At 37.7% G+C, this 57671-nt stretch carries 39 protein-coding genes and 2 pseudogenes (2 of these 41 cut by a window edge); 19 read left to right on the top strand and 22 right to left on the bottom strand.

Annotated features, from left to right (window positions below):
• On the top strand, positions 1 to 3227 hold the 3' portion of the coding sequence (gene mfd, locus ABWU87_RS02180; RefSeq protein ID WP_353332865.1) for a transcription-repair coupling factor. 154 nt of this gene lie to the left of the window's left edge; the window shows 3227 of its 3381 coding nt (coding positions 155-3381); its start codon lies beyond the left edge, outside the window; its stop codon occupies positions 3225 to 3227.
• Positions 3228 to 3557: 330 nt separating this feature from the next.
• Here the strand turns inward: mfd and ABWU87_RS02185 are convergent, their stop codons facing one another.
• The 8 genes from ABWU87_RS02185 to ABWU87_RS02220 all read right to left on the bottom strand — a co-directional run bounded on the left by ABWU87_RS02185 (position 3558) and on the right by ABWU87_RS02220 (position 14862).
• Entirely contained in the window at positions 3558 to 5450 is a 1893-nt protein-coding gene (locus ABWU87_RS02185; protein ID WP_353332867.1) for a TonB-dependent receptor, read from the bottom strand.
• A gap of 310 nt (positions 5451 to 5760) precedes the next feature.
• Positions 5761 to 7581 (bottom strand): YgiQ family radical SAM protein, encoded by a 1821-nt coding sequence (locus ABWU87_RS02190; protein WP_353332869.1) that lies wholly within the window; start codon positions 7579 to 7581, stop codon positions 5761 to 5763.
• 91 nt (positions 7582 to 7672) lie between these two features.
• A complete protein-coding gene (locus tag ABWU87_RS02195; RefSeq protein ID WP_353332871.1) occupies positions 7673 to 7999 on the bottom strand; it encodes a hypothetical protein in 327 nt (108 codons plus the stop codon).
• A gap of 60 nt (positions 8000 to 8059) precedes the next feature.
• A complete protein-coding gene (locus tag ABWU87_RS02200) occupies positions 8060 to 10981 on the bottom strand; it encodes a xanthan lyase (RefSeq protein WP_353332873.1) in 2922 nt (973 codons plus the stop codon).
• A 117-nt stretch (positions 10982 to 11098) separates the two neighbouring features.
• A complete protein-coding gene (locus tag ABWU87_RS02205; RefSeq protein ID WP_353332874.1) occupies positions 11099 to 13087 on the bottom strand; it encodes a glucosamine-6-phosphate deaminase in 1989 nt (662 codons plus the stop codon).
• A 129-nt stretch (positions 13088 to 13216) separates the two neighbouring features.
• On the bottom strand, positions 13217 to 14020 hold the full coding sequence (locus ABWU87_RS02210; RefSeq protein ID WP_353332876.1) for an amidohydrolase: 804 nt from the start codon (positions 14018 to 14020) through the stop codon (positions 13217 to 13219).
• Positions 14020 to 14571, bottom strand: coding sequence for a lysophospholipid acyltransferase family protein (locus ABWU87_RS02215; RefSeq protein WP_353332878.1), 552 nt, complete (start codon positions 14569 to 14571; stop codon positions 14020 to 14022). Before ABWU87_RS02215 ends, ABWU87_RS02210 begins: the two co-directional genes overlap by 1 nt.
• Positions 14572 to 14592: 21 nt before the next feature.
• Positions 14593 to 14862: a hypothetical protein gene (locus ABWU87_RS02220; RefSeq protein ID WP_353332880.1), complete on the bottom strand. Its 270-nt coding sequence runs from the start codon at positions 14860 to 14862 to the stop codon at positions 14593 to 14595.
• 501 nt (positions 14863 to 15363) lie between these two features.
• Here ABWU87_RS02220 and ABWU87_RS02225 point away from each other — a divergent pair.
• From ABWU87_RS02225 to ABWU87_RS02235, 3 genes are all read left to right on the top strand, one after another.
• Complete coding sequence (locus tag ABWU87_RS02225; protein ID WP_353332882.1) at positions 15364 to 17010, top strand: diphosphate--fructose-6-phosphate 1-phosphotransferase; 1647 nt, start codon at positions 15364 to 15366, stop codon at positions 17008 to 17010.
• A 155-nt stretch (positions 17011 to 17165) separates the two neighbouring features.
• On the top strand, positions 17166 to 18068 hold the full coding sequence (locus ABWU87_RS02230; protein WP_353332884.1) for a glycoside hydrolase family 25 protein: 903 nt from the start codon (positions 17166 to 17168) through the stop codon (positions 18066 to 18068).
• A gap of 70 nt (positions 18069 to 18138) precedes the next feature.
• Positions 18139 to 18288 carry a hypothetical protein gene (locus ABWU87_RS02235; RefSeq protein WP_353332886.1) on the top strand — a complete coding sequence of 50 codons (150 nt, stop codon included), beginning with the start codon at positions 18139 to 18141 and terminating at the stop codon, positions 18286 to 18288.
• 4 nt (positions 18289 to 18292) lie between these two features.
• Here the strand turns inward: ABWU87_RS02235 and prmA are convergent, their stop codons facing one another.
• Complete coding sequence (gene prmA, locus ABWU87_RS02240; RefSeq protein WP_353332888.1) at positions 18293 to 19138, bottom strand: 50S ribosomal protein L11 methyltransferase; 846 nt, start codon at positions 19136 to 19138, stop codon at positions 18293 to 18295.
• A 156-nt stretch (positions 19139 to 19294) separates the two neighbouring features.
• Here prmA and ABWU87_RS02245 point away from each other — a divergent pair, with 156 nt between their 5' ends.
• The 8 genes and pseudogenes from ABWU87_RS02245 to ABWU87_RS02280 all read left to right on the top strand — a co-directional run bounded on the left by ABWU87_RS02245 (position 19295) and on the right by ABWU87_RS02280 (position 27919).
• Entirely contained in the window at positions 19295 to 20596 is a 1302-nt protein-coding gene (locus tag ABWU87_RS02245; protein WP_353332890.1) for a hypothetical protein, read from the top strand.
• Positions 20597 to 20647: 51 nt separating this feature from the next.
• On the top strand, positions 20648 to 22240 hold the full coding sequence (locus ABWU87_RS02250) for a TonB-dependent receptor (protein WP_353332892.1): 1593 nt from the start codon (positions 20648 to 20650) through the stop codon (positions 22238 to 22240).
• 1492 nt (positions 22241 to 23732) lie between these two features.
• Positions 23733 to 24284, top strand: coding sequence for an RHS repeat-associated core domain-containing protein (locus ABWU87_RS02255; RefSeq protein ID WP_353332894.1), 552 nt, complete (start codon positions 23733 to 23735; stop codon positions 24282 to 24284).
• Between the two features lie 237 nt (positions 24285 to 24521).
• Positions 24522 to 25040 carry a hypothetical protein gene (locus ABWU87_RS02260; RefSeq protein ID WP_353332896.1) on the top strand — a complete coding sequence of 173 codons (519 nt, stop codon included), beginning with the start codon at positions 24522 to 24524 and terminating at the stop codon, positions 25038 to 25040.
• A gap of 66 nt (positions 25041 to 25106) precedes the next feature.
• Positions 25107 to 25238, top strand: a pseudogene (locus ABWU87_RS02265) (IS3 family transposase); the annotation flags it as partial.
• A gap of 367 nt (positions 25239 to 25605) precedes the next feature.
• On the top strand, positions 25606 to 26106 hold the full coding sequence (locus ABWU87_RS02270) for a hypothetical protein (RefSeq protein ID WP_353332898.1): 501 nt from the start codon (positions 25606 to 25608) through the stop codon (positions 26104 to 26106).
• Positions 26107 to 26455: 349 nt separating this feature from the next.
• Entirely contained in the window at positions 26456 to 26977 is a 522-nt protein-coding gene (locus ABWU87_RS02275) for a hypothetical protein (RefSeq protein ID WP_353332900.1), read from the top strand.
• 522 nt (positions 26978 to 27499) lie between these two features.
• Complete coding sequence (locus ABWU87_RS02280; protein WP_353332902.1) at positions 27500 to 27919, top strand: hypothetical protein; 420 nt, start codon at positions 27500 to 27502, stop codon at positions 27917 to 27919.
• 309 nt (positions 27920 to 28228) lie between these two features.
• On the opposite strand, the pseudogene ABWU87_RS02285 reads toward ABWU87_RS02280, so the two are convergent.
• From ABWU87_RS02285 to ABWU87_RS02300, 4 genes and pseudogenes are all read right to left on the bottom strand, one after another.
• Positions 28229 to 30010: pseudogene (locus ABWU87_RS02285) on the bottom strand (glycoside hydrolase family 9 protein); the annotation flags it as partial.
• Positions 30010 to 30771 (bottom strand): sugar isomerase domain-containing protein, encoded by a 762-nt coding sequence (locus tag ABWU87_RS02290; RefSeq protein ID WP_353332906.1) that lies wholly within the window; start codon positions 30769 to 30771, stop codon positions 30010 to 30012. The pseudogene ABWU87_RS02285 and the gene ABWU87_RS02290, both read right to left, overlap by 1 nt.
• Positions 30772 to 30782: 11 nt before the next feature.
• A complete protein-coding gene (locus ABWU87_RS02295) occupies positions 30783 to 31946 on the bottom strand; it encodes an MFS transporter (protein WP_353332908.1) in 1164 nt (387 codons plus the stop codon).
• Positions 31930 to 32901, bottom strand: coding sequence for an ROK family protein (locus ABWU87_RS02300; RefSeq protein ID WP_353332910.1), 972 nt, complete (start codon positions 32899 to 32901; stop codon positions 31930 to 31932). The genes ABWU87_RS02295 and ABWU87_RS02300 overlap by 17 nt, the downstream gene beginning before the upstream one ends.
• A 319-nt stretch (positions 32902 to 33220) precedes the next feature.
• Here ABWU87_RS02300 and ABWU87_RS02305 point away from each other — a divergent pair, with 319 nt between their 5' ends.
• A complete protein-coding gene (locus tag ABWU87_RS02305; RefSeq protein WP_353332912.1) occupies positions 33221 to 33979 on the top strand; it encodes a creatininase family protein in 759 nt (252 codons plus the stop codon).
• Positions 33980 to 34096: 117 nt separating this feature from the next.
• Here ABWU87_RS02305 and ABWU87_RS02310 read toward each other — a convergent pair whose 3' ends face one another.
• From ABWU87_RS02310 to ABWU87_RS02320, 3 genes are all read right to left on the bottom strand, one after another.
• A complete protein-coding gene (locus tag ABWU87_RS02310) occupies positions 34097 to 34564 on the bottom strand; it encodes a nucleoside deaminase (RefSeq protein WP_353332914.1) in 468 nt (155 codons plus the stop codon).
• A 111-nt stretch (positions 34565 to 34675) separates the two neighbouring features.
• Complete coding sequence (locus ABWU87_RS02315) at positions 34676 to 35761, bottom strand: DUF4421 domain-containing protein (RefSeq protein ID WP_353332916.1); 1086 nt, start codon at positions 35759 to 35761, stop codon at positions 34676 to 34678.
• Positions 35762 to 35784: 23 nt separating this feature from the next.
• Positions 35785 to 36759: a Gfo/Idh/MocA family protein gene (locus ABWU87_RS02320; RefSeq protein ID WP_353332918.1), complete on the bottom strand. Its 975-nt coding sequence runs from the start codon at positions 36757 to 36759 to the stop codon at positions 35785 to 35787.
• A 120-nt stretch (positions 36760 to 36879) separates the two neighbouring features.
• Between ABWU87_RS02320 and ABWU87_RS02325 the strand changes: the two genes are divergently transcribed.
• The gene (locus ABWU87_RS02325) at positions 36880 to 37794 is read left to right on the top strand and encodes a hypothetical protein (RefSeq protein WP_353332920.1); all 915 of its coding nucleotides are present in this window, start codon (positions 36880 to 36882) and stop codon (positions 37792 to 37794) included.
• On the opposite strand, the gene ABWU87_RS02330 is transcribed toward ABWU87_RS02325, so the two are convergent.
• The 5 genes from ABWU87_RS02330 to ABWU87_RS02350 all read right to left on the bottom strand — a co-directional run bounded on the left by ABWU87_RS02330 (position 37782) and on the right by ABWU87_RS02350 (position 45638).
• Positions 37782 to 38597: a transporter substrate-binding domain-containing protein gene (locus ABWU87_RS02330; RefSeq protein ID WP_353332922.1), complete on the bottom strand. Its 816-nt coding sequence runs from the start codon at positions 38595 to 38597 to the stop codon at positions 37782 to 37784. The two genes, ABWU87_RS02325 and ABWU87_RS02330, sit on opposite strands and share 13 nt — an antisense overlap.
• Positions 38598 to 38601: 4 nt before the next feature.
• A complete protein-coding gene (locus ABWU87_RS02335; protein ID WP_353332924.1) occupies positions 38602 to 40635 on the bottom strand; it encodes a putative porin in 2034 nt (677 codons plus the stop codon).
• Positions 40636 to 40723: 88 nt separating this feature from the next.
• Complete coding sequence (locus ABWU87_RS02340; protein WP_353332926.1) at positions 40724 to 43033, bottom strand: family 65 glycosyl hydrolase domain-containing protein; 2310 nt, start codon at positions 43031 to 43033, stop codon at positions 40724 to 40726.
• Between the two features lie 203 nt (positions 43034 to 43236).
• Positions 43237 to 44565, bottom strand: a complete 1329-nt coding sequence (locus tag ABWU87_RS02345) for an MFS transporter (protein ID WP_353332928.1) — start codon at positions 44563 to 44565, stop codon at positions 43237 to 43239.
• A 53-nt stretch (positions 44566 to 44618) separates the two neighbouring features.
• Positions 44619 to 45638 carry a LacI family DNA-binding transcriptional regulator gene (locus ABWU87_RS02350; RefSeq protein ID WP_353332930.1) on the bottom strand — a complete coding sequence of 340 codons (1020 nt, stop codon included), beginning with the start codon at positions 45636 to 45638 and terminating at the stop codon, positions 44619 to 44621.
• 282 nt (positions 45639 to 45920) lie between these two features.
• Between ABWU87_RS02350 and ABWU87_RS02355 the strand changes: the two genes are divergently transcribed.
• The 5 genes from ABWU87_RS02355 (at position 45921) to ABWU87_RS02375 (ending at position 55967) form a co-directional block, all read left to right on the top strand.
• Positions 45921 to 48899, top strand: a complete 2979-nt coding sequence (locus ABWU87_RS02355; protein WP_353332932.1) for a SusC/RagA family TonB-linked outer membrane protein — start codon at positions 45921 to 45923, stop codon at positions 48897 to 48899.
• A 20-nt stretch (positions 48900 to 48919) separates the two neighbouring features.
• Positions 48920 to 50470 (top strand): RagB/SusD family nutrient uptake outer membrane protein, encoded by a 1551-nt coding sequence (locus tag ABWU87_RS02360; RefSeq protein ID WP_353332934.1) that lies wholly within the window; start codon positions 48920 to 48922, stop codon positions 50468 to 50470.
• A 46-nt stretch (positions 50471 to 50516) separates the two neighbouring features.
• Positions 50517 to 51638 (top strand): SusF/SusE family outer membrane protein, encoded by a 1122-nt coding sequence (locus ABWU87_RS02365; protein WP_353332936.1) that lies wholly within the window; start codon positions 50517 to 50519, stop codon positions 51636 to 51638.
• Between the two features lie 22 nt (positions 51639 to 51660).
• Positions 51661 to 53049 (top strand): SusF/SusE family outer membrane protein, encoded by a 1389-nt coding sequence (locus ABWU87_RS02370; protein WP_353332939.1) that lies wholly within the window; start codon positions 51661 to 51663, stop codon positions 53047 to 53049.
• Between the two features lie 227 nt (positions 53050 to 53276).
• A complete protein-coding gene (locus ABWU87_RS02375; RefSeq protein WP_353332941.1) occupies positions 53277 to 55967 on the top strand; it encodes an alpha-amylase family glycosyl hydrolase in 2691 nt (896 codons plus the stop codon).
• Positions 55968 to 56184: 217 nt separating this feature from the next.
• Here ABWU87_RS02375 and ABWU87_RS02380 read toward each other — a convergent pair whose 3' ends face one another.
• Positions 56185 to 57671, bottom strand: partial view of a polysaccharide deacetylase family protein gene (locus ABWU87_RS02380; protein ID WP_353332943.1) — the 3' end only. It continues 1936 nt past the right edge of the window; only the last 1487 of its 3423 coding nucleotides appear in the window; the start codon falls outside the window, past its right edge; its stop codon occupies positions 56185 to 56187.

A 57671-nucleotide genomic window follows, 5' to 3' on the forward strand; every position in this document is an offset into this window, starting at 1 on the left:
GTAAAAAATCATTTGTTTTTATATTGGGTGACCTGGAAGAAGCCGGATATTTCTATCACGATCTGACTCAGATAAACGGATCAGACAATATTCTTTTTTTCCCTTCTTCTTATCGAAGAGCAATTAAATACGGACAAAAAGATGCCGCAAACGAAATTCTGAGAACAGAAGTTCTGAGCCGTCTACAAAAGACTGAAGAGCCTTTGTGTGTGGTGACTTATCCTGATGCATTGGCAGAGAAAGTCGTTTCCAGGAGAGAACTGACTGATAAAACGCTCAAGCTTCATGTGGGCGAGCAAGTGGACACCTCTTTTATCACTGATGTATTGTTTAGCTATGGTTTTGAACGAGTTGATTATGTCTATGAGCCAGGACAGTATGCCGTGCGTGGTAGTATTATTGATGTTTTCTCTTTTTCTTCGGAATACCCTTTCCGGATAGACTTTTTTGGCGATGAAGTAGAGAGTATCAGAAGCTTTGAAGTGGATACCCAGCTGTCAAAGGAGAAGAAAGATAATATCTCAATTGTACCCGAACTGACAAAAGGAACAGGAGAGGACGTATCCTTTCTGGATTTCATTCCTGAGGATACTATTCTGGGTACCAAAGATTTTTTATGGCTTCGCGAACGAATTCAGGCAGTGCATGATGAGGCTCTTTCTCCGCAGGCTTTGATAGCCCAGGAAGAGGATGGAAACGAGTTTGTAAATCTGGAACAAAAACTGATTGACGGATCGGAGTTCACTGTTCGTGCACTTGACTTCAGACGGATCGAGTTTGGGAACAGACCAACAGGAACACCTGACGCTTCTCTGGACTTTGATTGTTCTGCCCAGCCCATCTTCCATAAGAATTTCGATTTGGTGAGTAGCTCGTTGAAAGGGTATCTCGAAAAGAACTATCAGATCTATATTTTGTCAGATAGTGCCAAGCAGACAGATCGTATTCGGGCAATTTTTGAGGACCGGAATGATGATATTGTTTTTACGGCAGTTGATAAAACACTCCATGAAGGCTTTGTGGACAAGACATTACGATGTTGCTTTTTTACAGATCATCAGATATTTGATAGATTTCATAAATATAATCTAAAGAGTGACAGTGCTAGAAGCGGAAAGGTTGCTCTTACTTTGAAAGAGCTGAATCAGTTTCAGACAGGCGACTATGTGGTACACACTGATCATGGGATTGGTCGTTTTGCCGGCCTTATCCGTGTCCCGACCGGAAACACTACACAAGAAGTTATAAAGCTGGTGTACCAGAATGAAGATGTGGTTTTTGTGAGCATTCATTCCTTGCATAAGGTTTCAAAGTATAAAGGAAAAGAAGGTGACCCTCCCAGATTAAATAAACTGGGAACAGGTGCCTGGGAAAAGCTAAAAGAGAAAACAAAATCGAAGATCAAGGACATTGCTCGTGATTTGATTAAATTATACGCCCAACGGAAAGAGGAGAAAGGCTTTAGTTATAGCAAAGACTCATTTCTACAACACGAGTTGGAAGCATCGTTTATATATGAAGATACCCCCGACCAACTGAAAACTACGCAAGACGTGAAAAACGATATGGAGCGGGAGATGCCGATGGACCGCCTGATATGTGGAGATGTTGGTTTTGGAAAAACAGAAATTGCTGTTCGGGCAGCCTTTAAAGCAGTTACTGATAATAAACAGGTGGCAGTATTAGTGCCGACAACGGTACTTGCCTTGCAACATTATAAGACATTCAGCGATCGATTAAAGGATTTTCCTTGCAAGATTGATTACCTGAGTCGCGCTCGTAAACCGGGAGATGTAAAGAACATTGAGAAGGATTTGAAAGAGGGAAATATCGGAATTATTATCGGTACGCATAAAATTATCGGAAAAGGAGTGAAGTTTAAGGATCTTGGATTACTCATTATTGATGAGGAACAAAAATTCGGGGTATCCGTAAAAGAGAAACTCCGACAGCTTAAGGTTAATGTGGACACGTTGACTATGACTGCAACACCTATTCCTAGAACATTGCAGTTCTCTTTGATGGGAGCCCGGGATCTTTCGGTTATCAGTACTCCTCCGCCAAACCGCTATCCTATACAGACCGAAGTACATACCTTTAACGAGGATATTATCAAGGAAGCAATTAATTTTGAGATGAGCCGCAACGGACAGATTTTTCTGGTGAATAATCGCATTCAGAATATTTATGAACTGGAGTCGCTAATACATCGCTTGGTTCCTGATGCTCGAATTTGTGTAGGTCATGGACAGATGGAACCTGATAAGCTCGAAAAGATAATTATGGATTTTATTAATTACGACTATGATATTCTGATAGCTACATCTATCATCGAGAGTGGTATAGACATCCCTAACGTAAATACCATTATCATTAATAATGCCCAGAACTTTGGACTTAGCGATCTTCATCAATTGCGTGGCCGTGTAGGGCGAGGGAATAAGAAAGCATTCTGTTACCTGTTGGCACCACCGCTTAGCGGCCTTACTCCAGAGGCTAGAAGACGCCTGCAGGCAATCGAGAATTTCAGTGATTTGGGAAGCGGAATTCATATAGCTATGCAGGACCTGGATATTCGTGGAGCGGGAAATATGCTTGGTGCAGAACAGAGCGGATTCATCGCAGATTTAGGATATGAGACCTATCAGAAGATTTTGAATGAAGCTGTTCATGAACTGAAAACAAGTGAGTTCGTTGATCTATATGCAGAAGAAATTGCTGCAGGAGAAGAGAAAATAAGCGGGCAAAGCTTTGTAGAAGAGTGCACAGTGGAAAGTGACCTGGAGTTACTCTTTCCAAACGAATATATTCCAAGCAGCAGTGAAAGAATGTTACTATATCGAGAACTGGACAGCATGGAAAAAGACGAAGAGGTTGCAGCTTTCCAGAGTCGTCTTGAAGACCGTTTCGGTAAAATACCCAAAGAAGGCCTGGAGCTGATGCGCATTGTCAGCCTTAGACGTTATGCAAAAAAACTGGGAGTAGAAAAAGTATTTCTGAAAGCTGGGAAGATGACTCTTTTCTTTGTGAGCAATCCAGAATCTCCCTATTACCAATCGGAAGCGTTTGATAAGGTAATATCCTACTTGCAAAAGTACTCTCGAAATTGTCAGCTTCGTGAGCAGCATAACCGAAGAAGTCTGATTGTAAAGAATATTGCGAACGTGGAAACAGCTGTTTGGGTGCTGAACGAAATGTATTCAATAGATAATGGAAAAACTAAATAAAATGGCAAATCTATGGAGATAGTATATGGTATTATTATGCTCCGCTCTGCGCAACTCCTTTGTACATCGCATTAGCTTGCTAATTTATAAAATGCATAGCTGGATAATTTTCTTCTGGGTTTATGTCTTCATAAAGTTAATTCCGACAAACTTATCAAAGATGGTCCCTGGTATATAACTTTCAACTATAAAAGAGCCTTTTTACAATCCATGATATTATTGAAATGGCTCTTTTATAATTGAATGAAGTTGAAAAATAAGAATCTGTTCCTTTTCAGGTCCGGGCTTATACATTTATAGTGAAAGTTCGACTGTGGAATATTTAATTGCTTATAAAACGGTTATTTCTTTTTGATCCTGAATGATGTTTTTCCCTTCATCCAAGCCTTCAACTATGATCTGATACTTTCCAGGTTTTGATGGGAGCACTATTTTGCACTCGGTCAGCTTATTTGCTGTAGTTCGGAGAAATTGAGGATTCCTATAATCGCATGATATATTTGGAGATAGTCCTAACGGATAATAATTTATACCCTGAGATTTTACACTTGGTTTAAGGCCTTTCCCATTTTTTGTCTTAATAGATACTACCCCATAAAGATTACCGGGACCATAAATATTGGCTCGTGAAGGAGGTATAAATTCTACAGAAGAGATTTCGTAGATATTGGTCATATAGAATATATTATCAGGATTTCCATATTTTATTCCATCAAGAATTATTGGAACTTCGCCCATTCTTCCTCTAAGACCATTTGTATCAGCTTGATTTAAGATTGAATGCCCTCTTGTTGATCTTAAATAAGGACGATTGGCTTCATCAAAATCAACCTGAACTCCGATTAACCTCCTGAAAACACCTTCTAAATCATTGTAAGCGTTTTTTTCTATATCGTTCGCATCAATGTAGTTTTTTTTATAAAAGTGAACTGAGGAAGGTTCTTCTTTATTAACTTTTGCTTGAATAACGATTTCTGGTACCCAATTTAATTTGTCTGTTTCCCAACTTATTCCTGCCGATTCCAATGTTGAATCAGCTTTATTTTTCCATTCTACTGGTGGTATCTTTATACCCGGTAAGGTATCTTTAACTATCTCAACTTCGTAATCGTTATTTTTCCCTTTAATGTTATATGCCTGAAGAAAGAAAGATGCACCTTCAGGATAATCATCTACCCCCATCACAAATGAACCATCTTTTGTAATATCTGTGTCATAACAAAGTGAGCGTTTGTTATCGAATGCAATGACACTGCCTTTTTTTAGTTTACCTATAAACTTACTAATATGCCCACGAATGCTCAATACCTGTTCCGGATAAATAGAATAAGGATATTTTTTTAGCAAAATTTGTTTGTAACTGTCACCTTTATCAACCACAGGTTGAAGTAGTTGGGTATAAAAGTTCGGATTATTATGATTGATGTCGCTCACTTGTTTTATATGTAATAGTATGTTTGCTTTTTTAGTTAATGCAGGGAATGAGAGCTTTAAAGTGTCCGAGGCTTTATAAGTGTCTCCGTATAACTGAATGTTGAATGATGTATTTTCAGGTTCTTCTTTCACATTAATCACTCGGTGGAAAACAATGTTGTCAGCTTCATCCGTTACAAAACAATCGAGTAGATAAGGAGGTTTCTTTATGATAGAAACACAGCCTAGTGGTTGTTCTGATAGAGAATATGTACTCATAAATCCATCTCCTGCTGAGATGGTTAATTGGAATTTACCTTGTTTGGTGTAACATGAATCATATTGATAACTGAGGTTCCCATCTTTGTAGAGTAATTGCAAAGGGAACATTTTGTTTTCTTTAGGTAAAAAGACAGCCTGTTTTATATTCTGACCAACTTCAATAATGTGTAGAGGAAAAGACCCCGGAGAGAAGTTTTGCATCATTTTTGTATAAGCGCGGATAAATATGGTGCTTTTATCCGAAACTGAATCAAGGACTATGTAAGAGCTAAATGAACCATTCCTACAACTTATTTTGCTCCTTTTAAGGACTTTTGCATTTCTGTCAATTAACTCTAAGTAGCAATAGTTACTTAGATTACTTATTTTTACGGCATCGGGGTTTAAAACTAATCCGCAAATGTACATAGTGTCGTTTAGCGAATAGGCCGATTTATCTGTTACAAAATAGATTGATTCACTAAAACCATTAGCTTTAATTGTTGTAATAGCCATCAGGAATAGCAAAATTGCAAATGACTTTTTCATAGCTTTCTTTAGGTTAATAGTTCATTATACAATGAAAGGAATAAGTTGCTATTGTCTTATATAGGTATAATTGTACAAGCGACAAATGTATTAAAAATATTGATAATTCAAATTTTAATTTGATTATTTTTTTTATTTCTGATTTTACGAAATGTGTGTGAGGTAATATTTTTGAAAATACTTTTTAATAGCTCAATATGTTTTGTGCTAGAAAGGTAGAAATACAAAGTATCCAGCTTAAATACAATATATTAAGTATCAAAACTGGATAAAATTATTTATCGATATAGTTGAAGTGGTGTAAATTAAGTTACTTTCCGTATAGCTTGTTGATTAGGTCCTTTCTTCCTATTTTATTTAATTCTGAGATAATCTGATTTTTATACTCGCGTTTATACCAGAAAAAGAATTGCCGTTGAGCCAGTTTCTCTTTTGGGTTTCGGGCTGTGAATGCCGGTTCTAATGTGTATGGGTGATATCCGGTATAATAGATCTCCGTTGCTACTGTCATTGGAGTAGGGGTGAAGTCTTGTACCTGTTCCAAATGAAAATTCAGATTTTTTGTAATAACAGCCAATTCAGCCATATCTTCTTCTTTACAACCAGGATGAGAAGATATAAAATAAGGTATGAGTTGTTGGTTGAGGCAAAGCTCCTTATTTAGTTTGTCGAATGTTTTCTTGAATTGTTGAAACTGTGAAAAGGATGGTTTCCGCATCATATTAAGTACCCGGTCCGAAGTATGTTCAGGAGCGACCTTAAGACGTCCGCTCACATGCTTGGCTATCAGTTCACGCGTATATTCAGCAGTCGATTTGTTCACGCCCGGATCCTTACTGTCATGTTGCAACAGATCGTAACGCACTCCGCTTCCTATAAACGATTTCTTTATTCCCTTAATTGCATCCACAGAGTGGTATATGTCCAGTAATGGTCTATGGTCGGTATTTAAGTTTGGACAAACTTTAGGATGGATGCAGGAAGGTCGTTTGCATTTCCTGCAAATTGACAAGTCTTTGCCACCCATGCGATACATATTAGCCGATGGTCCGCCCAGATCACTCAGATATCCTTTGAAATCGGGCAGTTCAATCACCTCTTTCACCTCTCTCAGAATTGATTTCTTGCTACGGGATACGATGAATTTTCCTTGATGGGCTGAAATAGTACAGAAAGCACACCCTCCAAAACAGCCACGGTGAATATTGACAGAAAACTTAATCATATCATAGGCTGGAATTCTTTTTCCTTTATATTTAGGATGTGGAAGACGGGTATATGGCAAATCAAATGAGCGGTCCAGTTCTGCTTCTGTCATCGGAGGATATGGAGGATTTACGACTAACACATGGGATTCTGCAGCCTGGAGTAGCCTGCTAGCTTCCATTTTGTTACTCTCTTCCTCTATATGGCGAAAATTTTCCGCTTGTTTTTTCTTATCCTTTAAGCACTCTTCGTGTGAATACAGCCAGATGTCGCTATTATCAGTTGTTATCTCTTCTTTTTTTCGAATGAAAACAGTTTGAGGAATATTTGTGATTTCTGTAAATGGAATTCCCTTTCCCATCAAATCACAAAGTTCGATGATAGGTTTTTCTCCCATTCCGTAAATCAATAGGTCAGCTCCGGAATCTGCCAGAATACTTTTGCGTAATTTATCTTCCCAGTAGTCATAATGAGTAAGGCGGCGCATTGAAGCTTCGATGCCTCCCAAAACTACTGGAACATCCGGGTATAATTTTTTTAGGATCTGAGTGTAAACTATCGTAGGATAATCTGGACGCATATCTGCTCTTCCATCAGGAGTATATGCATCATCAGAACGGAGGCGACGATTAGCGGTGTAATGGTTGACCATGGAGTCCATGCACCCAGGAGCAATACCGAAGAACAGACGGGGGCGTCCCAGCTTTTTAAAATCACGAAGGTCGTCCCGCCAGTTAGGCTGTGGCACAATTGCCACTTTCAGTCCTTCAGCTTCCAGAATACGTCCAATAACCGCTGCGCCAAAAGAAGGATGGTCAATATAGGCATCCCCGGAAAAAAGGATAACATCTACTTCATTCCATCCACGCAACTCTACCTCTTTTTTGGTAGTAGGCAACCAATCTGTCAGTTTGTACTCTTTCATGGCTGCAAAGATAGGTATTTTACCTTAATATGAATCTATATTCAGGTTAATTGACATATCCCGTGTGGATGGAACAAAGAAAGCTGTGAACTTATTCAGCTTCTGTAGCTATTTCTTCTACCGGGATTTTGGCTTCCCACTCTTTATAAAGATTGATCAACTGTTGAAGTCCGAAGGCTTTCATATTATTATGATAAATGACATCTATGCATAGATCCAGTAAATCCTTGCAATCGCTTTCTTGTGAAGCGATTAATGACCGTATATTCATTCTGAGCTTTTCCAGATCCAGTTCGCTCACCACCCCGTTGCTGCTTATCAGATGGTGAAACAACATATATTTTTGGATAGTCAGCAGATTCTCTTCAGAAATTTCCAGGCTTCTGGACCCGGATACATTAGCTTGTATTGTGTACATGGTATCTTTGTTTTTAGGTTATACGTATAAGCAAAGATAGAAATAATAATGAGAATCCTTCTATCTTCCGTTTAAAAACTGAAGAATTCCAGCCATGATTTCTGCCCGTTGTTTTTCACTGTTTATTGACTCAAAGGGGAATCCCATAATAAAAGTCCTATAGTCTCCTTTATAAGCTGTTCCTGCACCGTATCCTCCTTCTGCATATTTCAGTACCGGGAAAGCCGGAGCAACCGGAAGAATGCATTCAGGTGCTGTAACAGCATAACATTTCTCATTCAGATCCCTGGAAATAGTGAATGAACGTCCTAAACCAAGCACTTCCCCCGAACGAGTATCTTGAATGCTTCCATTGAAACAACACTTAAGCATATCTTCCATAAAACTCCGATCTGCAATTGTATTGCTCAAATCACTTCCCAAATAAGATCCGCTTACCAGAATATTACCACCTTTCAGGCAGTATCGTGTAATCAGTTGTTGCATTTTAGGAGAAAAGGTCTTGTAGCTGATATTGGTCATTTTATAAGTAGTTGAATCCTCCTTCTGTAATCCAAGAATGTAATCCACCAAACGATAGTCATCCAGTTTTACACGTCCACTCTCTACTGCTTCATTGCTGCATGATACGAATGAATATCCCGGTGATGCCTGTATGGCCTTACCGTGAATAAAAGGATAATCAAATGAATTTCCTGCAATCAGCAAACCTTCCAGTTCACTTCCACTGTAGCCTAATCCATCTGCAGTTTCTTTACCGGCATTTTTACGATTGAACCCGGTTTGAGCTCCACAATAAGAAATGTTATAATGATATGCTACTCCGGGATCTTTTTTAATGTCAAACCCTATAGAGTCGGGGGTGTTGATGATGGCTGGCCCACTAATCCGATCGAAACCATTAACAATCAAAACTTTTGCTTTTTCCTTCTTTGCCTTATATGCAGACAGTATCTCGGATGGAAAACTTTCCCCTCCCTTATTTACGGCAGTTACCTTAAAACTGTATACCAAATCAGGTTCAATCTTGGCAGTATATGAAGTCCCTTCCACTAGTACACCGTTATCAAACCCGAAGTTGCCTATGCGGGTATATACAATATAATTTTGTGGTTTTGCTGAAGGTTCCAACCTATCTTCTACTCCTTTCCAAGAAAGCTCAACACTGTTCTTTCTTTTTCCAAATTTCAATGAGAAATGACTTACCGGAAGTGGTTGAACCACGCAGTTGTCATTGTGTTGTGAACTCACAAAACGAAGGATTGATTTATAAATTGATCGTCCAACTGAAAATTTAAAATTAGGATCGTGTCCCAGTGTCATATCTGCAAAGTTCTGATGTGAGAGAAACTCAAGAATCATAGAAGGCACCGCAGGAAGTCTGGTTTCACTATAGTTTTTATCCCACATACCTCTCCGGTTCCATTCTACATCAAATTGTGAACCAATATCCGATTTAAGTTGAGTAATCATGATGTCGGTCAGATCTCTTGAGGCATAACGAGATATACCGGAATTGAGTTTGCCATCATTATAATCAGTTGTGTATACTCCCAAAGAACCAATAGTTTTATTATCGTTTGAATATCCGGCATCACTGTGAAGTGCCATGGTCATTTCAAATGGAACTTTTAGGCCTTCTTGTTTTGGGTTGTAGATTGATCCTCCTGATAAATAATTTATCATTCGAGAACGTGTGTTTATATCGTCGGCATAATCATTAATCCTGGTGTTATCTCCATAAACGGAGAAAGGCATACCTGCCCATTGAGCCCAGTATCTGGCCCCTTCCAAATAACGAGGAGAACCACTAACAGTATCACCACGTGCGATATTGCCCATTCCACCTCCAAAACGTACTGCATCGGCACAGACTACTCCATTTTCTTTGCTTTCATTACTTAACACAACCATGCCATAGTCGTTAGAACCTTCTGCAAAAGGGAAAGTTCCCAGGTAAACCCAGGTTCCACCGCCTATTTGTTGGTTTACGGTGAATTGAGTAGCACCACCTTTATGAATAACAGTGTATTTTGCATCAGATACACTACCTGGCAATGTTTGATATGAAACGTAAACCGCATAATTCCCATCTTCAGGAATTGTGGGAACCCATTCTGCAAATGCCCGGTTTTTCTTTTTCTCTGTTCGAGCATAGCGAACGGTTCCTTCTGTAAACGGATTGTCGCTATTTCTGAGTATATTCTTTTTCTGTGCAAACCCGGGTACATCTGCAGTATTCCAGTTACTTTTTTTGCTTTTCACTTCAATGTATAATGAGCCCGAGCGAGTGTTGTCATTGTCTACAATCACTTCGTTTTTTTGAATGTCTCTTTCGCGTGGAGTAAAGACATTCGCACCAGCGTTTTCCAGCATCGGGATTACATATGGCAGTATAATTGATTGAGTAAATAAGTCTTCAGATGTACAAAATAGGCGTGGACGCTGCCAAACCCAGGAGCCTTTCCCATTTCCGTTCCGGTAGTACTTCCCATGGCTTTGCCACAATGCAATGTGTCGGTTTTGCAAACCTTTAGAAATTTCATATGGAAGTGAAATGTTTTTTACCCATGGTGCTCCGGTATAATCTAATTCTCCCATCAAGCGGGATTTGTCTTTTCTTTTTTTACGATAAATATTGGGAATAAGCTCTTCTATCGGTTTTCCGCCACTGTACACGGTTGTTTTGAAATAGCATACAGGTCCGGGTAGAAGTTGGGAAAGATATCTGTAAATTCCATCGGTTGTTTCAGGAAGAAACGGTTGGTACGCAAAATTGTCGGAGGCAAATATATCCAGTTTTTTTGCTTCATAATCAATCTGGAAGCTATTTAGCTTGCATTTACCTATTTGGGCTGAGGAGCATGTATAGTTCTCAAAGAACTCTTTCAAACGTACTTCTACATTTTTATCTATATCTTGTGCAAAACCTTTTACTGATAAAACAGTTAAAAGGAAAAATAACATATATACTCTTTTCATCTTTCGTGTTTTACACACAAAAGTACACTTTTACATAAACAGAATCCACAGATTCTCACAGAAAATATTGCTAATCTGTGTTAATCTGTGGATTCAGAATTTATTTATACAGGCAACTTATAGCGGAATGTACTCCACAAATGCTTCGATAGCTTCATAAGATGCCAAACCAAGGCTGTCATACAACGCAGCTGTACCACGGTTACGATCTTCAGAACGCTGCCAGAACAAACGTTCGTCATTACCCATGAATGGTGCACCTTCCATTTGTGACTGGTGTTTCAGGATTGTATTTCTTTTCAGTCTCAATTCTTCAGGAGAGATAGGAACAGCCATTTCAATGTGTTCAATTTCCCATTCAGCCCATGCTCCACGGTACATCCAGATGCGGCAATCTTTTAGCCATTCTTCTCCGGCTTCTTTTTCCATGTCGATTGCAGCAAGAACAGAGTCTGTACAAACGCGGTGAGTTCCGTGTGGGTCAGCAAGGTCTCCAGCAACAAAAATCTGATGAGGTTTCACTTCTCTTAACAGAGCGCGTACAATTTCAACATCCTTTTCAGAGATAGGTGATTTCTGAATCTTTCCGGTTTCGTAGAAAGGCAGGTCAAGGAAGTGCACATTTTCTGATTTAATGCCAGCATAAGCACATGCAATGCGAGCTTCACCACGACGGATCAAACCTTTCAGTTTAAGCATGTCCCAGTTGTCAAAGTCACCTTCTTTTTTATTGCTGATAAATGAGCGGATTTCTTTATATTTATTTCCAACAACATCGCTTTTAGCATCAAAAATCTGGTTGAAGCCATTGATGAAGTGCATAAAACGAACAACTTCTTCATCACCTACGGCAATGTTTCCAGATGTTTCGTATGCTATGTGTACATCATGATTCTGTTCAACAAGTCTTCTCACTGTTCCTCCCATTGAAATTACATCGTCATCAGGATGCGGAGAGAATACAATCACACGTTTTGGATATGGAGTAGCACGTTCCGGACGATTGGTATCATCTGCATTAGGCTTTCCACCTGGCCAACCGGTAATTGTATGTTGCAGGTCATTGAATATTTTAATGTTTACATTGTAAGCTGATCCATAAAGAGCGAGAAGTTCGCTTAATCCGTTTTCATTATAATCCTTATTTGTTAACTTCAGGATTGGTTTTTTAGTCAACATGCATAACCAAACAATTGCGCTACGAATAAGCTTGTCATCCCATTCGCATGAGGTCACCAGCCATGGACGTTGGATACGAGTCAGATTTGATGCTGCAGAAAGGTCGATTGCAACACGTACATTATTGTGTGATTGCAGATAAGACGCAGGAATAGTATCTGTTACTTTTCCTTCTACTGTTTCTTTAATCATCTGAGCTTTGTCATCTCCCCAGGCCATTAAGTATATTTTCTTTGCACCCAGAATGGTTGAAATACCCATTGTGATTGAACTAACAGGAACATTTTCTGTCCCACCAAACAGTTTAGCAGCTTCATTGCGAGAGGTATTATCCAGCAAAATAAGTCGAGTGGTAGAGTTTATTTGAGAACCCGGTTCGTTAAAACCAATGTTTCCTGTGCGGCCAATACCTAATAACATGATATCGATTCCACCAAAGCCTTCGATTTTTTGTTCGAAAAGACGGCATTGTTCAAAAATGGAATCTTTTGTTATTGTACCATCTGGACTGAATATGTTTAGTGGATTGATGTCTATGTGATTAAAGAATAAATCCTGCAATAATTTCATATTACTGCTGGTTCCACCCGGAGCTAACGGATAGTATTCGTAGATGCTGAAAGCTACTACATTACGGAAGCTGAGCGCTTCTTCACGGTGCATGCGAATCAATTCGTCGTACACATAACGTGGTGAATTACCACCAGGAAGAGCAATTACACAGAACTCACCGGCTTTTTGTTTTTCCCGGATACTGAAAGCAATTTCTTTAGCAATCTGACGTGCACCTTCTTCCACTGATTCATAAATATCTGTAGGAATTTTTTCAAAACGAGTAAGAACAGTTCGTTCAAACGCGTTTTCGGGTTTGTAATATTTAGTAGAAACCCGGTTTAATGTAATTTGTGAACTTAGATTAGTCTTCATAATAAAATTACGATAAATTTGTTTTTTTTCAGAACTACAAAGATATGAATTTCTTCTAATTAATTTTATGAAATGTGTGATTAATATCTCGTTGCTAAATATATTTAATAAATATTAGCCTGATATTAATTATGATTGCAGAAGGGGAGGGTTCTGGAGAGTGAAATAGTCTGCATCGCGCCATGCTGGGAACTTGTTTCTAAAAAAACGGAGAGGTTCCATTTCAATAGTTACTGTCTTTACAGTGTCCTCGTTTTCTTTGAAATGAATCATATTCTCCCCTTTCATATTATGTAGTTGGGAGTCTCCGCTGTAATTGAGTCCCAGACCATCTATACCAACACGGTTCACACCGCAAACATAGCTCATGTTTTCAATAGCTCTTGCGCACAAAAGTGTTTTCCATACATTGCTTCTTGATTCCGGCCAGTTAGCTACAAATAGAAGTAAATCATATTCGTTATTCACGTTTCTGCACCACACCGGAAAGCGAAGGTCATAGCAGATCATTAAGCAGATATTCCATCCTTGCCAGTTTATAATGCAACGTTTATCACCTGCAGCAAAGTGTTCTGGTTCATGCCCCATTCTGAAAAGATGGTGTTTGTCGTAATAATACTCTTCTCCCGTTGGAGTTATGAAAAATGCCCGGTTGAAGTATTTCCTCTCATCGGAACATATAAAACTTCCGGTGAGGGCCAGGTTATATTTATCTACCCATAATCTGAGAATATTCATTGTTTCTCCATTCATGGGTTCAGCAAAAAGATGGCTTTGCATAGTAAAACCGGTAGAAAACATCTCAGGAAGAACAACCAGGTCTGTTTTTCCACTCAGATTCTGAAGTTTAATTTCAAGTCTTCTGAGGTTTTCCTGTTTATTTTCCCACGCAATATCTGTTTGTACCAGTGAAATACGCAAAGCCTTCTTCATTATAAACCTGTAGTAAAGTTTTCCGGATTTTTTCCTTTAAATTGGTTGTAATAGAGCTTTATCTCACGCATATCCTTTTCAATATCTCCCGAAGGAATGATTACTTTCTCCGCGATAATTGTTTTGGATGGATAGTCGATTGCTACCAGCACGATTGGCACGTTGGCTTTCATTGCAATATAATAAAAGCCTTTTTTCCAATGTGGATTTCTTGATCGTGTAGCTTCCGGCGTGATAGCCAGACTGAATTTTTGGCTGTTATTTATTGCAGTAGCTACTTGTTCTACCATAGAATTTTTTTTGTCCCTGTATACAGGAATACCTCCCATGGATTTTAGAAAGCTGCCTAACGGAAAGAAGAACCACTCTTTCTTCATCATAAATCCGGTTTTTCTTCCGATAGCTGCATAAAATAATTTGCCAATGATAAAATCCCAATTGCTGGTATGTGGGGCCGCACAAAGAATCTGTTTATCATAATCTTCGACTTTAACCACCGACTTCCATCCCATTATTTTGTGATAGATAAAACTACAAATTGCTTTTTTCATCCTTTTGTTGAATGCAAATAATTAGTTTAGCGCGGCAATGCTATCGATGATTGTTTTAATTTGCACTCCAAAATCCTCTTTGAACTTTTTGTAGAATAATTTAGCATTTCCAGGTTGAGTGTGACTGATGCGGCTCACGAATTCCTGTTGCATTTCCAAAATTTGCCCCATAAGTTCGTCTGCTTTTTCTTTATCTGTTCCGGGCACATACAAACTATTGATCATACACTCTGTGAACAATTCGCCTACAATATAATTTACGTGCTTTTTTAAATTCTTTCTGCTAGCCATAGTCTTTCTTTTTTTAATTAATACTAATGATTAATGCTAATGAAATATTGGGTAAAGATAGATAATTTTCCGGAGTTCTTTTCTTTGTTTTCATTAAATATATAAGCATAGAGGTGAAAACTTCTCTTTTAAGTAGTTATATTGTGTGGTTATTTTTGACAAATATTGTAATTTCTTTATGTGATATTTTTTATTAATCAACATTTCTAAAGAACACTCTCACAATCGGCTAGCAATTATTAAAAGCAAATCAAATAAACAGTCGCCGGAATTACCTCCAGAGAGTTTGGTGTGAATACACGATTTTCAATCAAGAGACCCCAAAATATTTATTCGTTATTTATTCTTTTTACTTGTTTGATGCGCCTTGTAACATCGTGTGAATTTCCGGTTAAATTATAGTTTTAAATTAGATTAGCTTTTATAATTCAGAAAAAAAAGCGAAATTTGCAACGCTAATTTTCTTATATAGTAAACACACTTTAAACAAATATAAAAAAAATGACTAAAAGCGCATTACAAATTGCCAGAGCTGCTTACCAGCCTAAATTGCCTAAGGCATTGCGTGGTACAGTGAAAGTTGCTGAAGGAGAACCTACTCAATCAGTAGCCGATCAGCACGCTATTAAGGAACTGTTCCCAAATACTTATGGGATGCCTATCGTTCAATTCGTTGAAACTGACGAAGCTGTTAAATATCCTGCAATTAACGTAGGTGTTATTCTTTCAGGAGGACAAGCTCCTGGTGGTCACAATGTTATCTCAGGTATTTTTGACGGTGTAAAGAAACTGAATCCAGAAAGCAAACTTTTCGGATTTATTCTTGGTCCTGGCGGTTTGGTTGATCACAACTACATGGAACTGACTGCTGATATTATCGACGAATATCGTAATACAGGTGGTTTCGATATGATTGGTTCTGGTCGTACCAAGCTTGAGTCGACAGAGCAATTCGAAAAAGGACTCCAAATTATCCGCGAATTGGGTATCAAAGCGCTTGTCATTATCGGTGGTGATGACTCAAACACTAACGCATGTGTACTGGCTGAATATTATGCAGCTAAGAAATATGGCGTTCAGGTAATTGGTTGTCCAAAAACTATCGACGGTGACTTGAAGAACGAACAGATTGAAACTTCTTTCGGTTTCGATACTGCATGTAAAGTTTACTCTGAAGTTATTGGTAATATCCAAAGAGACTGTAACTCTGCGCGTAAATACTGGCACTTCATTAAGTTGATGGGACGTTCTGCTTCTCACATTGCATTGGAATGTGCTTTGCAGGTTCAACCTAATGTTTGCATTGTTTCTGAAGAAGTAGAAGCTAAGAACATGTCTCTTGACGATGTTGTTACCTATATTGCAAATTCAGTAGCAGCACGTGCAGCACAAGGCAATAACTTTGGTACCGTATTGATTCCTGAAGGATTAATTGAGTTCATTCCTGCAATGAAAGCATTGATTTCTGAACTGAATGACTTCCTTGCAAACAATGCAGAAGAGTTCTCTCACATCAAGAAATCTCACCAACGTGATTATATCATTTCTAAGTTGTCAAAAACTAATGCTGAAATCTATGCAAGCCTTCCTGAAGGAGTTGCACGTCAGTTGACATTGGATCGTGACCCTCATGGAAACGTACAGGTTTCATTAATTGAAACTGAAAAGTTGTTGGCTGAAATGGTCGGTAACAAGTTGGCTGAATGGAAAGAACAAGGTAAGTATGTTGGTAAGTTTGCTTCTCAAGTACATTTCTTTGGTTACGAAGGTCGTTGTGCAGCTCCATCTAACTACGATGCCGACTATTGCTATTCATTAGGTTATGCTGCATCTGCGTTGATTGGTAACGGTAAGACAGGTTACATGTCTTCTATCCGCAATACAACAGCTCCTGCTGATGAATGGATTGCTGGAGGTGTGCCTATCACAATGATGATGAATATGGAAAAACGTCACGGTGAGATGAAACCGGTTATTCAGAAAGCACTTGTTAAGCTTGATGGTAAACCATTCCATGCATTTGCTGCAAAACGTGATGAGTGGGCTATCAATACAGACTACGTGTATCCGGGACCAATCCAATACTTTGGCCCTACAGAAGTTTGTGACGAGCCTACTAAAACATTGCAATTAGAACAGAGCAAGTAATAAACAATAACCAATATTTGTTGGTTATATATATGATTCACCACAAATTTACGCGGGTGGCAGAAATTTATATTTGAAATTTTTCGATGAATATTTGCTATATCTGTGAAGTTTGTGGTGAATTCTTTTTAGTAAATTGAGAATCAGTAAACTGAATGAATAAATCTCCCATATCAGCAGTAAACGGTTCACGGAAATCCAGAAAAAACACTCCTGTAAAGAAACGTTTGTCCGGAAAAACCAATAGCCGCAAAAAGAAAGGTACACCAAGGCAAACGCCACGGTGGCTCATTCGTGTGTTTGCTGTATTTCTTATATTGATTTTTTCCGCTTTGTTTTACTGGTTCTTTATCCGTCCCTATTCTTACCGCTGGAAGCCCTGTATCGGAGATAAAGAATATGGTGTATGCATGCCTCTTGGGTATGAGGTGCATGGAATTGATATTTCACATTATCAAGGTGAAATTGATTGGAAAGAACTGGTGCATTATCAGTCTCCCGATTATCCGTTACAATTTGTCTTTATTAAAGCTACCGAAGGCGGTGATTTTAAAGATAATACTTTTCAAAAGAACTTTGAATCTGCTCGCCAATATGGCTTTATCCGTGGCGCATACCACTATTTTAACCCGGGAGCGCCAGCATCCAAACAAGCGGAGTTTTTTATTAATACAGTAAAGCTGGATAGTGCAGACTTACCTCCTGTGCTCGATGTTGAGAAAAAAGGCCTGCATACAAAAAAAAGCCTGGTTAGAGCAGTTAAGCTTTGGCTTGATTTAGTGGAGGCTCATTATGGTGTCAGGCCGATACTGTATACCTCTTATCGCTTCAAAACTAACTATCTGAATGATTCTGTCTTTAATAAGTATCCTTATTGGATAGCCCACTACTACGTTGATTCTGTTGAATATAAAGGTCCATGGAAATTCTGGCAGCATACCGATGCCGGTACTATTCCTGGAGTTGATGAGAATGTAGACCTGAATATCTTTAATGGAACACTGGAACAATTAAAATCACTTACCCTGAAAAAAAATATTTCTGCTGAGAAGCAATAATGACGAATATGCCTCGTTTTAATAGAGTAAATTGAAAAACATTCTATATAATCTTAATCAAATTGGTACTATGGCAAAAGAAGTTATCAAAATAGCAGGCCAGATGATACTTTATATACTTATATTAGTAGCATTGGTTTTTATTTTTTATCCTGAACATCCCAAAGATAAAACAAATTCTTCCGCTCAAACTAATCAGACATCAATTATGAGAGAATAAACTATTACTTCATAATGAATCGGACTACAGCCCAGTTATTTTTTTCTTTATAACTAACAAACTCCAGCCCTAGGCTTTCTGCCTTTTTCTGAATCAAAGGAATATCATCTACATAAAATCCACTCATAAAGATTTCCGAACCTTTGACCATGCATGCGGTATAGCTTTCCATATCGCGTAACAGGATATTGCGGTTGATATTTGCAATGACTATATCAAAAGGACCTTTCCCTTTAAGAGAATCGGCATCACCTAATTCTACTGATATATTGCTGATGTTGTTCAGGAGAATATTTTCTTTTGAATTCTCTACACACCAGGTGTCAATATCAATTGCCGTAATCGGGTTTGCGCCACGCATCGCTGCAAGAATGGCCAGAATAGAAGTTCCGCAACCCATATCCAGCAGTGATTTGCCTTGTAGTTCAGCATCCAACAGCTGTTCCAGAATCAGGCTCGTTGTTTCATGATGTCCGGTTCCGAATGCCATCTGTGGATTAATCAAAATATCATATTCGGCTCTTGGCACATCTTTATGAAAGGAACTGTGTATAACGCAGCGGTTGTCTATAGCAATTGGCTGAAAATAGTTTTTTTCCCACTCTTCGTTCCAGTCCTTGTCTTCAATCAGCTCAAAAGTATACGAGATTGTAACATTTTCTATAGGCAGACTGGCGATGGTCTCTTTCAAGGCAGTTTCGTCAAAAAGTGGTTCTTGTATGTAAGCTTTCAAACCGTCGGCCTCTTCAACAAAACTTTCAAAACCAATTTCTCCCAGGAAAGCGGAAAGAACATCATTTACCGTTTCGTTGCAAGAGGTAGCTTTAAGAGTCACTTCAAAATATCTCATATTAATTTCTTTTTCACTGTTATTTTATCTGCAAAGATAGCTAAAATAGGGAAATCCCTATTACTATTTGGGGAAATTATTCTAAAAAGGATAAAACCCTTATTTATCTTTGTATCGGATAAAAAAGAGATGGTTTAATTTTAAACTAAAATAGTCATGAAAAAAATTGTAAGATTGTTGCTAATCGCTATTTGTGCCTCACCGATGGTAATGGCCCAAAATTACGATGATCTTTACTATAACCCAAAGAAAGACACGTCAGTGGTAAAGAGAGAAAGGGTGAAGAAAACTCCATCCACTACTACTATAGCCACAACGATGCCGGTTGTAGTAAAAGACGTGAATGGAAATGTTCGTGATGTAGACGAATATAATCGCCGTTTCAACAGCGATGAATACAAATTCAATATTAACAACGATACGTTGTATGTTGAAGAAGATAACGAAGATCGTGGATGGATTAATGGATTCCAGGGAAGTCAGGATGATTATGAATATGCATTAAGAATTATCCGGTTTCATGATCCACGATTTGCAGTAAGCATCAGCAGTCCGTACTACTGGGATATTGTATATGGCCTGAGCGCGTGGGACTGGAATATCTATGTAGATGATTTTTATGCATATGCATTCCCTACTTTTACCAACAGACTTTGGTCTGATTGGCGTTTTGGTACATTAGGCCGCGGTTTCGGATATAACTGGGGTTATAATTACTATGGCTGGGGCTTTGGCTTTGATTATGGCTGGGGTTATCCATATTATGGTTATTATCCAGGATATTGGGGTGGTTATTATGGAGGTTACTGGGGTAGTCCTTACTACGGATGGCATGGAGGTGCAGGAAGAGTAGGAGGCTATTACAATACACGCCGCTCTGATTTTGGAATTGCTGGTAGAGATAATGTCGGTCGCCGCACTTCCGGCTTTTCACGCATTGCCGGTGTACAAGACCGTACAACTAACGGAGTTGTCCGCCGTACCGCATCGGGCAGAGTAATAGGTACCCGCAGTGATGATAATTCAGGAGTAATCCGTAGATCGGGTTCACGCTTTGAAACAATCAATTCGGGCCGTACAGATGGAATGTCGAGAAGATCATCAGGTTACACTCGTCCAAGTTCAACCCGCACCTATTCACCTTCAGATGACGGAACGGTAACTAGAAGAGGTTCATCTTACAATCGGTCAGAGTCAACTGCTCCTGCTACCCGTACATATAACCGTGGGAATAGTACCAGTACAAGAAGTTACTCTCCAGGTGAAGGATCTCGTCGTTCAACCGGACCATCCTCATACGATAACAACAGTCGCTCTTCATCACCATCCAGGAGCTATTCACCAAGCAGCAGCTCTTCACGAAGCGAAAGTTTTGGTAGCTCACGTTCCAGCGGAGGTTCTTCCGGCGGAGGTTCATCCAGCGGCGGAAGCTCACGTTCCAGTGGTGGAAGAAGATAAAATATAATTTGATTGAAGTTTATAAAAGTATTCATTTAAAAGAATAATTCTATGAAAGCAAGAAATTTAATTAAGCTAGTGGCATGTGCCCTTTTATTGGGCACAGAAGCCGGCGCCCAGACTATATACGATGCAGCCAAATTTTCCGGAAAAGATCTGAATGGAACAGCACGTTTCGTGGGCATGGGCGGTGCCATGGGGGCATTGGGTGGAGATATATCTACCATTGGAGTGAATCCTGCAGGCATCGGTTTGTTCAGGAGTCATGACTTAATGACCACCTTTGGTTTTAATTACACCACTTCGGAAAGTAACTTTAATGGAACCACCATCAATACCGATAAGTATCGCGGTTCATTTGATAATATCGGGTTTGTCTATTCTTCCAAGATTGGCAATCAAACAGCTTTGAAGTATGTTAACTTTGGATTCAATTATCATAAGGCAAAATCTTTTAACCGCAATTTTGAGATGGGAGGCAATCTAGGTGGGCTGTCGCAGACTGACCAGATGGCTAATCTGAGTAGAGACCTTGTGGGCGGAGATATGTCGCTTGATTATTTGAACAGTAACAGTGCAGATGCCGGATGGCTCTCTATTCTGGGATGGAACGGTTGTTTGATTCACCCCACTTCAAAATCAGGTGAATATATCGGATTCCCTGCCGACGATCCTTCCGGTAGTTACAGATCCTGGGAAAGAGGCGGTATTGATGCATACGATTTCAATCTTTCATTCAATTTCAATGACCGCGTATATCTCGGTTTTACTGTAGGAGCTTATGATCTGAACTATACCAAGAATACATTGTACAGCGAATACTTCCCAAGCAGTCCTGTAGTAGATAATGGCTATTTTCTTCAGAATTCAGACTATTCATATTCTCTGGAAAGCCTTATGCGTACAACCGGTACAGGTGTTGATTTCAAGGCAGGTATAATTTTTCGTCCGGTTGAGGACTCTCCATTCAGAATAGGAGCTGCAATCCATACTCCCACATTCTACGACCTGACATTATACAATAGCGCAATCCTTACATCAGATGCTGATGTTAATAAAGACGACTATATTGTACCTGTAAACTCGTACAAAATAGATACATATAAGGAAATTGCCGGCGACGCCGTTACACAGTATAAACTCCGCACCCCATGGAAATATAACCTGAGTATGGGATATACCATTGGAAGCAATGTTGCTTTGGGAGCAGAATACGAGTATCAGGATTATTCCACTGCTAAGCTTAGCTACTATGACGATGTTAATATGAAAGGTGAAAACTCCATGATAAAAGATTATCTGAAAGGAGTGAGCACACTTCGTCTGGGAGCTGAAGTTAAACTGGTTCCGGAGTTTGCTATCCGTGCTGGTTATAACTATAGCAATGCCGCCTATGCAAGTGATGCATACAAGAGTCTGCCTTTAAACTCAGTGCGTACCGATACTGATTTCTCAAACGAAAAATCAATCAACAATTACACACTTGGTTTAGGTTACAGAAGCGGTAATTTCTATGCAGACCTGGCATACCAATACAGTGCATACAAGGAAGATTTCTATCCATTTGACAAAATAGACTTATCCAAGACTGCTGTAAACAATGATAAACAGCAGGTAATACTAACATTAGGTGTACGTTTTTAGGTAAAGAAAGCTAGTTTTATCAGGATAACTTAATAAATCCTCTCCCGGTTAATTTAATATCGGGGGAGGATTTTTTTATTATATCTTCAGTAAGAGTTTATATCTTTCTCTATATTACTGAGAATCAGTCTGATTGTTATTTTGGATTATTGTTAATGCTACTTTATCTAGCTTCTGTAAATAATTTTAGTGGCAGTGTGGCAGTAAAAAATAGGTTTATTCGGTTTCAAAAAATGAAATTTGAAAAATCTTCAAAAAGATTTTTTTTCAAATTACGATTTACAGAACCAGAAATAGAATGTTTTCTCTGCCACACTGCCACTAAAATTGTTTACAAAATTATATTCTTATAAGTAATAGGCTGAATATCTCTAATATTTTCATATCTCTAGAACGGTTGTGTTAGATAATGAGTGTTACAACTCAGAGTAGGAGAGATGCTTAAGGATAATCACTAGTCTAAAAAGCAAAATACAATCTTTTTTAGGGTTTGCACCTTTAAAAAATCAACCACTCTTAGGGTTTTTAGCTTATTTGTCAACCTAAAACAGTGTTTGCAACAGACTAACTCTCTATAAACCTTAATATTGGCAACAACCGCAGTGCCCACTTTAGGTTAGCCACAGATGTTACTAACTCTAAACCGGTTGTTACGGTAATAATCCCATCAATTAACCGAAACGTTGGGACACATTATCCCAATCATGTACAAGATTAGGGGGTAAACATGTACAAGACTGGGTTGAATCATGTACATGATTGGAGCTAATGATGTACAAGATTGAGGTAATCATTGCCGTTGTTTTGGTTAATTGTTCTTGTTGATTTGATTAGTTTTCCATGAAGAAAGAATTAATATAATAGGTGATTCAATTTATACGAACACCGTGTGGTGATGATTTACAAAAAGGCTTACTTTAGTCTGCTACCCCTGGTACCCCAAATTTATGGTAGTAAGTGTTATAACAGATAGCTGCATGCTGTTTTTATCTATTTCCATAGCCAAAGTCCATTCATTTAGGTCTGTTTTTTGTGATATTACTGCACCAATAAGTTCCTCTGCACCATTTGATATTCGATGTAAATGCAATATAATCAATAATATACGATTTTCTGGGGTGGAGATGGTGTAGTAAAAACAAGCTTTTTATGTTTCCAGAAAATCATATTTGAAAAAAATTCTTTTAGAAGAATTTTCATTTTTCATTTTTTAGAATCGAAAAACAGTCGTTTTATCTACACCATCTCCACCCCTTTTGGGGAGTCAACTGCACCACCTAAGTTAATGCAATAGCTTACTCTTAATTATATGTGATTAAGCTCAATAAAAAGATTTATAAAACCACTAGAATTTAATATATATGGAACTAAAGAATACAGCAACTTGTCAGATCCGGATAATTAATTTTTTTATGATGTAAATGGCAATATGAATGAAGGTTTTGACTGCAAAGTAGTAACGATTACATATAATTTGTTAAATTTGTCGGGTATGGTACTGTTTAGGAATTGTATCCGGACCATCAATCATCCATCCGGACTGCCGTGGGGGGAAAGCGAAGGAGCAAATGTACAACCGTATAAATACAACGGCAAAGAGTTCATTGAAATGCACGGCTACGATACTTATGATTATGGTGCAAGAGGATATTATCCCGCTATTCAGCGATTTACTTCGATTGATCCGTTGGCGGAGAAATATTATTCTATTTCGCCTTATGCTTTCTATTCTAACAATTCAATAAATAGCATAGACTTAGACGGAATGGATGACTATAAAATCAATAGCGACGGGCGAATTTGGTTGTGGCGAGAAACTAAGGACAAAACAGACAGGTTAATAGCTATTGGCAACAAGAATGTAGTTAATGTGGACAAAGCGAGAAAGATACTAAACAATAATATTATCGTAACTGATAAGATTATTTTGCCATCACTAAGTAAAACTAATGCAGATGATGAAAGTGTAACAGGCGTAACAACCTTGATGTTTGAAAATAAAAATATATTATTTGAAGTACACTCTCATTCAAAAGAAAATTAAGAAAAAGGAGCATCGGTAATTGGGAATGCAAAAGATGGCTATATGTGGTGTGATATGACTGATATTTGTTATGATTATATGTATTGCAGCAATCACAATCAACTTCCACAGCCACCGCATTATGTTTATCATAAATATACAAAAAACATATACCAATACATACCTTGGAAATCACGTGTATTTGTTAAAAAACTGCATCTGTAAATTTATTGTTTTTTTTAATTAAACTGAAATGATATGAGAGTTCTTATGCCTATTTTGATGTTACTAATTCTGACTTCTTGTCATAATTCATCAAATAAAAAAATGAATAATAGTTTTGTTAAAAACAAACAATTGTTTGCGGTTATTGATAATGAGATTAAAAATAGTATTACAAAGAAAATAATAATGTTGTTTTTCACTACCGCTAATGATACGAATTATATTCTTACAGCTTCAACTAATTATCCACCAGTACCTGTTTTAAGAAAAGAAGATAAAATAAACGAAAAATTTAAGTCGTTTGATATACCCTTTTATAAATATAGAGGTTTTTACATTATATTAAGTTCAATGGATTTTAAATTAGATATAAATAATTTTTTATTCACTGATAGTTTGAAATATAATTTGCAAGAAATCAATAATTTACATCCAAAAACGGATAAGGAATTATGTAACTCAATAAGACGTCCTATTTATAATGTTTATTATATTAATTCAGAATATGATATAATTTACTTGGGAAAGAGAAAAGATTGGATATGGAATTGATAACTTAGCGCGGACACAGAGTTAAGTATAGAATCTTAATTTTGTGATACGAAAAAAGAGAGAACACATTATGACAAGTTATTTAAGAAGAATGTTGTCAAGTTGAGTTCTGAACGGAAGAATGTATCAGAATTAGATAGTGAGCTTGGGATAAGTTCGATGCTACTTTACCGATTGCGTAAGGAATATGAGTCATAAGGTGCCTTGAGTTTCTCCAGCAACGGGATTCAGGCTTTAAGTAATGAAGCCAAAGAGCTTGCAGATTTGAAAAAGAAGCTGCAGAAAGCGGAAACAGAGCGTGATATTTTAAAAAGGATTTGAGTATCATCTCCAAGAGCGATCGCTGATTTTCCAGTTTATACGGGATTATAATTCTGGAAGTTGGGCGATTGAGGTGATGTAGGAAGTATTAAAAGTATCTCGTAATTCTTATTATGCTTGGTTAAAGGATCCGGAAGGAACTAGGGCTCACAAGTATAAAAAGCTTGAAAGTTAAGTGTATGTAATCCAGGTCAGAATACTTATAATCAATATAATAACAAAAGAATATTAATAAAATAAATCGATGAAAATAGGGCCAATAGCATTGTTGCTTATATTATTGTTTACAAGTGGATGTGCTCATATAGCTAAATCGAAAAATGTTATAGGGGACAATATTTTGTCAATGGAGCTCTCAAGAATAATTATCAATAATGAAAAAGTTGATTCGCTGATAGCCATTGTAATTAGTAATAATCAGAATTATTTGAATGCTAAGAATTGCTTTTTGTTAATAGAAAAGATAAAAGGTGATAATGATACAAATTATGTAAATATCATGATTTATGAGAGAGCAAAATTTGTTTTAAACTGCTCTAGTAATGAATATCCAATTCTGGGCTATTTTGAAGTAAATAATCAAACTGTTTTGATTGTTGGAAATTTGCAATTTGATAAAATGCTAATATTAGACGAAAAGAAAATATTTACTTTTAAATGTAATATAACTAGTAAAAAAAAGGTAGTTCCACCACCACCATCAATGTATAATCCACCTTTTTATACTTTCCCATATGAAGAATGAGAAAACCTATAAATCAGAAATCCTATATATAGCAGCATATTAAATAAACGTCCCACGACATGAAGAATTACCACATTTTCGTGGGACGATTTCTATAAAGAGAAGCTTAGCAGACGGCTATTTTCTCAGTTCTATCTCTTGTTTAGCACCGTCAGTTTGCAATGACGAGTTTACATATAACGGAAATCAGTTTTAAAAGATTCATGAAACCAATGGATCTTCAAATATATATGGAGTTAAAGAATACAGCAATTTGTCAGACCTTGAAACTGAATTTTTCTATGATGTAAATGACAAAAGAACAAAAACGTTTAATAAATAGCTTTTATCCATTAAAATAGATTGAAGTATGAAAAAAATACCATTGATTATTTTTCTATCATTGATTTTTATAAGTAGTGCAAGTCAAGACGAATATCCGATTAGGAATGTATACTTAAATAAAGATGTTGTATTTAAATTAAATGTAAATGATACGATAAAGGGATTTGCCTATTTTATTTGTACCTTTACTATAAATAAAAGTGTATTGAGTGTATCTAAAATAAAAGTCGAAGATGTTATTCTTAAAAAAACATTAAACTATCATTATCAAACAAAAGAAAGATCTTTGTTTGATAATGATATAAAAAAAGATTCAGCAGATCATTGGGGTCTTGTTGAGAGTAAAGAAAAATTGGAAGAAATCAATCTTATAAATCGAATACGTTTTTTAATAGATTCAACCCTAATTAATAATAAAGACAAAATTAAATTTAGTTATGATACATTAAGTATTCAATGTTATGAAAATAGTAAATATAAGATGCAGAAAAGATCTATAATTCTATTCAAAGTTGCGCCTTTAAAAAATATCGGGAGCGTAAAATAAACTGTGTCATGCTTTCTTTTTCATAAATGTCTAGTCCTAATATAGTGTTACATAAAACGAAGTAAAGTTATGAGTAGTTTAAGAGTAGGTCTTGTTAAGCATATTCAAAGGTACTTTCAAATAATTGTTTGGTTGGAAATGTAGGATATTATTTATATTTTTAATGAGAACCCATAAATCAAAAAATCTTATATATAAAAACACATTAGGTATAAATAGTAAAAAAAGTAGCGTTGTTTAACAACTGCTCCAATAAACTAATTGATAGCATTGTTTAAAATATAATTGATTTTAATAATGCTTTACAATCATTTAAAAAGAGGTCGATTTTTAATGATAATAAAATATATAATGATTTGCCTTAAATAGTAAAAAAGGTGAATTTACTAAACTCATTTTATCCATTAATTAAGTAATAATTGCATGAAGTTCAAATTTTTACAGAAATACCATCAAAACAGTTATTATTTATGTAAATGGTGCAGGTAATGTAACAGGTGTAAAACGTTAAGAAATTGAATTATGAAAAAAATAATATTCATATTGCTGTTGCTAAATGCTTTCTGCATAGTAAAAGTAAATTCTTGTAATAAAGATTGTGACGTAAATATTGACTCGTTATTCAAGAAGAATCTTTCTTCAATGAAAAAAATGACGAGAGGTTCATCAAAGGATGTGTTAGTAAAAGAAAGAGATAATGTTGAATTCCTATGGGCAATCTCACTTTTATCAGGTCAAAATTTTGCGTCATACCCAGGTAATACTGTTGTAAATGCTAAAATAATATTAGCAATAGAGAGTTGGTATAAGAAAAAGAAAAAGTATATCACATGTGATAAAATTAAAAAAGCATATTCATTTTTATATCCTCCTCCGTTTAGGAATATAGAAGAATTAAATAAGTATTTTGATGAATTGGATCAAGTGGAAATAAAAGAATAATTAGCAAGTTTGTGCTTTTGCTCGACTAAAACTGAATAGATAGAACTCCCGTTGGTCTGTGTAAAAGCGACCGGTGGGAGTTTTTTTCGATAATGCTTAAAGAACGTTGGGGTGACAAGGTTCAAGGCGGGATTATTTTGCGGATAAAGCATATTCGGATAAAGTTTGCATGTCTTGAGTTGATACTAAATAGAGATATCAGCAGCATATTACAAAAATCGTCCCACGACATGTAGAATTATCACATTGTCGTGGGACGATTTTTATAAATAGAAGCTTCGCAAACGGCTATTTTCTCAGTTCCATCTCTTGTTTAGCCCCGTCGGCCTGTAATGACGAGAAAGGGTAGGTGAGGCTTGCCGTTCCGTCCATTGTGGGTTCGTTGGACGAATAGTCGCCTACACAATCGTGATAAACCATTTCGTCGGGCTGGAATTGGTCGTACGTTTCTCCGTCTGTGAGAACCACTCCTCGCAGACTTTTGAAGATATTCTGATAAACCGGACCATCTACCAGTCCTCCGGTAGGATTGCCGCCTCCCATGGCTGTAATAGCTGCATGAGGTTTGGAAGGGAAATCTCCATTCTTGGGGAAATCAATAATCATGCTAGTTCCCCATGGATTGCATCCCAGCAGCCAGTCCACCAGAGACGATTCCATTTCTTCGTAACGTAAGTCACCGGTCAGTTCACGGTACAACCGACATTGCGTAATCATGGCAGTAACCAGATTATTGGAACACCAAATAAATGGTACACCCACCAGGAAAGGCGAATCTTTTCCTTTCTGGTACACATTCTCAATTCCGGTACGCAGTTTCCTTATGAATTCCTTGCTTACCCTTGCATCACCATCGATATTAGCCAGCAAGTAATGCCCCATATTCATAAAGGGATACCATTGATAATGGCGTGCGCTGTCGGCTCCCATCCACGGTGTAACAGGCTCTTTCCGTCCATATTCCAGGGCTGCACTCAGGTATTTCTTGTCTTTGGTCACTTTGTAAAGCTGTGCGCTGGCAAGCTCCATGTCGTCGGTCCAGTTTTCTTCTTCGTAGATATAAGGCGATTTAACCGAAGCGGTCTGACAATTCCCCGGGTTGGCAGCACCAAACTGCCATGCATTATCGGCTTTTGCTCCAATTTGTCGGGCAAACTCGGGATAGAAAGGTTTCAATATTTCCGCTCCGAGTGAAAAGCACGATGCAAATTTTCCGGCTGTTGATGCTATGCCGGTGGTTGCATTGGTGAATGGGCCACGTACCTGTGGTTTCCCGGTGCAAAAGTATACCGGACGACCCAGTCCCGGTCCGTATCCATAGTCCACTTTATCCTCCGTTGGCTTGCGGAAGTTGGCATGGTCGCGGTCGTCGGCAATCTGATTATACATTTCTCCTTTGTCCGGATTCATCCGGTTAAGCCAGTCGAGCCCCCATTTAATTTCATCCACAATGTCCGGAATTCCGTTGGCTCCAGGCAATCCGGCTGCATCATGCTCGTCCTTGAACGATTTTGGGTTTTGCTGATATGCAAACATCATCTGGTAGATGGCGTTGGCCGAGGTGGTGGTATATTGCAGATAATCCGAAGCGTCGTGCCATCCGCCACGCACATCAATCTTCTGTCCTGTTTTAGTAGGGTGATAAACAATGTATCCGTCGTGTACATGGCAGCTGTCTTTCAGGAACGGATTATATCCGCATCGCTGAAACCGCATGTAGTTGAGCAGAACGTCGGCTGTTCCGTCGTAAATTCTGGTACCGATGGGGAAGACGGGCGATTTGTATTTGCCGCATTTCAGGTAATAATTCCCTGTAGACTGGAATGTGCTGAAATCCAGCCGGAACACACTCTTCATCTTTCCGAATTTGGGCACCTCTTTTACTGAGCTGAATCGTTTCACAATCTTTCCGTTGGTCGCATCGACCAATGAAAAATCGCCCAAACGACTTTTTTCATCGCTCATAAAAACCGCCACCTTCTTCGATTTGGGCAGATATCCCACCTGATTTATTCTTATCCATGCCTCAGCCTGAGCCGAAAGTGCTGAAATAAGGCAGCACAGCGTAATAAAATACTTCGTTTTCTTCATTATAACACCTTTACACGTTTTTTGTACTCTGAAATGGCTTCGTCCAGTCTCTCACGGGCAGTAGTATCACCCGGAATGTTATGCGACGGGTGAATGTGAAGTTTTACTCCCCGGCTTTCTAGTATCTCGGCAACAGTTGTAATTGTCATCCATACCATGGTAACAAACCCAAGGGTGGAAAGTGGACCCACTTTGTCATAATGATGTTTCAATGGAACGGATGCATCTTCCAATGGAACGCACGAGTCAACAACTACATCGGCTATCTCAAACAGAGTCTTGCCACAGGAGTGGCGGGTAGTTTTTCCTGCTGATGCACCTGCAGAACCGAATACTATCACTTTCATTCCTCTCTTTTGAGCTTCGAGTGCCATATCGATATTTACGGCATTGATACCGGTATGCGAAAAAATCCACATGGTATCTTGTGGAACAAAATCGTAGTTCTTCATAATTTCCACACCGTATCCCTCTTCTCTTTCAAGAAAAAGGAATTGATGGATGCCCATCTGACCGATAATCTGGGTAAAGAAGGTGAGTGGCATTTCACACAGTGGGTGAAAACCAACGAAACTACCGATGCGTGGATACATCTCTTCAACAGGAATTGTAGCATGACCGCATCCAAATGTATGAACCCAGCGTCCAGCTTCAATTGAATCGGCCATCAAAGTCGCCGCTTTCTTAATGTTTTCCAATTGGGTTGCTTCAATTCTGTCCATTGCAGCGTGCGCATTTTTTAACCATTCTAGTGCCAACATAATATAAAATTTTAAAGATGAATATTAGCCTTCCTTTTCGAATAGGTGAAAAGGAAAAGCATAATTGTTAATGATGTAATCGCGATAAACGGGTAGCAGGCAATTCCCACTGCTCCCGAAAGTAATCCTACCAGATTGTTCAGCAGATTGTTTCCTATAAGTGCCACGGTGAGGGCAATGCTGAAGGCCGTTCCCGACAGTTCCGAAAAAGCGGAACCAATAATCCCTAGAATAATAGGAAAGGTAGACGATAGTCCGACTCCGATGCAAATCATTCCGAAAAAGGCCCTCCAGTATGAAGGACTGATAAGTAAAAGAAATCCGAAAATAGCCAGTGATAAACTACTTATCAGAATGGTTTTTGCAGTTGTCTTCTTGAGAAGCCAAATCAGAATTAACCTTGTAATGGTTAAACCTGCCACCATTCCGATGATTGTGAGCATGGCGTCCGATTTACTGATTACCGTACTACTGGTAAGATAAAGGGCTGTCCAGTTGTTGCTTATCCCTTCAATGCCACTCTGAAAGAAAAGAATAAAGGCCAGAAGAACCAGCGTCTTGTTTTTGAGCAACCTAAGACTCTCCTTTATTGGAAATCCGCTTGATTGCTTGGCTATTGGGTATTTTATGGATGAGCAGTAGATGATAAGTAATAACATCAATCCGCCTAATGCAGCAAGGATATTTTCGTGTGAATAATAATGAGTAAGAAAACTCAGCAATACCGGTATGCCCAGGGCACCTATTCCATAGAATGCTCCTAGCAGACTGAGGTGTGCCTGCTTTTTGCTGTTGTCATATATATCAGAAACCAGCGCATTGGTTTCTCCGTTCAAAATTCCACCTCCGAAACCGATGCACAAAATAGAAACCTGCAGCAGCTCCACGCTTTTCAGAAAAGCAATCCCTTCTAACCCTATTAGAACAAGAAGGCAGCTAACATTGAGTAATGTTTTATATCCATAACGGTCCATAACCGGTCCAAAAAGAAGGGAACCGGCAAGCATGCCAATAGGCAGAAAGGCTACCAATGAAGTGGCCTGGATAGGTGTAAGCGACAACCTTTCTGTAAGTACAGGCAGCATGGCACCCAGCACGATCATGGCAATTCCGAAGAAACACATGCCGATGCAGGCAGAAACAAAGACTTGTTTGGTGTTATAACTGTTTTTCATCTTCCTTATTTTTAATGGCTAAATAGGCTGCTCCGATTAGTCCGGCATTTCCCGAGAGTTGAGAAGGAACGTATTCTACCTGCCGGATGCTGATAGGTTGTGCCCATTTACGTGACTCTTTGTATATGTCCGGAATGAATTTTGCGGCTGGACCAAAGACACCGCCACCCCATATTATTTTTTGCGGATTGAATATGCTCACCATGTTTGCCGAAGCCATTCCCCACATTTCAATTGCTTTCTTAATTACCTGTTCAGCTATCGGGTCTCCTTCGTCAAGTGCTGCAAACACATCTTGTGCAGTAACCCTTACAATAGGCTTTTGTCTTAACTTTCCTTTGTATGTTTTCGAACGGTATATCTCGTCTTTTGCCCGAGCGCCTATGCCACTACCTGAAGCATAATATTCAAAACAGCCGCAACTGTCGTATTCCGGCAGGTAGGGTGGTTGCAAAGCCATCCACCCACAAGCACCCACAATATCGTTGGCTCCGTGAAACAGACGCCCATCCATCATAATTCCCATTCCTATTCCGGTGCCAACCGCAATAAAAATGGCACTGTGACAATCCTTTGCACTTCCTTGCCACAGTTCTCCATAGAGATAGCAGGTGCGGTCACTGTCAATATACAGCCCGATGGCAGGATCTTGAATGCAACTCCTTAATTGTTCATGCAATGGATAATCTTCCCATCCCGGAATATTGGGTGCCCATACCCTTCCCGTTTGAGAATAGGCAATTCCAGGAACACATACCCCAACACTGTCTATTTGGATCCGTTTGGATGAGGCTGTAGCCAGTAGTCTTTTCAGTGAATGCGCTGCCAGTTCGCCCACTTCACTACCGATTCTGCCACTTAATAAGTTTTTGCGGTGATATAGCATCTCGCCTTCTGGAGTAAAGATAGCTGATGATATTTTAGTGCCGCCTATGTCAATTGCAATCGACGCCATAATTGGATAGATTTAAGGTAATGTTCTATTCGCAAATATAGGCTTATGTTTGAATATATCAAACTAAACAGACCTTTACTTAGCTATTATTATGTATAAAATATGTTTGCGAACATTAATAAATGTGTTGTATTTCATCGCATGAATTGATTTATATTTTGTATACAATTGATATATACTGAAATATTTTTTGTTTGGAAATCTATTTCTTATTGTTGGTTAATGAATATTCACATTTCTGTTTATTGTTTAAATATAATCACATTTAGTTGATAAATGTGTATCTTTGTATTTTGTTAAGAACATAAAAATGTATAGTATGAATAAAGAAATAGATCTTTCGGTAAGCTGCTATGGGGCAGTTAAAGATTTGCATTACGATGTGGCCATTCTTCCCTGGGGAGCAACTGAACCACATAATTATCATCTGCCTTATCTTACAGATTGTATAGCACCTAAAGAAATTGCAGTAATGGCAGCAGAACTGGCTCTAAAAGAGTCTGGGGTTCGTTGCATGGTGATGCCGCCTATATCTTTGGGCTCGCAAAATCCGGGACAGATTGGACTGAGCTTTTGTATCCATGCCCGTTATGAAACTCAGTTTGCAATACTGACTGACGTGGTTGCTTCACTCCGGGCTCAAGGAATGAATAAACTGATTATTTTCAGTGGTCATGGAGGGAATAATTTTAAAAACATGATTCGTGATTTGGCTTTTACTTATCCTGATTTCTTGATTGTGCAGTCGGACTGGTTCACAATTTTACCTGCAAAAGAATATTTTGAAGCTGTTATCGATGATCATGCTGGTGAGTTGGAAACATCGGTAATGATGCATCTTCATCCGGAACTCGTAGATTTGAGCATTGCCGGGAAAGGAGAATCGCAGCCTTTTGCCATCGCTGCTCTCAACGACAAAATTGGTTGGACTCCAAGACACTGGAATCGTGCTACCAAAGATACAGGAGTAGGTAACCCGGAAAAAGCTACTGCAGCTAAAGGTGAGAGATATGTAAATGATTTGGTACCTGTAATAGCTCGTTTGTTTGCAGAAGTAGGAAAGGGTGAGCTTTATTAAATAAAATAATAACAGAATGGAGTAAGCTGATTCTCCATTCTGAAAGTCAAAGCCTGTAAATAGCTTTAATCATAAAATCCATTTCCAACTGATGCTGTCGATTGGAAATGGATTTTATTAATATTCAATCTTCTCGTTATTATTGCTCCATGCCTCAAAAGCTTTTAGTGCTTCGTTGCGTAGTAATTGTTCCGATTGCAATTTCCTTTCTGTTAGTTTCAACTCCAGTTCATCATAGATAAAAGAATCGTCAAAGCCAATATTCATAGCATCTGTCTTGGTATTTGCATAATACATCTTATCCAGTCTGGCCCAATAAATAGCTCCAAGACACATGGGGCAGGGTTCGCAGGAAGTATAAATCTCACAACCGCTAAGATTGAAAGTTCCTAGCTTTTTTGCTGCGGCACGAATGGCACATACTTCTGCATGAGCAGTTGGATCGCAAGAATCGGTTACTCTGTTTACACCTGTGGCTACAATTTTTCCTCCTTTTACAATAACTGCTCCAAAAGGTCCTCCTCCATTTTCAATATTTTCGATAGAAAGCTCAATGGCTTTTCGCATGAATTCTTCTTTTTTCATACTGCATACGATTTTTTGTTAGTATAGACGTAAATTAAAGCTGTTATTAAATTAAATTTCTCTATTTGTAAACCTCTAATAATATAAAAGATGTAAGACTCCTTTTGTTCGTTACTTGTCTCTATATTGTTTTTTCTTTCCAAAATTAAATCCGGCATAAACTCGGATGGTACCGAAACTGTTGTTTAGATAGAAATTTTTAGTTCTATAGTCGTATGTGTGCATTACCAGCGATGCTCCGGCAAAATACTTGGAGTTGTTATAAACTATACCGGCACGTGTGATCAAATCGAAGTTGATGTTGTTTAGTGTAGGAAAACTTTTTTCTTCCTGGTCAATTTTCGATTTTTTATAAGCTACAGCCGGTGTCAATGAGAGATCCGCCAGCCAGTTTTTTGCAAAGACCCAATTATAGGCATAACCGAAACTGAGGCTGTAGTCGGAATAGTTTATTTCATTAAATTTCAATGCATCACTCAGTTTGGCAAGAACCGGCTCAGGCAGTTTAGTGTGGTCAAAATGAATCTCATGTTGTGAATAAGAGAAACCTGCAATGAAAGAGCCTGCGCTTTTGCGCTGATTGCTTGACTGACTGTAAGCAGCCGGGTAAGAGAATTTTTTGTTATTAAAGACCCAATAGGCATTCAGACCTTTGATGTCGACGTTAAATCCGCTTATATCTATATTATAATCAGGAATTTGCCCATCTTCAAAAATTCCGCTTGTACTGCGCAGTTTGAAATCGCTTCCACTTTTACGAAAATAGATATCTCCTCCAATCATCGGGCTGTAGAGGCTTAGCCCAAACTCTGTTTTTTTCTTTGAATATTTTCTGTTTCCAATAAGATCATTGATATTTATAGACCATCCAAGGAATATCCATCTCCAACCGAAATAACCTCCAAGTTTATAACTCATGTTGGGCGCAATGTTCAATCTCTGCGGTGTATCTTCGTTGCTGCTGAACAAGTAATATTCGTACCAGTTGCTGTTTTCAAGCATGAATGCGTAGTTGTATTTATTGGGCTCCACATAGCTTGTGTCAGTTGCTCCGATGTTGTGTATTACAGTGTATATGTTTTCTTTTGCCTTGTCGCTCAAATCTTTACCTTTCTGCAACAAAGTAGACTTATCATTTTGCGCCGGCAAAAGGATTGAAGTTAGAATCAGGCAATAGAAGACAAACACCCTTTTCATTAAAACGATCTTTAAGTATGAAATTATAATTTTCCAAGAATTTTATCCATCACCCAGTTGGTTGGTGTGGCACTGATTCCATCACAAGTACAAATAGTCTTTCCTTGTAGGTGATGAATTACATTCTCAATTAAGTTGTATTGAATATGTTCTGGGTTTTCAAGCTTGAATTCCTCTCGTCCTTTCTCTGTATGAAGAGCAATCGGCTCGAATGTAAAAGTGGAAAAACAAATCATTCCTTTGTCACCAATAACTTCAATGCGATCTTCTTTGGCTGAATTGTGCGCTACGAAGCACCATGAACCCGAACCAACTAAGCCCGAATCGAATTTGAAACAGGCACTTACAGTATCTTCTGCAGGGTAAAGTCCTCCACGATTGCTTTTACACCCTTGAGCTTCAAGAATAAATCCGAAAATGTCCTGTAAAATGTCAAGTTGATGAGAGGCAAGGTCGTAAAAATAACCACCTCCTGCAATGTCCGGTTGAACTCGCCAGGGTAGGTTCTCTTTATTGTAATCGAGGTCGTAAGGAGGCTGTGCAAAACGAATCTGAACATTGATTACATTTCCTATGGCACCTTGTTCAATCAGCTCTTTTACTTTCATAAAATAGGGTAGATATCGGCGATAATACGCAACAAAACAGGGAACACCTGTTTCCTGAGATATTCGGTTAATACGGGTGCACTCCTCATAACTGCTGGCCATTGGCTTTTCAATGTACACAGGCTTGCCCGCTTTCATTGCCATGATTGCATAAGTAGCATGAGAAGAGGGTGGGGTAGCGATATAAACAGCATCTACTTCGGGATCTTCAATCAACTTCATCGGATCGGTGTACCATTTCTTAATCCCTCTTGATTCTGCATAGTTTTTGGCTTTCTCTGCGTCTCGGCTCATTACTGCAACGACTGTTGATCCTTCAACTTTTTTGAATGCCGGACCGCTTTTCTTCTCAGTTACTTTACCACAGCCAATAAATCCCCATCTGATCATATTTCTTTTTCCTCTTTATTTTTCTTATAACAAAAATTACTATTTATGAGATTGCAAATATATTGTTTTTAATTACTTTTGCCATAAGAAATTTAGAATAAACTGATAAAAATACAATATATGGCTACTCAGACAACAAAAATAATATTTTATAAGACCAGAAGCATTGCCGGACGCTTTGCTGCTGCATTCGATTTTATTGAGAATAACTTCAAAATAATTGTCAAATATGGATCGCTGATATTAGTGTTGACAGCACTGCTTAATGCACTACTACTGGCTATAAGTGGAAACTCCGTTTTAAAATATTTTCAATTCGGTTTTTCGACTCAGGGCTCAATTAAGCTTTTGTTAATTATAGCCGGAATTACATTTATTTATCTAGCAGGCAATATCCTTTTTAATGGAATTATTTATACGTTGGTGAAGGAATACCCTCAACGTGATTCTCTTGAGAGAATTCAGTTTAAGGAAATAAAGAACAAGATAATTTTAAATAGTAAACGTTTTCTGATGATAAACGTGGTATTTATTTTATTTGGCATTCTTTTTTCCATTCTTTTAATAGGAATGTTTATGCTTTCTGTATGGACATTATTGCTGTTTATCCCTCTGATAATATTTATTTTTATTCCATTTGCTTATACTCAACAGATATTCATGTTTGAAGAAATCAATGTGGTGAAAGCTTTGAAAAAAGGGCTCCGTATGGGTTGGTACAACTGGTCTGGAACTTTTTTCCTTCTTCTGCTGGCATGCATTTTTACTCAGATTATTTCGATGGTTGTCTTCACACCCTGGCAGGTAGGAATGTATGTGCAATCTCTTTCTTTTATCTCTGTTTTAGATGGAAATGCGCCTAATCTTCCATCTTATTTCGGCATACTGATGTTTGTTTTTTTTGTTGTAGGTTTCTTTATTGCTTCTCTGGCACAGTTAATACCATCTGTTTCAATGATGTTTCAGTATTTTAGCGCAACACAAAAAACAATAGAAAATGAGGCAGAGAAAGCAGAGATTAATCAGTCCTTGTAATATCTCTTGTATATTTGTTTATACTCCGGACTCTTGGTGAACTTTTTCAACCAAGCGTTGAGGCTATCAAGTAAGATGGGGGATTTCTTACTTACACCCCATGAGTAGAATTGCGTGAAACTGATATCTGTCTTGATATCCAGATTTGGGAATGAGTCTATCGAAGCCAAGGCTATACTTTCATCACAAACTGCATAATTGATATCACCATAGGCAACCATGGCTAACAACTGCTCTGAACCATATTTCTCAACCTCTTTTATGTAGATCGGATCTCCGATTTCATTGCTCAGATTCCTAATGCGGAGAATAGAAGGGGAACCTTTTACAACATGGAGAACCTTGAAAGCCAGATCAAGCTGGCTTTTGATATATTGAGGGTTCTTTGCATCTTTTTTCCGTTGTACCAATACTTGTTTGCTTAATAGAATAGGCGAGGTTAGCAAGAGTGAGTCTTTTTGTTCACTGGTAACAAGCATGTTGTAAGCGATTATATCATATTTCCCATCAGAAAGATCCTTTAACCGTTTATCAAAACTCATTTCGGGCGTTATTTCTAAACGTAACTTTTGCGATTTGGAAAAAGCTTTTATCAATTCGTACTGAAATCCAGAAATAGAATCTCCTTCAACAAAGTAACTTAGAGAGTTATATTCGGTAACAACACGAAGAACTCCTGATTGTTTAATCTCGGCATAATCTCTCGGTGTGGATTTTGTAGGCCCGTTATGATTGAAATAAAGAGCAATAAGAATAGTAATAATGATTAAAATCAGAAATTTTAAATTCTTTTTTATTTGCATATGACTAATCATAGAAGTTCCAGGAAATACCAAGCTTAAATATACGAGGGTTGATTGGATAATGAGGTACATAGAAAGAATTTCCTCCCGAACCCTGGTTTACATGATAGAGCATTGCAAAGATGCGTGTACGTTTAAGATGCAGATTGGCATATAAGTTAACTATAGGATAACCACCTATTTCAACACTTTTAGCTGCATCTTGCAAATTGAAATTCCCAATTGCCGGAGTATAAACCGGAGCCATATATTTTGTGAAATAGCGCACATCAGCACCAAGTTGCACGCTCAGAACTTTCTTTGAAATTTTAGTTTCCAGATATAAGTTATGATATAATGAAAAGTCCGGAAGTGGCAGAACTGTACTATTTGAAGTTTTTTGATAGGAAACCTCATTGTCTAAATGAAGAATGCCTGCTTTGAAATTTTGACTCAAGACAGCACTTATAATTTGGATGTTGCCGTTATATTGTTCGGGTACTGCTTTGCTGTTGAAATAGGTGTAATTTTTTATATTTTCCACCCCAACTTTTAGATTCGTTTCCCATCTTTTGACTGAGAATTCCCCTTCCATGCGTGTTTTAAACTCTTTAGACAGATCATCATTATCCCACCAGAAATGGTTGGAATGATAATGACGAAGATAAAAAGCCGGCAATGTGTTAGAAATGGTTCCTCGGGCGATGAAAGTCACAGTGTCTTTCTTAAAACGGAAGTTTAAATCCATATTTCCTTTTAGCCGGAATTGTCCGATGCTTTCTTTCAATATACCAACTTCTCCTGTTGCTGAGTAATGAAGTAATTTCCCACTTTTTCTGGATAGTTCGCCTCCGGCATAAACTTCATTTTCAGTGTACTTATTCACTGAAACTGAATCTTTGTCCATTAATTTATATTGACGTATTTCATGAGAGATAAATCCGGTAAGTCCAGCCTGTGCATATTTGTTGAAGCCTTCGAGCAAAGCAATGGCAAAAGTGTTTTTTATTGACGAATAGCTTGTTGAGTCTTTAGAAGAAAGAGCATTTTTATTTATATATATGTTTTCGTAGAAGTCCTTATTTTCAGAGAGTGAAAGATACTTTCTACGGGCACTTTCGTATTTTACAGTGTGTATAAAGCTGGTGACAGGTACAAATTCCTTCTCTTTTTGCTTTTTCTCATTTTCTTTTTCTCTATTGAATCCAAGATTGTAGCGGTGGGTCAGGAAGATGTATGAATCATGGTTCCTGTTCCATGTATCAGTAAAGAGGGTTGGAATATTAACTGGCTCATATTTTTTTTTGCCTTCACTCATTGCCAGAGGATTGGTAATATATCTGTCATCAGTAATTCCTCCGTTTTCTACCATTTTAGTAAAGAAATTGTTATAAAGCAAATGGGCCTGATAGTGACTTCCAAGATAGCTGCCAAAAAGACTTCCGTTAAAATGGGCTGTTGACTGATTTGAGTAGAAACCTCTACCGTATTGATAATCAATGTTGAACCCGAAAGCCATACGCTTATTTACGTTAACAGAGAAGTAACTTTTAAAACGTTCTTCACCATCTACACTTGATCCGGATTTGAAATATGTGAGATTAGTATAGGGTAAACGAGAATTTGAAAATTTAAATTCTTGTGGCTTCACAAAGAAGCTTGAATAAGGGTCAATGAAAAGATATTGAGAGAAATCAGAGCGCTCGAAATAAATCCTTGACATGGAAGGTGAACCCAGATTTCCAAGATGATTTTTGTGCCCTGTGACTCCTTCTACCAGGTTCTGGTTCTGAAAGTGATGAAAGGCTGTATCAGCAGGTATCAACTGAATATTACCCAAACGTTCATCAACAGTCCACATGTAGAGTTTCGGATCGATTGATGCTGAGTTGACTTTTGTACTGTCTTGATGCTCTTCATTATTCTGACCATTTCTGTTATCAGAAGTATTTCTATTGTTCATCCTGTTCGGAGAACCTGGCATCTCTCTGTATTGTGCATGAAGAGATGTCTGAGAAAGAACTGTGAATAGTATATATATAAATGTGATCCTTTTCATAATTAGGCGCAAATATACACAAAAAACAATTCATAAAGGAAATTTGCCAGACAGGTTCTTTTAAAAGTTCTCTCTTTTTGTTATTTACTTATTTTAGCGGGATTGTTAAGAAACCATTCCTTTTGATTGTATAATTCTGATCCAAGACTTGTATGTCAATATCAACTTCTGCCAAATTGTTTACAATGATCTCTTCCTTTGCAATTTTGATCAGTAGAAAATATCCGTTAAAATTGACCTTAAAGGAATAGGATTTCCATTTTTGAGGGATGAGTGGGTCGAATGACACTTTCCCGTTTTTGAGTTTAATTCCGGCAAACCCTTCCACCAAGGCAAGCCAGCTGCCTGGCATGCTGGTGATATGCAGCCCTTCTTTCAGGTCATTATTATAATCGTCTAAATCAAGACGTGTAGCCTTCAGGAAAAGGTCATAAGCTTTTTCAATATCACCTATTCGTGCAGCCAGAATAGAGTGTACAAAATATGACAGAGATGATTCGTGTAATGTACGTGGCTCGTAAAACTTAAAGTTTTTCTTTACAGTACTTCGGCTGAAGTTGTTACCGTACAGATATATCCCCAATAAAACATCACTTTGTTTAATGAAACATGAACGTAGAATTCGGTCCCACGACCAATGTTGACTGATAGGACGTTCTGCGGGATTAATATCTGCAACGACATTTAATTCCTTATCAAGATAACCGTCTTGCTGAACGAATATTCCAGTTTCTTTATCTTCAGGAAAAAACATGTTCTCAATGATATCTTTCCATCTTTTGGTTTCCTCTGGTTCAAAATTTGTTTTTGCAATTATCCTTTGATATTCTGTCGGATATTCTTTCTGAACCAGTTTCAGGTAATGGAGAGTTGATTTTAAATTTTGTACGCAACTATAATTGGTATACCAGTTGTTGTCTACATTGTTTTCATATTCATTGGGTCCCGTGACTCCAAGGATAACATATTTTTGTTTAGGAGTGGAGAAACTCACACGTTGACTCCAGAATCGCGAAATTCCAATAAGAACCTCAAGTCCGTATTTGGCAACATAATCTGTTTTGCCTGTGTAATTTGTATATAAATCGATGGTATAGGCAATAATACCATTTCGATGAATTTCTTCAAAAGTTATTTCCCATTCATTATGGCACTCATTTCCATCCATTGTTACCATAGGGTAGAGTGCTGCTCCATTTAAAAATCCAAGTTTTTCTGCATTTTCGATTGCTTTAGGCAGATGGTTATACCGATACAGCAACAGATTTACAGCTAATTTTTCTGAACCGGATAACAGATAGTAAGGTATACAGCATAATTCGGTATTCCATTGAGTGTTCCCTCCATATTTTTCACCGGTAAATCCTTTAGCTCCAATGTTCAAACTTGGATTGTCTCCCTTGTAGTTTTGGCGTATCTGGAATATATTAAATCGGATTGCTTGCTGAACTTCATCATCTCCCTCAATTTTTACGTCCATTATATCCCAGATTTTACTCCATTCTTTGCGTTGCTCTTCCAGGAGATTTTCCCATCCCGTAGATTTAGCTTTTTGAGCCTCACTAACAGACTGTTCAACTAGCTTTTTTCTGTCACAATATAATGAGGAGACAATAGAAGTGTATTTAATTAAAGATAATCTTTCACCAGGTTTTACATCACTACCTACACTGAAGCCAACCAGCTTTTCTTTCTCAATTCTGATAGGTCGACTAGTAATTTCTTTGCTGTTTTTAAATAACTGATAAGTGGTAGCACAACAAACTTGTGAATCTTCACGTTTAGTCTGAGCCCATAACAATGCATATTCTCGGGTTGTTTCTGCTAGAATAATGTTCCACATCTTTTCATTAAAATTGGAACTTTCATGTACCACATCTCCATTGATATAGGGCAGAAGAGAAATCTTACCTTCGTAATTTACGGAAGTTACGCTGTATTTTATTAAACAAAGATTCAGTTGAGTCATGCTATAAAAGCGTTCAACATGTATTTGTAATGTATATCCTTTAGGTGATGTTACGGTAAATGTCCTTTCTGAGATGCCATCTCTCATAGAAAGTTTGCGGTCAAACTGATCTACATCCCACAGTTCCAGATCAAGTTCTTCATCTATTAATCTGAGATTAATTCCACTCCAGTAAGGAGCATTAGGCATGCGTGAAAAATAGCGGGGATATCCGTTTTTCCACCATCCAACACGAGTGCGGTCTTGAAAATAAATACCAGCTATGTAAGAGCCCTGGAGAGTATCGCCGGTGTATTTTTCCTCAAAATTTCCACGTTGTCCTATTCTACCATTACCAATACTGAATATGCTTTCAGATGCTCTTTGGTCTTTAACGTGAAAGCCTTCTTCAATGATATTCCATTCGTCAGTTTTAAGGTATTTTTTCATCCTGCTTTATATTCGTGCCCACTTTTGTGATGCGTGTTTTTATTACTTTTTCGCTTCAAAACGTTCAATAGCTCTGATATAAACCATGTCTCTATACTTATCATGGCTAAAATCTGCACGCCTTTTAGGCCTTGCAACAAGTTAATTGATAATAAACTTGTTGCAAGGTAATAATAAATATTTAAAAAAACACGCTCTGAATACTAATTTTCTGCAGAATTGAGTTTATGTTTTGGCAAAGTTTCTTTAATAATCCAGACACATGCGGCACCGATAATCAGGAAGCAACCTGCCAAAACAAGCATGTTTACCTGTTTCCCTCCAACAACACGTAACAATATTCCCCCAACCAGAGCAGCACAAATTTGTGGAATACAGATGGTGCCATTAAATAATCCGAGGTATGCTCCCATGTTTTTTCCTGAAATGGAATTAGTTAATATTGTAAATGGCATTGCCAGCATAGCTGCCCATGCAAAGCCGATTAGGAAATAAGCTGCAAACAATATATATTGATTATGCATGAATTGAGTAGAGATAAAACCAAGGCCACCTAAGAGTAAACTGAATGAATAAGCAAATTTTCGAGATTTAAACATAGGTAATACAACCGCCCAACAAACTGACCCGATTGCTTGTATAGCGAATAGCACGCCAACCCAGTTTCCTGCCTCCTGATATTCAGCAGTTGCTGTATTAGTCGTTCCCCATACATTGTCGGCTATTGCCCCGTTGGTATATGTCCACATATACATGAATGCAGCCCAAGAGAAGAATTGTACCAAGCCTACAGTCCAGAATACTTTAGGAGCATGAATTAATAAAGAAATAAAATCGGTTTTCTCCTTCTTTTCTGCAGCAGTGATTCCGTGAAACTCTTCAAATTCTTTAGGAGGCATTTCTTTAACCTTGATTGTGGTATAGATAACACATAAAATTAATATTGCAGCACCAATGTAAAATGAATAAATCACTGAGTCAGGAACCAGTCCCTTTTCTGCAATATTACTGATTCCGAAGAACGTAAAAATAAACGGGAACATGTATCCTACAAGACTTCCGGCATTGCAAAGAAAGCTTTGAATTGAATAAGCAAGTCCTTTTTGTTTTTCATTTACAAAATCACCAACCATCATTTTAAAAGGCTGCATGGCCATATTAATGGAGGTATCCAGAAACATCAAAGCTATTATACCAAATAGCATTGCATTAAATATTTTAGTGAAGCTACCGGCATTTGGTAGAAGACACATAATAATGACAGCTATCAGAGAACCGACGAAAAGATAAGGTATCCGTCGACCGAAACGAGTCCAGGTCTTATCGCTTGCTGAGCCAATAATTGGTTGTACAATAATTCCTGCCAAAGGAGGAAGAATCCAAAAGTAACTCAGATTATGTGGATCGGCCCCCAATGTAGCAAATATACGACTGATGTTTGCACTTTGAAGTGCATATGCAATTTGAACACCAAAAAATCCGAAACTAATATTCCATAGTTTCCAAAAGCTTAGATCTGGTTTTGTTTTCATATTTTGTTAATGGCATTTATTATTTTAATTTGCTGTTTTGATTACTTATTCAATTATTTAGTTGTTCCTCTTACAATAAGGTTAGTCTTGACGATTTTATTTCCGCTTCTTTTTTCTTCCGGGTTTTTATTCTCAAGCTTTTCTATTAAGAGGTTAATAGCACTCTCACCAACTTCTTTACCGTGCTGTTCTACAGTTGTGAGTTTGGGATCGGTAGTTTGTGCAATAATTCCATCAGAGAATCCGCAGATGGAAATTTCTTCGGGAACTTTCAACTCTGCCAGTTTGCATGAATATAAGATCCCCGATGCTGTTTCATCGTTGATAGCAAAAAAACCATCAGGACGATCCGGAGATTCCAGTATATCCGGAGTGATAGCAATTGCTTGTTCTCTAGTATCGCATATTTTTATCATACTGTCGTCAACCGGAATTTTATATTTTCTCATAGCATCCAAATATCCGTTTCTTCTGTTTTTGGAGATTTCCAAGTGAAGTGGAGCACTGTAAAACAAGATTCGCTTACATCCGGTTTGAATCATATATTCCACTGCGGAAAAGGCTCCTGCATAATCATCAACAACAACACGTTCCGTATTAATCCCGGTGCAGATTCGATCGTAAAATACTATAGGGATATTGTTATCTAGCAATTCCTGATAGTGTTCATAATGTGAGGTATCTTTGGCCAAGGATGTAATAACACCACATACACGTGCTGCAAGAAATGAATGAACGATCTTTACCTCACGTTCATATTCTTCGTTGGACTGGGCGATAATAATATTATATCCGGCTTTTGAAGCCACCTCTTCAATTCCATCAAGTACACAAGAAAAAAAATGATGAATAAATTGTGGAATGATTACCCCGATAGTGTTAGAACGACTGGTTCTTAAGTTAAAAGCAAGCTCATTAGGCTTATAGTTATGCTCTCGTGCGAACTTATTTATAATGTTTCTTGTTTCTTCACTAATATCAGGGTTGTTTTTTAAGGCCCTCGATACTGTTGATGGAGAGACATTCAAAGCCTTGGCAATATCTTTAATTGTGATTTGAGGTTTATAATTCATAGTTATATTTCTTAAGCTTTGGTCCAAGGTTATTATTAGATGATTATCTCATTACAAAAATAGAATAATTGTCCTGGATTGTTTTTAGGAGTTAATTAATAGAGATGTATTTGGAATGCAAACGATTGCAAGGCAAAAGTAGCTAATTCAACGCTTAACTGAATCAACCAACAGTTAATAAATTCTATTTTTGTTGCATTACTGATATGAAATGTTAAATTCATTTCAATTCTTCAGAGAGAATCTATTATTATAATATTGTTAACTTTAATTTTTAAATGCATGAAGCAAGTTAATCTTAAATTCGTGAAGACAATTCTACCTATATTGATGGGGTTGTTCTTGTCGATGAGTGTCTTTGCACAGCAGATCAACATTACGGGAACTGTAAAAGATGCAAAAGGCGAGCCTATTATTGGTGCAAATGTTGCTGTTAAGGGTACGACTAATGGGACAATTACCGATTTAGATGGCGTTTTTCATCTAAAAGTTCCGCAAAATTCTATTATTACCTTTTCTTTTATAGGTTACAAAGCTATAGAAATGAAAGCTGCAGCTAACATGTCAGTTGTATTGGAAGAGGAAGCCGTGATGCTTGCTGGAACAGTTGTTATTGGTTATGGAACGGTAAAGAAGAATGATCTTACCGGGTCTGTGACAGCTATCAAGCCAGATAAACTAAACCGCGGTTTGACAACAAATGCCCAGGATATGATGATCGGTAAGATTGCCGGTGTAAACGTAACGTCCAACGGTGGAACTCCAGGAGGTGGCGCAACTATTCGTATTCGTGGGGGATCTTCTCTTTCTGCAAGTAATGATCCGCTAATTGTAATTGATGGTATGGCTTTGGATAATGAAGGAATTAAAGGTGTATCGAATCAATTGAGTACTATTAATCCAAACGATATCGAAAGTTTTACAGTTCTTAAAGATGCATCAGCGACCGCTATATACGGTTCACGTGCATCTAATGGTGTTATCATAATCACGACCAAAAAAGGTTCTGCTGGAGCTCGTCCTGCAGTTTCTTATGATGGGAATGTATCTATGGGTATTAAAAGAAATATGATTGATGCTTTGAATGCTGCTGAATATACTAACTTGATTAAAGAAAGATATGGCGAAGGTAGTGATGCGGTTAAAGCTTTAGGCACTGCTGATACAGATTGGCAAAATGAAATATACCGTACAGCAATAAGCACAGATCATAACTTAACCATCTCAGGAGGCTTTAAAAATTTACCTTATCGTGCAACATTTGGCTATACTAACCAGAATGGTATCTTGAAAACATCTAATTTTGAACGTTATACAGCATCTTTCAACTTGAGTCCTTCATTTTTCAATGATCACTTAAAGATGAATTTGAATGCAAAAGGGATGATCGTTAAAAACCGTTTTGCAGATACTGGTGCAGTTGGAGCAGCTGTTCGCTTCGATCCGACTAAACCTGTTTTTGGAACCCCTTATCCGTACACAAATGCTGACCCAGATTACTTTGGAGGATATTTCCAATGGACTGGTAAAGATGGTGTTTGGAATAATCTTGCAACTACGAATCCCGTGGCTTTGCTAAATTTGAAACATGATACATCCAATGCAAGAGACTTTATTGGTAATGCAGAATTTGATTATAAGTTCTTCAATATTCCAGATCTGAGAGCTCATTTAAATTTAGGAATGGATATTTCAAAAGGACATCAGGATTTGTATCAGCCAGTTGTGTTTGCTGCGGATGCTCACCATGGACGTGAAGGTCGAGAATCACAATTTAAGTACAATAAATCTCTGAACTTTTATTTGCAATATGCAAAAGACCTTGACATTCATCATTTTGATGTTATGGGTGGTTATGAATGGCAACATTTTTTCAGAAGTGGCCATAGTAATTATGCAGGTGTTACAGAGAACTACAATCCTGAAAGCAAACGATATAAAACAGAAAGCTTTTTGGTCTCTTTCTTTGGTCGTGCTAATTATTCCTTGCTAGATAGATATTTAGTAACATTCACTCTTCGTGATGATGGAACATCACGTTTTGGGAAGAATAATAGATGGGGACTTTTCCCCTCCGCAGCTTTAGGATGGAAAATTAACGAAGAGCCATTTTTGAAGGATGTAAAAACAATAACAAACTTGAAACTTCGCTTAGGTTGGGGTATTACCGGACAACAGGATATTCAACAAGGTGATTATTCTTATATACCTCAATACATAATGAATATTGATGGAGCATATTATCCTCTGGGTGGTAATAGCGGAATAACTTCTCGTCCTGCTGGCGTGAATGAAGACCTAAAATGGGAAAAGACTACTACTTATAATGCCGGATTTGACTTTGGCCTTTTCAATGATCGAATTACAGGATCTATTGATGGTTATTATCGCCAAACAAAAGATTTATTAAATATGATTGATATTCCAGCTGGAACCAACTTTGTGAATCGTTTGTATTCTAATATCGGAACTTTAGAAAATAAAGGTGTTGAGTTCTCTATTACTGGCCGTATAATCGAACAAAAAGATCTTAGATGGGAGATGAATTACAATGTAACCTGGAATAAGAATAAGATTACCAAGTTAACAACAGGTGATTCTAGTGATGACGCAGTCTTTACTGGAAGTACAATTAGTTATGGTACAGGTGCTTATGTTTTGGCAAATGCTGTGGGTCATCCTGCTAACTCCTTCTATGTATATCAACAGGTTTATGATAAAAATGGTAAGCCAATTGAGAATACATTTGTAGACAGAAATGGAGATGGAACTGTAAATGCCAATGATTTGTATATTTATAAAAAAGCAGCTCCTGATGTAACAATGGGACTTTCGTCAAAATTAATCTGGAAAAGATGGGATTTCAACTTCACGCTGCGTGCTAATTTCAATAATTATGTTTATAATGACGTAGATTCCAATCTTTCTCCACTTGGAACATCTGCAATCTATGCAACTTCCGGATTCCTGGAAAATCGTCCTAAAAGTGCTTTAGTGACTAATTTTGCTGGTAAGGGTACGTGGTTCCTATCTGATTATTATGTGCAAAATGCAACATTCCTACGTTGTGACAACATTACATTGGGATATGCCTTTAATAAATTATTTGGTGTGCTCAACGGACGGGCATATGCAACTGTACAGAACCCGTTTGTGATTACAAACTATAAAGGATTGGATCCCGAACTTAACGGTGGAATTGACCGCAATCTATATCCTCGTCCTGTTACAAGCCTAGTTGGTTTGAGCCTTAATTTTTAATCATTTAAAACATTCAATTTATGAAAATTAGATATATCAAATCAATATTTGCCCTTGCAGCAATATCTCTTTGCTTTAGCTTGGGATCATGTACTGGCGATTTGGATGTAAAACCGATTGATCCGAATTCAGTTACTACATTTGAACAGGATGCAGTCTTTAATAAAGTTTATGCAACATTATCATTGACTGGACAACAAGGTCCTGCTGGTAATAGTGATATTTCCGGACTTGATGAAGGAACATACGGATTTCTTCGTCAAATGTGGAATTTTCAGGAGCTTTCTACTGATGAAGCTATCTGTGCATGGGGAGATACAGGTATCCCGGAATTTAACTTTGCGACATGGAATTCTTCAACAGCATTTATCTCCGGATTTTATAATAAATTAATGATAGGTGTTACACTAACCAACCGTTTCCTTGAGCTTACTGAAGGTAAAACAGATGATGTTTCTGTAAAGCAACGTGCTGAAACTCGCTTTATGCGTGCTTTGTACTACTATTATTTAATGGATTTATTTGGAAATCCATCATTTACTATAAAGGTTTCTAAGGATGCTCCTCAACAAATAAAGAGAGCTGATTTATTTAAATTCATTGAAACTGAGCTAAAAGAATGTTCTGTAGACATGTATGAAGCTCAAAAAGCGCCTTATGGACGTGCTGACCAAGTTGCTGCATGGCTCTTACTTTCTCGAATTTATCTGAATGCCCAGGTTTACACTGGTACACCTAAATGGTCAGAAGCAGCAGATTATTCTTATAAAGTAATTACTTCCGGATACACTCTATGCCCAGACTATCAACAATTATTTATGGCTGATAACAGCGGAGCTAAAGATCCTTATGGAAGTCCTTCAACAGTGAATAAGGCCACTAATGAGATTATCCTTCCTATTTTGACAGATGGAGTGAAAACAAAATCTTACTCAAATATGCAATTTATTATTGCTTCGACACACACTGCTGATATGCCAAACTGGGGTTCTACAGCAGGTTGGGGTGGAAACAGAGCACGTCCTGATTTGATTAATAAGTTTACCACAACAAATGATAAACGTTATCTTTTCTTTTCAGAAAACCGTACGAAAGATATTACAAACACTCAGACTTTCAAAGAAGGATATTCTGTAGAAAAATTCACAAATCTTCGTGCTGACGGTGGTCCTGTTCACAATGTGGAATATGTTGATACAGATTTCCCTTTGATGCGTGTTGCCGAAGCTTATCTGACTTATGCCGAAGCTGTTGTCCGTGGTGGTACGGTTAAAGGTATGACTGCTTTAGAAGCAATTAACGCCGTACGTACACGTGCCGGAATTAATCAGCTGAACTATTTGTCCTCTCCTGATCAGATTCTCGATGAGAAAGCTCGTGAGTTCTATTTTGAGGGACAACGTCGTACAGACCTTATTCGTTTTGGCTACTATACATCAGGTAGTTATGTTTGGCAATGGAAGGGAGGAATACAAGCTGGCACTGGAATAGCTTCAACTTACAATCTTTATCCAATTCCATCAGCTGATTTGAGTGCGAATGCTAATCTGGTACAGAACCCGGGTTATTAGTTTTAGTGTGAATTGATTTTTAATAATTGATAAAAAAGAAATTAATATGAAAAAAATAACAATATTGGCTTCCTTGTTTCTAGGATTGTCTCTCTTCACAGCTTGTGATAGTGATAGAGACTCTAATCCCATATTACAAGACCCAACTACATTCGTATTGAATACTCCGGCCTATTCAACTTCTGAATATGACCTGGAAAAATCTAAAAGTATCGAATTGACCTGCTCTCAGCCTGATTATGGATTTACTGCAGCAACTATATATTCTGTTCAGATATCGTTAAATAATGATTTTAAGACAGAAGGAGCTTTTGCAGATTTGGCAACTACATATACAACTGCTAAAATGAATGTGGATGCTTCGGAAGTAGCTGTTGCTGCTACTAACTTAGCGCTTGCCGAAGGAAAGACAGAAGCCGACTTCCCACTTATAACTAAAGTATACGTTCGCTTGAAAGCCGCATTAACAAATGGTATGGGGGCAATCTATTCAAATCCTGTTACTTTGAGCAATGTTAGAGTACATTTTGCTCTACCTCCCGTTTTATTGCCTACAGCAATGAATATTATCGGTGGTGGTATTGGTGGCTGGGACTGGAATGCTAATGCCCTTGAAATGGTACCAACATTTGATAATAACGGAACATTCTGGCGTATAATCTATGTTACTGAAGGTGGTGAAATCAAATTCAATAGTGTAAAAGACTGGAATGGTGGCGAATTTGGAACATCTGCAACTTTAGTAGATAACGCTGATGCAGGTTTAGGAGGAGATGGTAATATATCTGTTGCGAATGCAGGATGGTATTTGGTTGTTGTCAAGTCGACTTTAGTTGGCCGTAACATTAATTATACAGTTGAGTTTAATGCTCCAAAAGTATATATGATGGGAAACACTGTCGGTGGCTGGGATATTAAAGATGAGAATTCATTTACAGTGCCAGCTGACGGAACAGGATTCTTTGTGTCTCGTCCTTTAGATGCCACCGACGAAGTTCGCATGTGCGTAAAGCTTACTGACTTAGACTGGTGGAAGACCGAATTCATTGTATTGGCAGATGGTAAGATATCTTATCGTGGAACAGGTCCTGACCAGGAACGCTATAAAGTTGATGCAGGAAAACGTGTATACCTGAACTTTATGACTGGTAAAGGTAAATACGAATAATAACATTAAATTAAGAACAAATATGAAAAAGTTATCATTATATACTCTTTTATTGGTATCTGCTCTTACTGCATTAACTTCATGCACTGAAGATTTCAATAAAGATGTTGCTGCTCCACAAAGCTGGAAGCAGGAAGATGGAAAGACGATTTCTTTCTCAGCTGTAGCTGCATCAGCTACGACTATTGACTTGGCTACTGTAACCACTGATTCTGTTGCTATTTGCTCATTCACTGCTCCACCAGTGAGTGAGGGGCAGACTATAAAGGGTTTTGATATTGTACTTGATGGGACTGTAAAGTTGAACGTAAATGCACATGGACAAGTTGCCAAGGCCGACCTTCAGTCTGCAGTTACAAAATTGTATGGTAAACGTCCGGCACCAAGAACTATGAAAAGTGTAGTTAATGCATATATGAGTACTAACGGTCAGGTATTTCGTGCGTCTTCAGATGTAATTAATATTATTGTAACTCCGGTTGCACCGTTGATTGAATCAGCCTATTACTTGATTGGAGATATGAATGGCTGGGATGGAGCTAAATTAATTAAATTCAATCATAGTGATAAGGATGTATATGAAGATTCATATTTCAGTGTTATAGTTAAAATACCGGCAAATTCCTATTGGAAGATTATTCCGCAGTCAAATGTAGATGCTGGTAATGTTTGGGCAGATGGCGTTTTGGGAACCATTACTAATGGTGATACTTCAATGAGTGGAAATTTGACTAGAAATAACCCTCAGGCCGGAAAGATTGCCACAGACCCTGGTTACGTCAAGATAACGTTGAATATGATGGAATACACATATTCAATTGAATACATTGGAAATATGGCTCTTCAACTTTATGTACCCGGTGCTCACCAAGGATGGAACCCTGCAACAGCTCCTTTTGTCTATTGCCAGAATTATGATATGAAATATGATGGGTATGTAAACTTTACTGCAGATAATCAAGGATTCAAGTTTACTTCTGAGCAGAATTGGGATGGTACCAATTACGGTGACGGTGGTAACGGAACCCTTAGCACTGCAGGAGGTGACTTAAAAGTCGCTACAGCCGGTTTCTATCGCTTAACAGCAGATTTGTCTTCAACTCCGCTTAAGTATACAGCAACCAAGACAGTATGGGGACTAATTGGAGATGCGACTACCGGTGGATGGGATTCCTCAACACCAATGACGCTTAATCCTGAAACTGGAGAATGGACAGTGACTACTACCTTGACTGGAGGTAAATCATTTAAGTTTAGAGCAAATGATGCATGGGATATTAACCTTGGAGGTAATGCGAACAACCTGACATACGGTGGTGATAATGTTTCTGTTACCAGCGATGGAACATATAAGGTAACACTGAAGTTAGGCAATCCAACAGCCTACAAATTTACCATGGTAAAGCAATAATCACTTTATAAAGTGGTATGGCATAAAAGGTCGTTCTTTTGGACGGCCTTTTATTTCATTTTAAAGGACTATGATGTCTGATGTTATTATAGCTTCCCAATTTGTGTTAATCTTTGCATATTAAGATTCTTTTATTGGAGATAAGTTGTTTTATATAGAGACTTTTCAAGTTTCCAATAGAGACCTTTGATGAATTTTTCATTTAGATTTTATAAAATAGACAAATTATGAAGAAAGGATTACTTCTTTTTATTTTATGTTGCATTTCATTGCTTGGCTTTGCTCAAGGAACTGTAACAACCAGCCCATCACCACTTAATGCGGATCTGCCGGGGAAAATTACATTTATACCATCTTCATCCTCTCCATTGTATAATTATTCCGGAGATATTTATGTGCATATAGGTGTTATAAATGGATCAACTTGGCTTTATGTACCTGCAGATTGGAATACAAATCTGGATAAATGTAAAATGACTAAAGAAGCAGCCAATACTTGGTCAATTTCTCTATCCCCGACTATTCGTGAGTGGTTTGGTGCAACCGGACCGATTACAAAGATTGGTCTAGTTTTCCGGAATGAGAACGGTACATTAAAGGGAATTTCTACAGATACATTTGTTTCGGTCACAGACAATAACCTGTATGTTTCATTGTCCGGAAGTTCTGCTTCGGGTGTCTATGAGATAGGTTCTACTGCAACATTTACCGCAACGGCAACTTCTGCTTCAAATCTGAGCATCTCGGTTGATGGAATTAATATAGCAAGCAATTCTGCATCAACGTCTTTGACTGCAACATATACTTTTAACTCAATTGGTTCGCATGTTGTTAAAGCGACTGCCAACAATGATCTGTCTACAGTATCTGTTACATCAAATGTTATAGTTCGCAACCCAATAGTAACTGCTACTCGTCCAACTGGTACAGTTGAAGGTATAAATATTATAGATAATAATACGGTAACCTTTGTCTTCTATGACCAGGATACTAGTGGAAATCACAAAGATTGTGCCTTTCTGATTGGTGATTTCAATAACTGGACATTAAGTAGTGATTATCAGATGAAATGGGATAATGTTAATAAATGCTGGTGGCAGACAGTTACAGGATTGGATCCTAATATCGAATATGGATTTCAATATTATTTCTGTTCAACCACGGAAAGCCCTATTCGTTGTGCAGATCCTTATTGTGAAAAAATACTCGACCCATGGAATGACGGTTATATCTCTACTGATGTATATCCCGGTTTAAAACCTTATCCATTTGATAAGACCTCAGATCCTGTGGCTGTTTTTAAAATTAATAAAACCAATTATAGCTGGCAGGCCACCAATTTTATTGCTCCTGATGCCCAGCATCTACGGGTTTATGAATTGCTTGTCCGAGACTTTACTACTGATGGAGCAATAAAAGCCGCGACTGCAAAGCTTGATTATATAAAATCTCTTGGAATGAACGCTATTGAGTTGATGCCTATTCAGGAATTTGATGGGAATGATAGCTGGGGATACAACCCAAATTTCTATTTTGCTCCTGATAAAGCTTATGGTACGCCGAATGATTATAAAACATTCATTGACGAATGTCATAAAAGAGGATTGGCTGTTATTCTTGATGTGGTGTTCAACCATTCTTGGGGACAATTTCCATGGTGCAAACTTTATTGGGATTCTGTCAACAATCGCCCTGCAGCAAATAATCCTTTTTACAATGCAATAGCTCCTCACCCTTATTCCGTAGGTAATGATTTCAAGCATAGTAATCCAAAAGTACGTGCATATTTCAAAAATGTACTTGCTTATTGGATGAATGAATATAAAGTAGATGGTTTCCGTTTCGATTTAAGCAAGGGCTTCACAGATAAGTCAAGTACTGAAAGCACAGCATCCAATTATGATGCAACTCGTATTTCTTATTTGAAAGAATATATTGATAAGATTAAGTCTGTTAACCCCAAGGCATATGCAATCCTGGAACATTTCTGTGTGGTTACAGAAGAAGCAGAACTGGCAAATGATGGTGCCATGTTATGGCGTAATTTGAATAATGCATATTGTCAGTCGGCCATGGGATATTCTTCAAGTAGTGATTTCTCTGGTTTATATTATGGGACCTCAATGCCTGCTGCTAGTTTGATGGGCTATATGGAAAGTCATGATGAAGAGAGGACTGCTTTTAAAGCAAAATCATACGGGGAAGCTTCATTGATAAACAGCCTGGATGAGCGGATGAAGCAGGAAGCCAATAATGCTGCATTCTTTTTCACAGTTCCTGGGCCAAAGATGATTTGGCAATTTGAGGAACTGGGATATGATGTATCCATCAATGAAAATGGACGTACAGGGCGTAAACCTGTACTTTGGAACTATTATGATGAGACAGCCAGAAAAGGATTGTACGATAACTATAGTAAAATTTGTGCATTGAGAAATTCATATCCCGATCTGTTTTCTACAAGCTCAACCTTCAGCTGGCTTGTCGCAACATATAATTGGTACAGTGGCCGGTTTATAAACATAGAATCAGCAGATAAACAGAAACATGTTGTGGTTGCCGGTAATTTTAGTAATACATCAGGTGATATTTCTGTCACATTCCCTCATGTAGGAACGTGGTACAATTACTTAGATAAAACGTCAATAACAGTAACTGCGACTACACAGAATGTTCAGATACCTTCTCACGAATTTAAATTGTACACTGATTTTGTACCTGTTATTTCAGGTATAGAAGATATTATTCTTTCGGATAAAGAAGTAAATAGTGTAGATGTTTTCTCAATAAATGGAATTCTGGTTAAGAACCTGAAAACTAGATCTGAACTAAATGATATCAATCTTGGGAAAGGATGCTTTATACTTCGGACTCATTATACCGACGGAACATATAGTACAACCAAAATTATGAAGTAATAAAGACTCTTTTGGTATAGTGATAGGTCTAAAAAAGACACTAAAAGAAAGAGATTACAGATCTTACTTTATCGAACTGGTCAAATCATAAAGAGAGCCATTTTCAATCCAAAGATAGGTTGAAAATGGCTCTTTAAATTTGGGGTATTTATAAATTATAATCTATATCATGCCATAAACGTTTTTGATACCTAATTCTACTATGGGGGTGAAGTTGCTACAATTCAGCCACATTTCCAGTTCTTTTTAAAACTCCCCAAGTCTGCAATTCCCCTTTTATAGCTTTCTTGAAACTTTTAAACAGTACAACATACATTATCCATCGGTAGCAGAATCTTTGAGGGATGATCCAGATTAATTTTGTAACTTTCTCTTTCTCAAAGATAAAGGCAACAACCGAGATGCTAATGTCAACAAGCATAAACAACAGATAATATAGGCCTATTTTTGCAGCATTGCCGGCAAATAATCCAAAAAGCAAGAATAAATCGGCTAATGGTGAGAAGAAAGGTATGAAGAATTGGAAAATCAGGATATTTGGCATAGCCCAAATTCCTAATCCTTTATATTTCTTGTCCAATAATGTTTCTCTATGCTTCCAGAATGTTTGCATTACACCAAAAGTCCATCTGGTGCGTTGTTTGATGAATTGCTTAATTTTTTCAGGAGCTTCGGTCATAGCAATTGCTTTGTTTTCATTTTCAATTGTATAACCAGCTTTTAAGATACGTATGGTTAAATCACAATCTTCAGCTAAAGTATCAGTAGTAAAGCCTCCTGCCAATTCAATTGCTTCTTTTTTAAATGCACCAATTGCACCTGGAACTACAGTTATAGCGTTAATATTTGCATATGCCAAACGATCAAAGTTCTGACTGGTTACATATTCTATTGCCTGCCATTTGGTAAGCAGGTTGATTTGGTTACCAACTTTTACGTTTCCAGCAATAGCTCCGACATTTTCAGCCCTATTTTTATCCAAAAAATGCATCATCATTAATGAAACAGCGTTTGGATACAACTTAGTATCTGCATCTATACAAACAACATAGTCTGCATCTGTGTGCATTATACCGTAATTCAAGGCAGAAGCTTTACCTCCATTAGGTTTCGTGAATATTCTAATTTTTTTATTTTCTGATAATGCTTCTGTAACTCTTTTGAAAGTCTCGTCTTTACTTCCATCGTCTACAAAAATGATATTAAAGTTAGGATAATCCTGTTTCAGCAGATTATTCAAAGAAGAAACTGCATTCACTTCTTCATTGTAAGCCGGAACAATTATAGAAACAAGAGGTGCATTTTCAAGCAGGTTATTATCAAAAGAAATATTCTTGTTTTTACGTTTCTCTCTTGTTGTGAGTACCATCATGAATACTAACCGGGCAATTCCTAAAACAATGAATATGATGAACAATGCAGTGAGGAAATTCCCTATCCAGTAAGTCAGTTCTGCCAGAGCCAGGTTTGACTTCATAATATAGAAACCACTACCTTTAGGTACACGTGGCATTAATTGCTCTTTACTTTTTTGCAATATTGAAGGAAGATCAGTAAAAGTGTATCCTCTTTTCTGAAAGTACTCAATAATCATTGGAAGTGCCTTTACCGTTTCTTCCCTTGTTTTTCCTCCTGCGTCATGCAATAGGATAATATTCCCCCTTTTTTGCTCAACGGCTTTCACCACTCGTTCAAAAATAGTTT

This window comes from Bacteroides sedimenti (assembly GCF_040365225.1).
GTDB lineage: Bacteria > Bacteroidota > Bacteroidia > Bacteroidales > Bacteroidaceae > Bacteroides > Bacteroides sedimenti.

Bases quoted from the DNA above. Each gene is read 5' to 3' on its own strand.
- ABWU87_RS02335 (WP_353332924.1), bottom strand. From the start codon at position 40,635: ATGAAAAGGATCACATTTATATATATACTATTCACAGTTCTTTCTCAG.
- ABWU87_RS02200 (WP_353332873.1), bottom strand. From the start codon at position 10,981: ATGAAAAGAGTATATATGTTATTTTTCCTTTTAACTGTTTTATCAGTA.
- ABWU87_RS02315 (WP_353332916.1), bottom strand. From the start codon at position 35,761: ATGAAAAGGGTGTTTGTCTTCTATTGCCTGATTCTAACTTCAATCCTT.
- ABWU87_RS02255 (WP_353332894.1), top strand. From the start codon at position 23,733: ATGGTACTGTTTAGGAATTGTATCCGGACCATCAATCATCCATCCGGA.
- ABWU87_RS02330 (WP_353332922.1), bottom strand. From the start codon at position 38,597: ATGCAAATAAAAAAGAATTTAAAATTTCTGATTTTAATCATTATTACT.
- ABWU87_RS02360 (WP_353332934.1), top strand. From the start codon at position 48,920: ATGAAAATTAGATATATCAAATCAATATTTGCCCTTGCAGCAATATCT.
- ABWU87_RS02365 (WP_353332936.1), top strand. From the start codon at position 50,517: ATGAAAAAAATAACAATATTGGCTTCCTTGTTTCTAGGATTGTCTCTC.
- ABWU87_RS02185 (WP_353332867.1), bottom strand. From the start codon at position 5,450: ATGAAAAAGTCATTTGCAATTTTGCTATTCCTGATGGCTATTACAACA.
- ABWU87_RS02375 (WP_353332941.1), top strand. From the start codon at position 53,277: ATGAAGAAAGGATTACTTCTTTTTATTTTATGTTGCATTTCATTGCTT.
- ABWU87_RS02215 (WP_353332878.1), bottom strand. From the start codon at position 14,571: ATGAAAAAAGCAATTTGTAGTTTTATCTATCACAAAATAATGGGATGG.
- ABWU87_RS02295 (WP_353332908.1), bottom strand. From the start codon at position 31,946: ATGAAAAACAGTTATAACACCAAACAAGTCTTTGTTTCTGCCTGCATC.
- ABWU87_RS02370 (WP_353332939.1), top strand. From the start codon at position 51,661: ATGAAAAAGTTATCATTATATACTCTTTTATTGGTATCTGCTCTTACT.
- ABWU87_RS02270 (WP_353332898.1), top strand. From the start codon at position 25,606: ATGAAAATAGGGCCAATAGCATTGTTGCTTATATTATTGTTTACAAGT.
- ABWU87_RS02220 (WP_353332880.1), bottom strand. From the start codon at position 14,862: ATGGCTAGCAGAAAGAATTTAAAAAAGCACGTAAATTATATTGTAGGC.
- ABWU87_RS02280 (WP_353332902.1), top strand. From the start codon at position 27,500: ATGAAAAAAATAATATTCATATTGCTGTTGCTAAATGCTTTCTGCATA.
- ABWU87_RS02245 (WP_353332890.1), top strand. From the start codon at position 19,295: ATGAAAAAAATTGTAAGATTGTTGCTAATCGCTATTTGTGCCTCACCG.
- ABWU87_RS02235 (WP_353332886.1), top strand. From the start codon at position 18,139: ATGGCAAAAGAAGTTATCAAAATAGCAGGCCAGATGATACTTTATATA.
- ABWU87_RS02310 (WP_353332914.1), bottom strand. From the start codon at position 34,564: ATGAAAAAAGAAGAATTCATGCGAAAAGCCATTGAGCTTTCTATCGAA.
- ABWU87_RS02210 (WP_353332876.1), bottom strand. From the start codon at position 14,020: ATGAAGAAGGCTTTGCGTATTTCACTGGTACAAACAGATATTGCGTGG.
- ABWU87_RS02230 (WP_353332884.1), top strand. From the start codon at position 17,166: ATGAATAAATCTCCCATATCAGCAGTAAACGGTTCACGGAAATCCAGA.
- ABWU87_RS02190 (WP_353332869.1), bottom strand. From the start codon at position 7,581: ATGAAAGAGTACAAACTGACAGATTGGTTGCCTACTACCAAAAAAGAG.
- ABWU87_RS02350 (WP_353332930.1), bottom strand. From the start codon at position 45,638: ATGAATTATAAACCTCAAATCACAATTAAAGATATTGCCAAGGCTTTG.
- ABWU87_RS02345 (WP_353332928.1), bottom strand. From the start codon at position 44,565: ATGAAAACAAAACCAGATCTAAGCTTTTGGAAACTATGGAATATTAGT.
- ABWU87_RS02195 (WP_353332871.1), bottom strand. From the start codon at position 7,999: ATGTACACAATACAAGCTAATGTATCCGGGTCCAGAAGCCTGGAAATT.
- ABWU87_RS02290 (WP_353332906.1), bottom strand. From the start codon at position 30,771: ATGTTGGCACTAGAATGGTTAAAAAATGCGCACGCTGCAATGGACAGA.
- ABWU87_RS02260 (WP_353332896.1), top strand. From the start codon at position 24,522: ATGAGAGTTCTTATGCCTATTTTGATGTTACTAATTCTGACTTCTTGT.
- ABWU87_RS02340 (WP_353332926.1), bottom strand. From the start codon at position 43,033: ATGAAAAAATACCTTAAAACTGACGAATGGAATATCATTGAAGAAGGC.
- ABWU87_RS02205 (WP_353332874.1), bottom strand. From the start codon at position 13,087: ATGAAGACTAATCTAAGTTCACAAATTACATTAAACCGGGTTTCTACT.
- ABWU87_RS02320 (WP_353332918.1), bottom strand. From the start codon at position 36,759: ATGATCAGATGGGGATTTATTGGCTGTGGTAAAGTAACTGAGAAGAAA.
- ABWU87_RS02300 (WP_353332910.1), bottom strand. From the start codon at position 32,901: ATGGCGTCGATTGCAATTGACATAGGCGGCACTAAAATATCATCAGCT.
- ABWU87_RS02325 (WP_353332920.1), top strand. From the start codon at position 36,880: ATGGCTACTCAGACAACAAAAATAATATTTTATAAGACCAGAAGCATT.
- ABWU87_RS02305 (WP_353332912.1), top strand. From the start codon at position 33,221: ATGAATAAAGAAATAGATCTTTCGGTAAGCTGCTATGGGGCAGTTAAA.
- ABWU87_RS02275 (WP_353332900.1), top strand. From the start codon at position 26,456: ATGAAAAAAATACCATTGATTATTTTTCTATCATTGATTTTTATAAGT.
- prmA (WP_353332888.1), bottom strand. From the start codon at position 19,138: ATGAGATATTTTGAAGTGACTCTTAAAGCTACCTCTTGCAACGAAACG.
- ABWU87_RS02250 (WP_353332892.1), top strand. From the start codon at position 20,648: ATGAAAGCAAGAAATTTAATTAAGCTAGTGGCATGTGCCCTTTTATTG.
- ABWU87_RS02225 (WP_353332882.1), top strand. From the start codon at position 15,364: ATGACTAAAAGCGCATTACAAATTGCCAGAGCTGCTTACCAGCCTAAA.
- ABWU87_RS02355 (WP_353332932.1), top strand. From the start codon at position 45,921: ATGAAGCAAGTTAATCTTAAATTCGTGAAGACAATTCTACCTATATTG.